Origin of the sequence: Acinetobacter legionensis (assembly GCF_048551735.1) — a bacterium.
Taxonomy (GTDB): Bacteria; Pseudomonadota; Gammaproteobacteria; order Pseudomonadales; family Moraxellaceae; genus Acinetobacter.
This window is the reverse complement of record NZ_JBIMBV010000011.1, coordinates 115,344-162,935: the sequence shown is the minus strand read 5'-3', so window position 1 is coordinate 162,935 and position 47,592 is coordinate 115,344. Positions and strand designations below refer to the sequence as shown.

Here is a 47,592-nt window from a genome sequence, read left to right as displayed (position 1 = left end):
GATGGTAGTGTGGGGTTACCCATGTGAGAGTAAGTCATCGCCAGCTTTTAAATCTAAAACACCCCGGTCTCTAACGAGAACGGGGTGTTTTTTTATGCGCGGTGCTTATTATCGGAATGAAAGAGATCTAGTCATATTAAGTAAATTGATGACTGAATTCGGTTAATAACGAATTGTTGACCTTTAAAATTTTTAGCTAAATAATAATTGAACAAAAATTTGGTATTTCTTATGAAACTTAACTCTTTCTCACCTATTGCTGATAATGAAGAAGAATTACATCTTCCTGAACTGGTCTATGCCGCATCTTTAGGGGAATTGGAACAGGCTGAACAACTGTTATCGCAAGGTATTGACGTCAACCAGACTGACGATGAAGGCTATAGTGCGCTACAAGCTGCGGCGGAGAATGATCACTTAGATATCGTTAAATTATTAATTTCTAAAGGTGCAGACAAAGACTATAAAAGCCAATTTACAGCATTAGAACTTGCGGAAATGGCTGAAAATAAACAGATTATTGCGTATTTAAATAGCTTGTAGATTCTCAAACAATGTGATGTAAATCAAATATTCTATAGATATAAAAAGAAAACCCCATCATCCTGATGGGGTTTTCTTTGTATTAGTGTGTTAGATCTGACTCCTGTCGAATCTCACGTTCCTGATGCTCAGACGCTTTATTGTTGTTTTATGTCTGGGAAACTTCCTGTTCCCTATAACTATAGAATATAAGAATGTGCTTTGATCGTATAGATGACAATCGCTGTGATTGATGTAAGCATTTTCTTACAAAGACAACATGGCAATTAATTTATATCAATATTATTTGCCATAAGTCCTTTGCCTTGTGCTTCAGCAATCAAGCGTTCAGCAGATTCACGGTTTTTACGCAGTCCAGGCATACGGAACTCAGTATGACCATAGTCGTGGATTCGTGTCCAACGTCCACCCCATGTTAAACCTACAGATTCAGCAACAACCCCATATAATTGGTAGCCTTTCCATGCCCAAGGATCTCGTTCAGAAATAACAACTTTACCATCTCGTTTAAAGGCAACATCGGCTGCTAAACCAAACTGATGATAACTTTGATAAGCTTTGGCTAAAGTCGTGGCTGTATTGCCAGATAAACGAGTTTGACGCTCTGGACTACGATAACCTTCTAAAAGCACCATTTCATAGCCATGACGTTCTTTCATGATTTTAAAGACCATCAGTAAACGTTGCTTATAACTTGGATGCATTTTATCCCATTTCCGGTCAACCATAGCTGTATCGAAGCTGCTACGTTGATCTCCAATCCCTTCATTATCAATAACCGATGGATTTACACTCGGGAATTGATGATTTGGAACAGGGTTTTCTCTTTCTAATATCTGTGCTTGAACAATCGCAGCATCAATTAAGCTTTCATCCACTGCTGGAGGAGGGGTTAAAACCTCGCCATTTAATAGCGCATAAATTTGAGGGTCAGTTTTTCTTAAATATTCTGCTTCAACCTTAGTCGGATCAATTGGTCGTGTAAATGCAAAAACAAGAATACTGGAAAGCAAAAAGAAACCCGCAATCAAAATCCACCATTGCTGTAAATGCCAATGGGTTTGGGTTTGATTGGCTGAAGCCGCTTGGTTCATTTGTTCTGCAAAGTGCTTTGCAGAAGCTAGCTTTCTCTTACCTTGTGGTAAAAGTGCTTTAAGGTAGTCTAAAGTTTTATGTCTAATTTCATAAGACATGAGAAAAGTTAGACCAAGCACCAAAAAGATAAAACAAATGACAACAAACAAAATCATGGTTTGTTTTCTATGACTTTGCGGTCTATCGTCACTTTCACTGTACCTTCAGGGGAAGCCTCTTGCACTTCTTCTTTTTTAGGTACGGCTTCTTTTTCAGTGGGTTTAGCAGAAGCTTCTGCTTTAGCTTCTACTTTCGCTTTTGGTATTGGTTTTGCGGTTATTGCAGCTTGTGGTCTAGTTGCAGCTGACTGCGGCACTGGTTTAGCCTCAGGTTTTAGCATTTGTTCAAATGGGGAGGCATTCGGAATTGGATTTTTTTGAGCAGCAACCTTATTTTCATGTTTAAAAATCTGATTAAAATCTTTCTCATTGATATGCTGCTTATATGCACCGACATTTTCATCGTGATGATTGGTTGTTGTTTCTTCAGCATGCACATCGCGTAACTCAGGTTCTTGTGTTGCAACCGAATCTGTATTGGTACTGGTATTTTCTGTTGGTTTGATATTGATAAAAACAAAAAAGAAAATAGCAGAAATAACCATCCCAGCAATTAAACCAAGTAGAAAAACAGATGATTTCCCCAATGTTTTTTTAGCGGGTTTACTTTGTAATATACGAATAGATGTTTGTTTTTCTTGTGTCATAATTCAACCTGTCAAGGCAATTGAATAGTGATATGTGCTTGTTCAGCAGGTGCAGAAATCACATTATTAAATTTCGCAATAGAAGCATCTTCTGTTTTATTCAACATGAATTTTAGGCCAGCGAAAGCTAGTACAGCAAATAACAACAGGAAAATTAAAATCCAAACAAAGGGTAATTCTTTATGAATAATATTTTTGATTTGATCTGGTAAAGCTGCAAAAGGAGAAAAAGCGGTCTTTTTGCCTTTTAAATAATCGATTTCATCACCGACCCGAGCCACAAGATGATTTAAACTTTCAATCGATTCAATACGATACTTACCTTGAAAGCCAAGTAATAAGCAATAATGATAGACTTCGAGTGAAGCCAATCGTTCTTTACCACGAGCACGGATCAGTTCGAGAAACTCAAAGAAACGATAACCTGCAAGTTGTGAACCAAATAAAGTTAATTGAAGTGGGCTGATTAACCAATGATTTTGTAGGTTAAAAAATGATGGATCTTGTTGGGTAACAATGGTTTCATCAATTAAGGCACAATATGCATATTTTGCATCATGAATATCTTCAGGAGAAAACTGCAGTTTTTTTGCTTGATGTTCAAATCGATTCAACAAGTCTAAAATTTTGTCTTTAAAGCCGTTTGCATTTTCTGGAACATACTGATTCTTCAATAAGAATACAATATAAAATCCGTCATGTAGAAGATCGACTAAATTGGTTGCTTGTGTGATTTTGGATTGTTGAGGTAAAGAACCTCCACCAATTTGTCCATCATCAAACAGTGAGGGGGCAATATTATTCTGGCTCATGACATACTCCTCGCTTAACCATTCATCACTGCAATTAATTCAATACTGATATCTTGGAAACCTGCAGGGACATAAATACAGATGGTTTCAGAATCAAGCATACGTTGATACATTTCATGATGTGGTTCAATTTCAAAATAATTCACACCAGAACGTACCGGAATAGCAGTTGGAATTTGGACTAAATGATGAATTGGGATTGCAGGAAGTGCCGCAACAACACGTTGTTCAACATCAACAGTATTCCCGACTTTGAAACGCAGCGGGACAATTTGAATCAGTTCATGGGTTTGCATCATGCTACTAGAAACAGCAATATAAAGCCTTGATTCTTTAGTAATTTTATCTGTTTCCAAACTTCCCACCCAATAAGATGGGCGAATTTCTTTCAGTGCAATACTGATATAACGGCTTGAAATAATTGTATCGAGCAATTCGCGTAAAATTTTATCAAGCTGGCTAAAGCTATCTTGCAAGTTATGATGTTGATATTGTGGCAAATGCTCAACTTCGTATGCGGTCGAGAATGTCAGCAATGAGCCAGTTAAACGCAGAAGTTCAAAAAATAGTTTTTCAGGGTGAATCTGCGGATTTTGTAACAGATGATTCAAGGTCGCATGAGCGGTATTTAGTGCATTGACCAACCAGAATGAAACAATATCACCCGATCTAAATTCAATGAGCTTTTGTTCATTTTCACGGTTATTGGTTTGAATCATCTTAATTTTGGCACGAACAACGTTCAGTGTTCGCTTCAAATTTGCCAATAAGGTTTCATTTGACTGAATATGTAAAATTGGTGGAATATATTTTGAATCAATTTCAAAATTCCCTGAGCTATGACGCCGGATTTTTCCGATGGCGAGATATAAAAAACCATCTAAATCTTGATTTGGATCTGCTTGAACATCAAAAAGTTTAAATTCAGTTCGGCGTCGAAGAAATGTAATTTCAGCAGGGGATGCATCAGTAAAAAGATCATGAGTTTCATTCAAATATGAATGGTAGCGAGCAGGTTGTTTATCCTGTTCATCAGAGATGTTCTTCTTATTGGGTTGTAAAATAGGCAATGCTAAGTAGATTAACATTTCCCCACGTAAGTTCAGTTCATCCAATAAAATCGGTTGTGGTAACAGATCTTTGGCTGGTGCTTGGTAAATTTCACCATCCTGCCAAATCATATCAATTTGCTCTAAAGCAAGTACATGTGTGCCCAGTTGTGTTTCGTCAAATCGAAGATTTTTAATTCCATAAGGATAAGGAATCGTTGAACGAATGGTGTGATTAAGTCGTTGTTCTTGGTACGTGTCTTGTAATTGGAAGTGTTGTGGTCTTAAAAATAAACCTTCACCCCAAAGAACTTTTTCTGCTTTAAACATAGATGATTACCATTCAGAAGATTCATTATTTTGGTTTACGCCCAATAACTCATGAATAGAATCAAGGGGATTATCATTTTTAATGACTTGAGTTAACCATTCATGTAAAGGCATTTGGCTCCATTTAATTGTTTTTTGCAGCATATAACTCACAGGACTATGCGGCTCGTTGGTTTGAAAGTAATCAGCAATCTCTTGTAAAACCCGCATTGCCTGTTCACGATTTTGTAAATGGCTTTGTGGTTGAGGTTGAAATGTTTGCGCTTGCGGAATTGGAGCTGAATGCGTTGTTTCTGTTACCGGCATGGTCATTTGAGCTGGGGTATCTTCAACTGTGGTTGTATTGTTATTATTCCCAAATGAGTCGGCTTTATAGATTTTTTTCAGATTCATTTGAATATTTTCAAACTGCGAATCGATACTTGCAAAGCTCGGTGCTTCCAGCTCCATCAGTGCATCTAATGTTTGTTTGATAATATTCCAATGCTGCAAAATTTCTTGAAATTGCTGATAATTTTGATATTGAAAAGTTCGAGAAGTATTGAAAAGCGCTTGATTGAATTGATCTAACTCTAAGGATGCTTCTACACTGTCAGAATCTTCTGCTTGCTTACGACGATTATTCTGTAAGTGTAAGAATTTTTCGTATTGCGCAAGTGAATAAAACGGTTGAATGTTGATGAGCGGAACATTCTTTACCAAGCTCGGTAATTGGGTGGTAAAACCTTGCAGTAATCCTAGGCGTTGATCTAAGTCATCATCTTCAATTTCAGGATGAATCTTCAACCAGAACTGTTCTAAAACACGGTGACTCAGTTCTAGCCCTTTAATTAGCCCTTCGAAGCCATAGAGGTTTGTCCAAGCTTCTGTAAGCCATGTTAATAAACGAATATCTTTGGTTTTTTGCGTGAGTAATTGGATTGATTTTTCTGCAACAAATGACCAGTCGGCTTGCTTTGGTTCAGAAATCCAATCACCTTGGTCTAATAAAGGATCATCATGGGTACGTGCTTTTTTAATTTCGTGAAACTCATTGGAAAAAGACAAATCTTCTCCACACGGATGAGCATCAGAAATAGGCTCTAATAAGACGTCTAAATTTATATCCATTTTCTATACTCGTATATATTTAAGCTTCCACAACTTTTGACTTTTTGCTCGACTTTTTCTTTGCTGGCTTCGCTTGTGGATCTAACAGGTAAATGATTTCATCATCTTTCGTATCAATATGAATGACTTTTGGAATTTTTTGTTCAGCCAAAGCCACCAATATTTCAGTGGCTAAAGCAGGTAACACAGAGGCATTTAAAATATTATCAACATTACGTGCACCACTATCAACTTCAGTGCAACGACTTAGAATCAATTCGATTAAATCATCGCTATATGTCACTTTCGTTTCATACTGTTTTTCGAGTCGTGCTGTAATTTTTCCGAGTTTATGCTCAATAATTCTGACTAAAAGATCATCATGTAGCGGGAAGTATGGGACAATTCGCATACGGCCTAAGAATGCCGGCTTAAATTGTTTGTATAAGCTTGGTTTGAGTTGTTCAGTCAGCTCTTCAGCACTTGGCCATTCTTCGACAGGTTGATTTAGGCATGCTTGCATGATGGCATTTGACCCTGTATTTGAAGTCAGTAATATCGTGGTGTTTTTAAAATCAATCACACGACCTTCACCATCTTCGAGTGTACCTTTATCAAAAACTTGATAGAACAGCTCTTGGACATCGCTGTGTGCTTTTTCAATCTCGTCTAATAACACAACGCTATACGGATTACGTCGAACGGCTTCAGTCAAAACACCGCCTTGACCATACCCGACATATCCTGGAGGCGCGCCTTTAAGCGAAGAAACCGTATGCGCCTCTTGGTATTCAGACATATTGATAGTGATTAAATGTGACTCACCACCATAAAGTTCATTGGCAAGTGCTAAGGCAGTTTCTGTTTTACCCACACCGCTTGGACCAACAAGCATGAAAACACCCTGTGGTTTATTTGGGTCTTCTAAACGTGCTTTTGAGGTTTTAATACCTTGAACCAACTGATGTAGGGCATAATCTTGTCCCATCACCCGTTTTTCAAGTTTTTCTTCCAGACTGAGAATTTGCTTAATTTCATCATTGACCATTTTGCCAACAGGAATACCAGTCCAGTCTGAAATAATTTCATTAATAATTTGGGCATTTACACGTTCAAAGACCAGTGGTTGCTGACCTTGTAACACAGATAACTGCGTACGTGTATTGAAGATCTCATCTTTGTTTGAATCGGCCTGTTCTGCGGTTTCTAATGCTTGGATTTTTTGAATCAGAGCCAATTCAGCTTGCCATTGTTGTTCTGTTTGCTGAATTTCTTGATCAAGTAATTCCAATGATGATGTTAACTGAGTTAAACGCTCTTCATGAATTGGCTGGTGACGGTGTTCACTTTCAATAATATTGAATTCAAGATTTAAATTATGTTGTTGTGCTTTGAGTTGATCGAGTTTGACTGGTTGAGCATTTTGGGTTAGCGCAACACGAGCTGCAGCGGTGTCAAGCACACTAATGGCTTTATCCGGGAGTTGGCGGCCACTAATATAACGATGTGAAGAATGAACAGCGGTGATAATCGCTTCATCATCAATACGTAAATTAAAGTGATTGGCCATCACTGGAATCATGGCACGTAGCATATCGATCGCGACTTCTTCAGTCGGTTCTTCTACTTTGACCACTTGGAAACGACGACTTAAAGCAGCATCTTTTTCAAAATACTGTTTATATTCGGCCCAAGTTGTAGCTGCAATGGTGCGTAATTCACCCCGCGCAAGTGCAGGTTTTAATAAGTTCGCTGCATCATTTTGCCCAGCCTGGCCGCCGGCGCCAATCATGGTATGGGCTTCATCAATAAACAGAATAATCGGATGTGAAGACTGTTGCACTTCTTGAATAACTTGTTTTAAGCGGTTTTCAAACTCACCTTTAACACTTGCGCCTGCTTGTAACAGCCCCATATCCAAAGAGTGTAATTGGACATTTTTTAATGCATCAGGCACTTGGTTCTGTGAGATCTTTAATGCCAGACCTTCCACAACTGCCGTTTTACCCACACCAGGTTCACCCGTTAAAATAGGATTGTTTTGACGACGGCGCATTAAGATATCAAGCATTAAACGGATTTCATATTCACGTCCAATGACCGGATCAATCCCACCTTTTTGTGCTTTTTCAGTTAAATTAATGGTGAATTGATCTAATGCAGGTGTCTTGTTGTTCGAAGCATGATTGTCTGTTAGGGTATTTTTAAGTTCTGCTTCTTGCTCTTGATCATTTGTTGGGATATTTTCGGTACTCTTTACACAAATTTCCAAGAATTTATGTTTCATCGTATCGATGGGAAACAGATCAAATAAGCTTGATGCTCGAATGGCAATTTGGTAAAGATCAGATGCTGTTAAAAGAGCAATCAATAAATGACTGCTTCGAATCACTGGATCTTGTTCAGCTGAAGCAAGTAACCATGCTTGCTCAAGGAGTCTAACAATTGATTTGGAAAAAATAGGTGTACGGGTATTTCCTTTAGGAAGTTGAGAAATACACTCTAATAAATCCGTTAAAAGTGCATCTTTTGAAATTTTGTATTTATTAAGTATAAGTTCAAGATCATTGGATTGTTGTTCTAATAATTTGACAAAAAAATGTTCGATTTCGATTTCAAAATTTTGATGGTTTACACATAAATTGGCGGATTGTTCTAAAGATGTACGTGAGGATGCTGATAACTTTTTAATCAAAACTTTTAGATCTGTCATTTTCTGTCTCTCTCAAAAAACTTTATTTCTAGGCAAATAAATTCTAAATTTTCTAGCCTATAAATTTGGCATTAAAATTAGTATATTGAAATCAAATATTTAATAATTTTTTAAAAATCACTGGAAATATTTTACATAAAAAAAAACTTTTGTGAAGATAGGATATTATGTATATTATACAACCAATTAAAAAAGTCATTTTTATCAAACGGTTAAAATATTGATACGAAATTTAACTTGACGAGAGCACGTTTTTTTAGTCTTATTTTTAAGTCTTTAACGAAATTGCTTAATTATACATATTTATAAAACATCAAAAGTAAATTTATTGAATAACTGAATCAAGTAAATATTGAGGTTGGATTTTGAAGAATTTTATTCCATATATTTTAGTTCTTGGCACATCATTGGCGACTACATTTGTCTACGCGGATGGTGAAATCAAACTAAAAAGATCCTGTATAAAAGATTACCCAATGGTTGAGGGAGAAACTAATCCTGAGTTGTTGGCGGTCTATTCACAATTGTGTGATAAGAAAAATAAAGACAATAAAAACAAACTGTTGGTCTCGGCAGCAGAAAAGTTTCAGCAAATTGGGAAAAATGATAAAGCCATCCAAATTGTTAATTATTTAGAAGCGCAAAATATACAAAGCAATGAGTTAACGGATGTCAAATTCCTTGCAGGAATTGGCTTAGCTTCTGACGCATTGAATAAAATGCGTACGCGTGAAATGAGATATTTGACTGAGGATAAAACCTATCCTGTTGCAAAAAGTTTTACTGACGCAGTTAGACAAGCAATGCCAGCAGCAGTTTTGGTTGAAAAAAATCAGGAAAGTGCTCCAGTTGTAGAGCGTGCTCGTCCTCAGAAGGTAAGTCGCCCTCAGAAGAGTCGTACTACACCAACACGCTCAACGCCTGCTACAAAACCAGCTACAAAGCCTACTGCGACGCCAGCGAAACCGAAGTCTACGTCATCAGCACCAAGACCGAATTTCCCAACATAATTTATTGCCCAAATTAATGGATAACAAAAATGTCAAAACGTGAAAGTGTACAGAAGAAATTACAGCGAATCCGACCACCACGTGTTCAACTGACTTATGATGTTGAAGTCGGTGATGGTAAAGAAATTAAAGAACTACCGTTTGTTGTGGGTGTTTTAGGTGACTTTTCAGCTGCTTCTGAGTTAGAAAAAACCAAATTAAAAGATAAAAAATTTATCAATGTCGACTTAGAAAACATTGATGAAGTGATGGAGTCATTGTCTCCACGAGCTGCATATCAAGTTGAAAATACGTTAACTGAAGAGGGTGGGCGTATGTCAGTCGATTTAACTTTTAAATCGATGGAAGATTTCAGACCAGAACAAGTAGTACAACAAGTAGAGCCATTGAGAAAATTAGTTGAAGCTCGTGAACGTTTAACAGATTTGAGAAACAAAATTTCAAATAGTGAGCGTTTGGAAGATTTACTGGATGAAGTCTTACAAAATACTGATCAGATTCGTAAATTAAGTGCTGAGGCGGGTCCTGAAAATGAGTAATTTACAAACCAATACTGCGCAAGATGCAGCCGTAGAAGAAGTAAGTTTACTTGATTCTATCGTGGAACGCAGCCGAATTGCACGCAATGACGAAGAGCATGACCGTGCTAAAAGCTTGATTGGTGAGTTGGCCAAAGAAGTAATGGCAGGAACAATCACTGTTTCAGAAAATATGTCTTTGTCGATTGATAAACGTATTGCTGAAATAGATGCGTTGATTTCAAAACAGCTCAGTAAAATCATGCACAATGAGCAGTTTCAAAAAATTGAATCAACTTGGCGTGGTTTGTATTACTTCTGTCAAGAGTCCCCATCAAATCCATTGATCAAAATTCGTATGTTAAATACAACGAAAAAAGAATTGGTCAAAGATTTTCAAGGTGCAACAGATTTCGATCAAAGCACCTTGTTTAAAAAAGTTTATGAAGAAGAATATGGATCATTCGGTGGTGCACCTTATGCGACATTGATCGGTGATTTTGAGTTTGACCGCACACCTTCAGATATGTATCTGTTAGAACAGATTTCACATGTTGCAGCAGCAGCACATGCTCCGTTTATTTCGGCAGCAAGCAGCAATATGTTAGGTCTTGAATCATTTACTGATATTGATCGTCCACGTGATGTTTCAAAAGTATTTGAAACAGCAGAATATGTACAGTGGCGTTCTTTCCGTGAAAGTGATGATGCTCGTTATGTTGCGTTGACAATGCCACGCGTTTTAGGCCGTTTGCCTTATGATCCAAAAGAAGGTTGGGCGACTGAAGGCTTTAACTTTGTAGAAGAAGTTTCAGGGCAAAACCATGATGAATATTTGTGGATGAATGCAGCTTATGCGTTTGGTACCCGTTTGACCAATGCATTTGATCTCCATGGTTGGTGTGCTGCGATTCGCGGTGTTGAAGGTGGTGGTATGGTCGAAGGCTTACCAGTACATACTTTTAAAACCAATGACGGTGAAGTTGTATTTAAGTGTCCAACAGAAATTGCGATCACTGACCGTCGTGAGAAAGAGCTGAGTGACTTAGGTTTTATTCCATTAGTTCATTGTAAAAATACAGATTACGCAGCATTTTTTGGTGCGCAGTCTACGCAAAAACCGAAGAAGTATGATAGTGATACAGCAAATGCGAATTCGTCCTTATCTAGCCAGATCCAATACATCATGGCTGTTTCTCGAATTGCACATTACTTAAAAGCAATGATGCGAGATAAAGTCGGAAGCTTTGCTTCAGCAGGTAATGTAGAAGCATTTTTAAATGAATGGCTATCACAATATGTATTGCTTGATGATGGTGCTTCACAAGAAGCAAAAGCGCAGTATCCATTGCGTGAAGCTTCTGTAAAAGTTGTAGAGAATCCTGCAGAGCCAGGGCACTACAAGTCTGTGGTCTTCTTAAGACCGCATTTCCAGCTAGATGAGTTGTCGGTTTCTTTGCGACTTGTCACTGAGTTACCTCAGTCCTCGAATTAAAATAGAGCGTGGCTAAATAATAACTTTAAAAAATAAGGGTAAATCCAATGAAAGATATATACGTTCAATTTCAAGGTAAGTACAAAGTTGATGGCGAGTCACGTGATTCTGAGCACAAAAATTGGCTAGAAGTTAATTCTTGGTCTCATAATATTCGTCAGCCAAAATCTGCGACTTCTTCAAGCGTTGGTGGTCATACTGCTGAACGTGTAGAACACTCAGATATGCTTTTTGTTAAAGATTTGGATGCAACTAGTCCAAAACTTTGGGAAGCATGTTCTGCGGGTTATACATTTGATGAAGTTCAAATTGACTTCTACCGCGCAAATGGTGACAAACGTATTAAGTACCTTCAAATCAAACTTAAGCATGTACTTGTTTCAAGTGTAACGCCTACGGTAAATGAAGAAGGTGTTCCAACTGAAGCATTTGGTCTAAAATATGCTGCGGTTGAGTGGACTTATAATCAACAAGATATTAACGGTTCTGCTAAAGGTGCCGTTACTAAGAAATGGTCTCTTTCTAACAATACTGCATCTTACGCTGCTTAATTGTTTGTTGAAACAGATAGGGACTTGGGTCCCTATCTGTTTCATATTATTAGAATATACATTATGAATTTAGATCAACTTTACCCCTATGGATTTCGATCTACACTATTTGATCGTTTAATTGTTGAAGATGATTATATAAAAGGGCTTTCTATTCATGAGTTAAGAGAGTCTGTTGCCCATGATTTAGAAGACTTATTAAATACACGAATTGCCAAACTGGATTTGGAAATCGATGATTTCCCTTTAGTCAAAAAGTCTATCATACAGTTTGGTATTATTGATTTTGTTGGACTTTCAACCGCAAATCCAACTGATCGGGATACTATCTGTCAATCTATAGAACAGTCGATTGCTGCTCATGAGCCACGCTTAAAACAAATTAAAGTAGAAATGCAGTTAGATGACCAAAATGTTGGCTCGTTATGTTTAAGCATTCAAGCTTATTTAAATATTCACCCACTTTATGAACCTGTAATTTTTGATGCCTTACTTAAGCCAACAACACAGCAATATGTGATTTCTGCCAGATCTTAAAATAAAGTAGGTATGTCGTGATAGAAGAACTTTTACCGTATTATGAAAAGCAATTACAAGAATTTGGACAGCAGTCTCGTGCTTTTGCAGATAAATACCCGAAAATTGCACAACGATTATCTTTAAATCAAGAACAAATTGATGATCCTCATATTGAACGCCTTATACAGGCATTTTCTTTAATTGCTGCACGTATCGATAAAAAGTTAGCTGATAGTTACGACATCTTTACCCGTTCTTTATTTGAGGTAATGTTTCCTCAATATTTACGTCATTTTCCAGCGTGTTCAGTGGTGAGTTTTGAAGACTTAAATAAGCAAAAACAATTGAAGGATGTTCACATTATTCCCAAAGGAACCACTTTAAAGTCAAGAAGTTTCAAAGGTGTCCAATGTGAGTTTAATACCAGTGCTGAAGTTAAATTATTGCCTATTCAACTGGAAAGTCTGAGTTTTCAAACCAATCCCAGTGCACATATTCATTTAAACCAAAATGCGACATTAAATTTAAAATTTGAATTATTAAACCCTGCTAAAAATTGGTTAAAAAATGAAAAGCTGCCCATTTATCTGGATGCCATTTCAAACTTTCCTTTGCAAGTTTTAGATCATATTTTCCATAAAGAAACCAGTTTTAGTCTTCGCATCAATAACAAGGTTGTGCCGATAAAAAATCCGTTTGAAGTGATCGGTTTTGATGAAAATGAAAGTTTATTGCCCGTTGATCAACATACACATCATGCTTATCGATTATTAATCGAATATTTCTGTTTTCCTGAAAAGTTTAGTTATTTAAATTTGAATTTAGATTTTTTAAAATTATTAAAAGAAGAAAATTTGAGTTTTGAAGTTCAAATCCATTTAAAACTGAATTTAAATGATCAAGCCATCATCCGCAACTATTCAGAATTGAATGTGGCAAATTTTAAGTTATTTACCAGCCCTGTCGTCAATTTATTTGAGAAACAAGCTGAGCCACAAAAAATCAATCATAAAAACTTAGAATATCCTTTAATGACAGATGCACATCATCCTGAATTCTATCAAGTGTATTCAATCGTTGAAATGAATTTAATCCGTGAAAAAAGTAATCAAGATCAAGTGGTTTACCCAATTCTACCTTTCTTTGCGATGAGTCATTATCATGGTGACGATATTCAGTTTTTTTATGCGTTAAATCCAACGGTTTTACAAAATCAATATGTAGAAACGGGCTATTCGATTATTTCTAAACAATTAGAACCACACAGTATTAAGTCTGATTTTGTTAGTTGTAAGTTGTTATGTTCCAATCGTGAATTACCGCACGAAGCTTTGGGTCAGTCAAACAACGTCTTGAACTTGAATGACAGTACCGTTGCTCGTCGTGCATTGGTGTTAAAGAGACCTACAGCACCCTTCCAATTTGAAAAAAATAAGAATGAACAATGGCGTATTATTTCGCACCTTTCATTAAATACTTTAGCCTTAATGAAAGGTGATGCTGTAAGTCATATTAAAGAATTGCTAGAGCTTTATAACTTACCTAAATCTAAAGAAAATCATTTAATTATTGATGCAATTAAAAAAATTGAATTTGAAATCACCAATAAACTCGTTGAAGCCAAACCCTTTCCAATGTTTGTACGCGGGGTTAAGGTTTTAATGGATGTCGATGTCCAAGTCTTTAGAGGGCATAGCTTATATATTTTCAGCGAATTGATCAGTCATATTTTTAACTTAAAAGTACAGATGAACAGCTTTGTTGACGTTTTTGTTCGAGATTTAAATACAAAACAGGAGTTATACCAATGCGTACAGAACGTTGGTGGCAAGAAGCTTCTGTAATTGATGAGCTTTTTAAAACCCCTACAGCTTTTGAATTTATACAAACCACACGATTATTTAGACATGCGCCCAATACCGCTTTTTTAAAGAATTGGTCTGACGATTTTCTTTTTGAAAGTTCATTAAACTTGAACTTTCCAAAACATGAAATTGAATTACTCGAACAACAAGACGAAAAAATTCATCTTACAAATTTGATTGTCGGTTTAACCGGTATGCAAGGTGCAATGCCGTATACCTATACTAATAAAGTGAAACAAACACCGCGTAAACAGCGTGTTGAAGTTCAAAAGTTTCTAGGTTTATTTAATCATAAGCTTACGGCTCAATTTGTTGAAGCAAGTTTAAGTTATAACTTGCCTGTACGTTATGAAGTTGAAAAAGAAAATAATTACTTAGAAATCTTGCATGCTTTAAATGGTTATATTAGGACACAACATCAACAGAGTGATCTAGATGACTATTTTGCTGAGTTTTCTGGGCTTATGCAGGGTCAAAATAATACAGCTCATGCATTAAAGACAATGTTGACCTGTGTATTCAATCAACAAGTTGAAGTCAAAGAATATATTACTGAAAAGTTTAAACTCGGGAATGAGCAGAAAACTACTTTGGGAGGGGACCGACCTTTCTTGTTAGGTGTAAATACATTCTGTGGAGAGACGATTCGACAAATAGATGGAAAAATCGAGATTCAAATTGGACCGTTGAGCCATGCACAGTATTTAGAATTTTTACCCAAGAAAAAATTAAGTAAGAAGTTAAAAAAAATTCTGCAAAGTTGGTGTAGTCCAACCTTATTTGTCGATTTACGTTTAGTCTTGGCAAAAGAGGAAGTCCAGCCTTTACAACTAAGCTCAACAACACAAATTGGTTTGGCACAAGGTGCTTTTGTGATGCCAAAAACTCAAAGTGACAATGATGAAACGTGTTATGCACTGATTGGAGTGTCATAAGTGATCAAAATAATTTTAGGAACTTTAATCAGTACCATATTACTAGTTTCGGTAATCGTGGTATTTTATTGGCGTGATATTAAATATGACCCAAATGGGCAAGATTTTCTGATTTTCTTTGGCGTGATTCCAGCTGCGATTACTTTGTTAATCCTGAGCCCAATGTTGATCAAAAAGATTTATCAAAGCCACCAAGAGAAGAAAGAACAACAAAGAATTGAGGCAGAGCAACGTTCAGAACAACAAATCACTGAAGCTAAAGTTGAAGAAAAAATTGAATGGGTAGACTTGAAAGTTTATTCAGCCACAAGCTTAAGTGCCTTAGGCGAAAATGAAGCACAGCTTGATCAGCTTCAAGATGTGGCAAGTCCTGAACTTGATTCGCAATTGGTCAATGGTTATGGTTTACCGATTCTTTCATTCCGTGTTCAAGATATTGAAGAACCGTTAGAGGATGAGGCATCTAGTCTTTCTAGTCGTCAAAAGCGTATAAGTGCATTAATTCAGCAGCAATTAGAACAGAATACTGAAACTTTATATCAAATTGCAGAGCACCTAAAAAACTCCGCACTCTTTTATGATGCCAAACTTGCACATGAATATCGTATGCATCCTGCTTGGATTGACCCTCATCATGACGATGAAGATGAGCCGATTGAACAACAGGTCGCAGAAGCAGTACCTCGACTTAATTATTTGAATATTCACATTATTTTGCCAGAAAATTTATTCCATAGCTGGGATGAAAGTTCAGCTTCAGAATTGGTTCACCATTATCTTACTGAACTGGGCATTCTCGATCAGCAATTTGGCACTGAATATCATTATTGGGGTGAAACAACTGCGTATAAAGACTGGATTAAGTTGCTAAAAAGAACCCAACTTTTGGATTCTGAGGTATCACTGTTTATTGCAGTAGATTCAGAAATTGATCAAGAAACCATAGATGATCGGACGTGGATGACTGAAAAATATATTCCATCTGAGTATATCAGTACTTGTTGTATGACAAATACCCAGGTCGAATTGCAAAATTTACAAGCAATAAAGTATATTCGAATTGCTTTAAATTCTGATCAGGCATCTAAAACATTAAAAGAGTTGAATTTAGACCAAGCAGAACAGTTTGATCAAGAACAGCCCTTTGTCTTGGTCTTAGACGACCCAGCAGAGATCAAGCTGTTAAAGAAACTTGAACAAAACTTTGCCGAAACAGCTATTGAAGCGCATCATTATCTTTACAGTAAAAATAGCCTAGGCCATACCCAACCCTTAGCCAAAGTTTTTGGTTTTATGTTGAGTTTGCACTTTAAAGATGAGTTGTACGGTTATGTTTATAGTGCTGAACATCAGCAAACCCAAGTGATTGTTGGGACTGAGTTTGCATAGAACTTACAGATAAATTTAGAAAGAAATAGAGAAAATGATACAAACAATTTTAAGCTATGCATGGCAGTACATCACAAATCCGAAACTGGTGATTGCGCTTTCGATTCTGGTTGCGATCGTTTCTTCATATAGTGTAGTACCGCGTCAGTACTTCTTTATGATGGTTGCAGCTTACATTCTTGGGTTGGTGATTTACGGCATCTACTGGTTGATCCAGCGTCGTAAACATGCAGAACAAGGTGAAGCATTGGCTGAAGCGATTCAACAAGACACCACTGCTGAATATGGAAAACAAAAAGATAAAGAAGAATTAAATCTGATCAATCAGCAGATGAAAGATTCGATCCAATTGATTCGTAAGTCTAAATTGGGTGATAAAAGTGGTAACGCAGCACTCTATGAGTTGCCTTGGTATATGGTGATTGGTAACCCTGCTGCGGGAAAAAGCTCAGCAATTTACCATTCTGGATTAAAATTTCCCTTTGAAGAGACCCATCAAAAAGTGGTGTCTTCAGGACTCAGTGGTACCCGAAACTGCGATTGGTTTTTCTCAACAGAAGGGGTATTGTTGGATACAGCTGGTCGATACTCTGTGTATTCAGAAGACCATTCAGAATGGTTAGGCTTTTTAAATATTCTGAAAAAGAACCGCTCTAAAGCGCCGATCAATGGCTTAATTGTGATTGTTAGTGTGGCTGAGTTGGTTAGTCAAAGCCCTGAGAAATCGATCAAATTAGCGAAAAGTTTAAGAGCGCGTATTCAAGACTTAACTGAACGTTTAGAAATTTTTGCACCTGTTTATTTGGTCTTTTCTAAAATGGATTTGATTGCAGGATTCACTGAATTTTTTGAATGTTATGAATCTGCTGAGTTTGATCAAGTTTGGGGCGCAACCTTACCTTATGACTCTGAATCATCACAGAATGCTGTGGAACATTTCGAGAAGCACTACAATATTTTATATGATGGACTAAAAGGGGTCAGTACCACCCATTTAAGTCGCCGTCATGCGCAAAATATTTCGCCAAGTGTGATGACTTTCCCACTTGAATTTAAGACTTTAAAACCTGTATTAAAAACGTTTATTGGTACTTTATTTGAAGAAAATCCGTATCAGTTTAAACCAGTCTTCCGTGGCTTTTACTTTACGAGTGCTTTACAAGAAGGCGTGATAGAAAGTCCGATGACGGAACAGATTGTTGATGATTTTCAGCTGACTAAAATCCCCAATAGTGAACATGGTATTCCACAAAATTCAATTTCTCAGAATCATGGCTATTTCTTAAAAGGGCTATTCTCAGAAGTCATTCTCAAAGATAAAAACCTAGTTAAACAACATATTAACCCGACCACAAAACGTAAACGTTATTTGGCGTTTATTGCATCATTATTAGGTGTTTCCATTATTTTGGGTTTATGGGTATGGTCTTATCGTAATAATCAACAATTGATTGCAGATGTTCAGGCCGATTTAAATAAAGTTGTGCAAATGGAGCAAACTTCAGGTCAAGAGCTTTCAACCCAAATCGATGCTTTACTGATTTTGCAACAACGCTTAGAGCAATTGGATGATTTTGATCAGCATCGTCCATTGAAATTTTCATTTGGTTTATATCAAGGCAATGACTTAAAAGAAAAATTAAAAGCTGAATATTTAAAAGGTGTGAAACAGATTGTTTTAGCACCAAGTCAGCAAAACATTGCGCAATATCTACAACGTGTAAAAGGCAATGAGCAGACGCTTAAACAAAATCATGTCAATGTTGAAATTAAGCAAGCGTCTTCGACACAAATTGCATCAGAACCTTCTGATACCAATCCGCAAGATGCTTACAATGCGTTAAAAGCCTATTTGATGATGAGCAATCCACAATATATGGATGCGAGTCATTTAAGTGACCAAGTCACTCGCTTCTGGCGTTCATGGCTAGATACCAATCGTGGGCAAATGCCACGTGGAGAAATGATTCAAAAAGCTGAAAAAATATTGAGCTATTCAATGACCTTAGCCAATGATAAAAAGTTTCCAGTGTTAGAGTCTGATGCGCAGTTGGTAGATCAAACTCGTCAAGTATTGCTTTCTGTTGTACGAGGGATGCCTGCCCGTGATCGCGTTTATAATGAAATTAAAATGCGCGCGGCGGTTCGATTCCCAGCTGTGACCGTGGCCCAAATTGTCGGTGAAACCAATCGGAATGTCATGCTGGGTGGTTATGCATTGCCTGGTATATTTACCCAAAAAGCATGGGATGAATATGTCGATAAAGCCATTGAAGAAGCTGCGAATAAACCCACGGATACCAAAGATTGGGTGTTGAATAGTACACAGTCAGACGATTTAACTTTTAGTGGTAGCCCTGACCAAATTCGTAAACAGTTAACCCAGTTGTATAAACAAGAATATATTGCTGAATGGAAAAAGTTTATTAATGCCACTCACTATGCGAAAGGGCCTGATTTTGTTCAACAAGCTAAGGTCATGGATGTATTGGGTGAGCCACAAAACTCTCCAATCCGTACCTATATTGACCGTGTTGCAAAAGAAACCAGTTGGGATAATCCAATTGTTCAAGCTGAACTTGCTGCGCCACAAACCGGATTTGTTGCTTGGTTTAAGCGTAAAGTTTTAGGACAAGGTAAAACGGATGATATCCAACGTGCATCGAATCAAGCACAAGGGCAGATTTCTCAACAATTCCAAGTATTCTACCAATTGGTTCGTAAACGTGATGATTTACAGAACAAATCACTGCTAGATGATTATTTACAGAATATGGCACAAGTCAGAAGTAAATTGAATGATCTACGTAGTGCAGGTGACTTTGGTCCAAATGCTTTGGCCCTAGCAAAACTTACTATTAATGATCAAACTTCAGTTTTCAACACCACTCAAAAAGTTGTTGATGAAAAATTGACGGTAGGTTTAGGTGAGTTGGATCAGCAAATGGTTCAGAAATTGTTGGTGAGCCCGTTAACCCAATCTTTTGATAGTTTGTTGACTCCAGCACAGGATGAAATAAATAAACTCTGGACCTTGCAAGCTTTCCAACCGTTTAGCCAAACACTTTCACAAAAAGTGCCATTTAACTCATCTGGAACGATTCAAGCGACCAGTAGTGAAATTAGTCAAATTTTTGGTGATAACGGTAGCATTGCTAAATTTGTAAAAGAAACTCTTGATCCATTTGTTATTCGTCGTGGTTATACATTGTCATCGAAGACATGGAAAAACATGGGGATTGGCTTGAATCCTGAATTCGTTATGAATTTTGAGCAATATACTACGCCAATTAATGGTGCATCTGCTGGAGCAGCAGGGGGGGCGCCGGTTGCAACCAATCAGTCAAACTTCCAATTCTATCCTATCCCTAACAATAAATTATTGTCCTATACCATTGATATTGATGGACAGCGTTTGGTTTATGAAAATGGCATCCAACAATGGGTCAACTTCATGTGGCCAAATCCTGGTGCAATACCAGGAGCACGGATTACGGCAATCGATTTAGATGGACAAACCCATACTATATTTGATGAGCCGGGTGAATACGGAATCAATAAATTAATCGATAGTGCACAACGTAAGTCATTGAATGGAAGCTTTGAAATGACATGGGCAAGCAAACAAAACAGTGATTTGTTTGTGAAACTTCAATTCCGTTTAATTAGTGGTAATGCTTCAAATCCAATTGGTTCTAATCGTGGCTATGTTGGATTAAAACTGGTTGATCGAGTCACAAGTCCTAAAGCACCATTGGTTGTTGCAGCACAGGCAGCGCCTGTTACCGTAAGTGCAAACTCACCAGCGGCTTCACCATTTGGCGGTGCGACTGCACCGGTAGCAGCTGCACCTAAGCCTCAGACAACCGCACCAGCAAGCTCAACTGTAGCACCTGCTGGCAATGCGGCAAATGCTGCTGGAAAAGGAGTGGCTCAATGATTCAAGGAAACGATTTGACGCGAGGGATTAAAGTATGCAAACGATAAAGTCTACACCGTTGTATTATGGAAAATGTCCCGCACGTGGTGATTTTCTGAAAACAAAAGGGCAATATTCATTGATTCAAGTGATTGATCAATGGATTACGGAAGCTTTAGAGCTTGCAATGCGAGAAGAAAATTTTAATCAAGCTTATGAATCATTAGCGCCTTTAGACTTCTTTATCGCAAACCCTAAGGAAAGAATGTTTCTTGCGGCAAATATGGTGACCAGTGAAGACAGTTCTGGTCGTCAATTTCCAATGGTCTTAAGTCAGTTATTAGAAGTTGATCATCCTTTTCAAAACTTACTCTATGCGCCGTTTAAATATAAACCGGTATTGATTGATTTATTTCAAAAAAATCGAAGCATCCGAACCATTCGTGATCCTGAAGTATTGATCAATAAGCTGGGTGAAATTGATCATGAAATACAGGTCTTGCCTGAATTAAAAACGCAGGACTTTTTTGAAAATCATACCATGCATTCATTTGCGCAAATGATGAAGATCACGCCTTATGAGTTGGCGCAAAGTATGCTGGGCTTGGGCTTGTTACTTCAGCCTGTGCTTAAACACGGTACCAGTAAGTTATCTAAGGTACTTATTTTACCAATTAATAATCATAATTATTGCTATGAAATTGCCGCGTTTTGGGTCAACTTAATCGGACGCTTTTTAGAAAAAAGTAATACAGAGATCTTGATTGGTATTCTTCACCAAGAGTCTCCAATTTTATTATTTGGATTCCAAGGGGCAGATATCACGGCTTTAAGTAATATTTTCACTCAAAATATGCAAAATGATCATTGGGTATCTTTGGTCAAACCACTATGGATTGATGCCTATTTGGAACAGAATGCAGGTCTAGCAGCGCTTGAACAGTCTTTATGCGAACGTCAATTGAGTCTGGTTCAAGGCATGAAACTTTTTAGACAAACATTTATAGATGAATAATGATATGAAAAATAAACAAGTCAAAATATTGAAAAAATTTGCGCTTATTTCTAGCTTATTTTGTTCATTCAATATGTTTGCTGCACCGATTGTGGTTGAAGGTGCTGTGCCGAATGACATGACCAAACAAGCAATCTTGGCGAAATTAAAAGCGGTTTATGGTGATGATCAGGTTGTAGATAAAATCCAAATTCGAGCCGTATCCGCACCAAATGGCTGGAGTGATTCGGTTACACGTGTGATTACCCCAGATCTAAAGAAGATTAGCCAAGGTAAGCTCTCTGTACGAGGTACTCAAGTTGAATTGGTTGGAAAAATGGGTGTACAAACTGATATTCAGCCAACCACCAGTTTATTCCAATCCTTAGTTCAGCCACCTTATCGATTTAATTCTCAAATTTCAGTGAATGCTGCTGAGCAATCTGTGATTGATAATGCACTAAAAAATCGAATTATTGAGTTTGAATCTGGCAAAGCCGTACTTACCCCAACAGGTACACAAATCTTAGACGAGATGGTGGTTGCATTAAATAAAGTGCAAGGTAAAAATGTTAAAATTGTGGGTCATACTGACAGCCAAGGTAATCCACAGAAGAATCAGGATTTGAGTTTGCAACGTGCTGAAGCGGTGAAGCAGTATTTAACTACGAAAGGCATTGCACCGACTCGTTTAAGCACAGCAGGTCTGGGTTCAACCAAACCTGTTGCTGATAATGCAACGGATGAGGGTCGTAGAAAGAATCGCCGTATTGAGTTCGATGTTTTATAAATTTTATTCAATAACAAAACAATAAAAGGTAGGCACTATGGCACTTCCATATATCACATTAGGATCACCCACGACAGGTGGGGGAAAAATTATTTCTGCTCAGTCTTCTTTTCTGATTGATGGTAAAGCGATTGCATGTGTAGGCGATAAGGCGACTTGTCCCAAACACAAGTGTGTCGCCAGCATTGTTGCAGGTGATAATCATATGTTGGTGATGGGAAAGCCCGCTGCGCAGCATAATTCACCTTTATCTTGCGGATGTAAATGTATTGGTGATCAGTCATTAACAGTTGGGCAAAATTAAATTGTTTAAAGTATAAAAAAAGCCCCATCATCCTGACGGGGCTTTTTCATATTGGTTCGCTAGGTAAACTCCTGTTCTACCTCACTTCCTGATGTATAGACCGATTATTATTGTTTTACGTCTGGGAAACTTCCTGTTCCCTATGTCAGTAGAATAGGGTATTTGCTTAAACTTACCTAGCCGTCAATGCATGCAAGTGATGTAAGCTAAAGCGTACAATGTGATTTTAGACATTGGCATATTGGATGAGTTTGTTTACCACAGACTTGACTGCTTTATTATCAAACTCATTCCCCTCAAAGGTTTCACTCTTACCACGTTGCCCAATATCTCGCAGTTCAATAACTGCATTGGAGTCAATCATACCAATAAAAGCGCAGACTTGTTTGATTTGATCAATTGAACGTGAACCGTTGGTACCCCCATAGCTGACAAAAGCCGAAGGTTTGCGCTGCCATTCTTTATAAACGAAGTCGATGGCATTTTTCAGTACAGGACTATAGCCATGATTGTACTCTGGTGTAATGAAAATAAAGGCATCGCCAGAAGCAACTTTTTTTGCCCATTCTTGCTGTTTGGGCTGATCATAGATTCCTGAGGCGGGTGAGTTTTTCCCAGCAAAGAAAGGCAAATCCCATTCTTTTAAATCTACAATTTCAACATTGAGGGTACTAAAGTCGAGTTTTTGGATTTCTTTAAGTAACCATTCTGCGACTTTGATCGCAACACGGCCATCTCGAATACTGCCCACGATAATTTGGATATTCATTTATTTTCATCTCTATTTTTCTATTAAAACATTATGAGCAATCGAAGTTATAGGTACAGTAGTGATTTGTATATGATTTTAAAATTTTGAGTTAACAATAAGATTGATCAGGATTTGAATTTCAATTTTAATAAGAAAAATTTTTAATTCTGAATATATATGAAAGACGATATTGCATTGATTATGGCTTTACCCAATGAATCTAAAGGGTTGTTTGAGCAAGCAGGTATCACCGTCCACTATAGTGGGATTGGCAAGATCAACGCGGCCTATACTGCATTTGATGTCATTCAGAAAACTGGCTGTAAAACCATATTAAACTTAGGGAGTGCCGGTAGTTCTTTCTTTAATGCTCATGAGTTGATTGAAGTAAAAACTTTTGTGCAACGCGATATGGATGTTTCTCCACTCGGTTTTGATGTGGGGGTTACACCAATGGATGAGTATTTGCCAAGCGAAATTCATTTAGAATCGTATTTTCCACATTTAGCACAGGGTGTTTGTGGTACAGGTGATAGTTTTGAAACAGGAAAACCCAAAGTGACCTGTAATCTAGTCGATATGGAAGGCTACGCATTAGCTAAAGTCTGTAAAAAACTAGATGTGCGGTTGGTTTCGATTAAATATATTACTGACGGTGCAAATGACACAGCACATTTAGATTGGGAAGATAATTTATTATTGGGTGCACAAAAGTTGTTAAAACTATATCAGTCTATTTATTAAAGACTTAGTTTGTGTGAATAATAGAAAAAGTTTAAATTTGAGTCTTGGCGACCATAGAACTCTATGGCCGTTTGCCAAAATAACCAATATGTCTATTGGATGATTAATTGCGCGGTAACACACCATATAAAGTCATATGGATGGTATGTTCAATTGCGCGTTGACACATACTTTTATTACGCAAAGTTTTACCAGTAACCATTTCGATTTGAGTGCTAAAGTCTGCATAATTTTGGGTCAGTGCCCAAATATTAATAATCAACAATTCAGCATCGATTTGATCTGATATTTTACCTTGCGCCTGCCAGTTTAAAATAACTTTGGCTTTGCGTTTAAAGAGCTTTTTAAGCGGGCCTTTTAGGATCGGTAAAATATGTGGTGCACCTTGAATCACTTCTAACGCGAAAAGCTTTGAAGCTTTTGGCTGAGTTCTAGAAATTTCGATTTTGGTCATGATGTAATGCGACAATGCTTCTGTCGGTTCCAATTCTGACTCAAGCGATTGCAACGGTGCTAACCATTTCTGCATAACTGTCGTTAGCACTTCAACATATAAGGCTTCTTTATTTTCATAGTAGTAGAAAATATTGGATTTATGCATATCTGCTAACTGAGCGATTTCATCTAGACTTGCGCCATTGAAACCATAGACAGAAAATACATCAAGTGCAGCATTGAGCAGCTGCTGGCGTTTTTGAGCACTCTTTTTTTGTTCCATCGCATCTTTAATCGAAAAACTGATTATTAAATTGTACGGTAAAATGTTTGATTTGTGCACAGAAAGCAGCATTATTTTGGTATATTTCTGATAAATAATGATGAAGTTTTATTATTAAGTCGATCGTAGATCCCTATTATATAATTTTGCACTAAACTGGAGCAAATCTTATATTAAAATTATGTCAATTATGACTTAATATTTAAATTTTGTGACATTTTTTAGTATAAGGTTAATTTAAAAATTAAATAATCTTAAATAGCATTATTTAATTTTCATTTAAGAAAATGCGCTTGCTTTAAAATATTCAAATTATTTTTAATCAATAGAAACAGTTAAAAACTTTAACATGTTTATGACAGCGAACATTTTCTATGCGATCTAAACATCCAAATCTAAAAATTTAATTATTCAAGATCAGGAACATGTCGCGCAAGGTATATCTGCAAGGGCAAAAATATTTTGATGCAATACCTTGCGTTGTTGTTCATGTTGCAAGCACAGCGCTGAGAACTTGTTGTTCGAGTTCTGCAAATGCCACCCCTTTTTGACGCGGACGAGGCAAATCGACTTGAAACTGTTGGGCAATATGACCTTTATCCAAAAGAATAATACGATCTGCGAGTTGAACAGCTTCACTGACATCATGAGTAACAAGAATGGTGGTAAAACCTTGTTCTAACCATAATTTTTCAATCAAACTCTGCATCTCTAGTCTTGTTAATGCATCTAAAGCACCTAAAGGTTCATCCAGTAATAAGACCCGCGGTGTATGTGACAAAGCACGAGCAAGCGCCGTTCGTTGACGTTGTCCACCAGAAAGCTGTGATGGCCAAAGTCCAGATTTCTCCTTTAATCCCACCTTTTCTAATAATTGCTCAGCCTTAGAAAATTGGTTTTTGGCTAGACCCAATTGCACATTTTTTAGAATACTTTTCCATGGCAATAAGCGTGGATCTTGGAACATCACCCGAATATCATCTGCAATGATCCCTTCACGGAAATTTAATAAAGATTTAAATTTGATTTCACCATAACTGGGTTGTTCTAAATCGGCAATTAAACGCAGTAGGGTACTTTTACCACAACCACTACGTCCCACAATTGCAACAAATTCACCAGCTTCAATGTTTAAATCTAAGTCCTCAAGAACTTTAACTTCACCATAATATTTATGCAGTTGTTCTATCGAAATTTCTGCACCAATTTTTGCTTGTTCTTCCTCAACAATCTCGGTTGTTGCCACCAAGTCATTGGCATATTGGCTAATGCTTAAATCGGTCATATCAGACTCCTATTTTTGATAACCTGCGTGCCAACGCAATAGGTATTTTTCTAGAAATTGTGCAAATACATCTGCAAGTTTGCCTAAAAGGGCATACAGCAAGATACCCACCAGCACGATATCTGTTTGTAAAAATTCACGCGCATTCATGGTCATATAACCAATTCCAGATTGTGCGGAAATTGTTTCTGCCACAATCAGTAGTACCCAAACCAACCCCAGTGAAAAGCGTAAACCCACTAAAATTGAAGGCATTGCGCCCGGTAAAATAATTTCTTTATAAAGTTGCCATCTGCTTAATCCATAGCTTTTTCCCATTTCAATCAATTGAGGATCAACTGAGCGAATTCCGTGATAGGTATTGATATAAATCGGGAAAAAGACACCGACAGCCACTAAAAATAGTTTTGCAGACTCATCAATTCCAAACCATAAAATAACCAATGGAATCAGGGCCAATGCTGGAATATTTCGGATCATTTGCAAGGTGGTATCCAGTAAATTGGATGCCACTTTTGATGAACCATTAAGTAGTCCTAAAAATAAGCCGAGCCCACCACCAACGAAGAGGCCAAGTAGCGCACGACCAGCACTAACTTTGACATGTTGCCAAAGCTCACCGCTGACTAAAAGTGTCCAAAATGCAGAGACTACCGCTGTCGGTGCAGGTAAAACACGGCTTTCAAGTAGCCCCGTTTTAGAGGCAATTTGCCATATGACTATCAGTAAAATCGGCACAAACCAAGGCAGTAAACGCTGCCCGATTTGTTTAGTTCCACGTGAAACTGCGTTGCTTTTGGTTGGAGCAGCATTTTTAATTATGGCATTCATGCAGGCTCCTGTAACGGTTTTTTATTTTCTTCAGGTGTGTAGTTGTTGGCTATGATTTCACCAAATGGTCCAGTCAAATTAGGTTGTGTGAGTTTCTTACGTGTTTCCAATGGCAGTAATGGGAATACCAGTTCAGCAAAGCGAATGGATTCTTCCAAATGTGGGTAGCCTGAGAAAATAAAGGTATTGATGCCTAAATCGGCATATTCTTGAATGCGATCTGCAATAGTCTGAGGATCACCGACTAAAGCAGTACCCGCACCACCACGAACTAGTCCGACCCCTGCCCAAAGATTTGGTGATACTTCAAGCTTACTACGATCACCATTATGTAGCTCAGCCATACGGCGTTGCCCGACAGAATCCATTTGTTTAAATTTTTTCTGTGCAGCTGCAATCGTCGCATCATCTACATATTGAATTAGTTCATTGGCAGCTTGCCATGCTTGCTCATTGGTCTCACGAACAATGACATGTAAACGAATACCATAATTAAGTTGACGACCTTTAGTCTCGGCTTTGGCTTTCACCACTGCAATTTTTTCTTTTACTGCAGCAGGTGGTTCGCCCCAAGTTAAATAAGTATCAACTTGCTCAGCAGCTAATTCAATCGCATCTTCAGAAGATCCACCAAACCAAAGTGGTGGGTAAGGCGCTTGAATGGGTGGATAAAGTAACTTAGCATCGTCTACACTTAAACGTTCGCCATGAAAGGTAAATGATTCACCCGTATGTGAGCGTTTTAAAATTTCACGCCAAATCGTGGTGTATTCAGCTGCTGTTTTATAACGTGAAGCATGGTCTTCGTATACGCCATCACCTTTCAATTCTTGCTCATCGCCGCCTGTAACGAGGTTGAGTAAAACCCGACCATTGGATAGTCGATCAAAAGTTGCAGCCATACGTGCTGCAAGCGCTGGTGTTGTTACGCCAGGACGTAACGCAACCAAGAATTTTAGATTTTTAGTCGCATCAATCAAGCTCGCAGCAGTAATCCATGGATCTTCACATGAACGTCCCGTGGGAATGAGTACACCTTCATAGCCCAGATTATCCACAGCTACAGCAATTTGTTTCATATAAGCATGGTCAACTTGGCGAGCACCTTTACTTGTACCTAAATAACGACTGTCACCGTGAGTAGGAATAAACCAGAAGATTTTCATTTCATTCATCCTTAGAAAAATATTATTTCACTGTCCAAACCGCTTGTTTGATATCTATGCTGTTTGGAATAATTTTGAGTTCGCTAAAACGATTGGCCAGCTGTTGCTGATCTGCAATTACTTTTGCTGAAAGTGGTGCTGCACCAGAAGGTCTTGGGCGTCGCTCAATAAAAGTTTGACTAACTTTTGGTTTTAAACCGGTGCTTTGTCCGATGGCTTGAGCTGTTGCGACACGATTGGCTTGTACCCATTTATCAGCAGTATTAATTTGCTGGATAATGCCTTTAACTGCTTGAGGATATTTCTTTATAAAATCTGGTGATGCCAAATAGAAGGTATAATTCGGACTTAAACCCTGTCCTGAGGCGAGGATACGCGCCTGATCTTCTACTTGTGCAGATGCAAAGAATGGATCCCAAATTGCCCAAGCATCGACAGCACCTTTTTGAAATGCAGCACGGGCATCAGCAGGGGTTAACCAAATCGGTTGAATGTCTGACCATTGCAAACCAGCTTTACGTACAGCTTGTACCAGTAAATAATGCGCACTAGATCCTTTCTGCAACGCAATGCGTTTACCTTTCAATTCATTGAGTTTGGTGATTTTTGAATCTTTAGGCACTAAAATTGCCGAAGCCAATGGCTTGGCTGCTTCATAGGCAATGTAGTACAGCGGTTTATTCGCGGCTTGGGCATATACTGGTGGGGTATCACCAGTGACACCAATATCCAGAGAACCTACAGCAAGGGCTTCTAAAATTTGAGGGCCTGCAGGGAATTCATTCCAAGTGATTTTGGCATTTGGGAATTCTTTCTCATACAATTTCTGTTGTTTGGCGATTGCAAAATTAATAGAACTTTTTTGAAAGCCGATACGTAATTCTTTTACCGTTGGATCGATTGCCCACACAGAGGCTGAACCCAGCATTGCGCTACAGATCAACATAGTGGTCATGGCATGAGTCGTTGCATTGAACCATGATGATGTGTTTTGTTGCGCGATTTGCTGGGTCATATTGATGTCCTCTTTAGCGGAGCTGTTGGCGAAATTAGTTTGCTAAAACAGCTGCTTGAATATTGATTTTATTGGGAATAAGTTTTTGTTGATAAAAAGCATCTGCGACATCTTGCTGCTTCTTGACCACATCGTTAGAAATTGGAGTGACACCAAAACCCATACGAGAAATTGAGGTATTCAAAATATCAAGCGGTAAGCCTGTCGGTTTTTCTAAGAGTTTTGCCGCATCAGTTTGATGTTGAGACACCCACTGCGTTGTTGTATTCAGTTCATTGACCACAATTTTTAAAACATCGGGATGTTGTTCAGCGAACTTACGATCAGCCAAATAGAATTGATGGTTATTCACCAAGTTTTGACCTGTCGCAAGGACTTTTGCATTGAGTTGCTTTTCTGCAGCAGCAAAGAACGGATCCCAAATCACCCAAGCATCTACTGCACCTTTTTCAAAAGCGGCACGGGCATCAGCTGGTGGTAGATAGACCACTTGAATATCATCAAGTTTTAAATGATTTGCTTCCAAAACTTTGAGTAAAAGATAATGTACATTTGAACCTTTATTCAAAACTACACGCTTACCTTTTAAATCTTGGACCGATCGAATGGCTGAATCTTTCGGCACAATTAAGGCTTCAGCCAAGGGCGCAGCAGGTTGATTAGCAACATAGACCAGATTTGAGTTTGCAGCTTGGGCGAAAATAGGCGGTGCTTCCCCAGATTCACCAAAGGCGACACTACCAACATTTAAACCTTCTAGAAGTTGTGGCCCAGCAGGGAATTCAACCCATTTAACGTTTACCCCTTTCTCTTTTAAGGCTTTATCTAAGTCACCACGTGCTTTGATGATGGGCAATACCCCATATTTTTGGAAACCGATATTTAAAGTTGTGGTTTCTTGTGGTTTTGAGCATCCACTAAGCATCATGATGGTGGCAAGGCTAACACTAACAAGGGTGATTTTTTTCCAGGAAGGTTGAAATAAGCTCGCCATGAGTCACGATGCTCCTATAAAGTCTAAAAAAGGCATGAGCATCAGCTTAAAAGGCTTTGTATTTTCAAAAAAATAAATTTTTAGTGATTACTAATGAAAAAAATAGATAAACAATAAATTGCTAAGGTTATCTGTAAATGAGAAATATAAAGCTGATATTCTATAAAAATATAATATTATAAGAATTTGAAAATTATGATGTTATTTGTGTTATTCAATCGCCATATATAGATTCCATCCTCAAGAATAAGAAAATACTCTGGTGGATGGAATCTATTGAGATAAGCTTAGAAGCAAATGTGATAATTTGTTTAAAATAATCATTTTGATCAATTTTAAGCAATTGATTTTTTAAAGACCATCGAATTACGTTGATAGTTATATAGCGCTTGGCGAGCCTCAGGTAAATCATCAACATTTGCCATTTCAAAACCATGCTCTAAGAACCAGTGTGCGGTTCGCGTGGTTAAAACAAACAGTTGCTGAATACCCATTTGACGTGCATTTTCTTCTAAAAAATGCAGAATTTGGCTACCACGATTAGATTTACGATAGCTTGGATGTACGGCTACACAGGCAATTTCAGCTGATTTGACTTCATTTTCTGTTGAAGGAATCGGGTAGAGTGCAGCACATGCGAGAATGGTTCCATCTCGCTCAATGACGGCAAATTTCTCGATTTCATTTTCTAAACGTTCGCGTGAACGATACACTAAAATTCCTTCATCTTCCAAAGGGCGTAATAAATTAATCAAGCCACCGACATCACCAATATTTGCCATACGAACTTCTTCATAATGTGCATCAGTGATCATAGTGCCATGCCCATCACGGGTGAAGAGCTCTTTGATCAAGGCACCATCATCGCTGTAGGAAAGTAGATGAACGCGATTTACACCTTTTAGCGATGCTTCTTTTGCATTGTGCAAATGTAAGGCGATTTCAAAATTTGAATCTTGATATTTTTCAATATGTTTATCGAGTTGAAGTGGAGTAATTTCACGTTTCAATTGCGCATACTCATCCATTAAGCCTTGTTGATTTCCTAAAAAAATCAATTTATCAGCTTTGATATGAATGGCTGTTTTTGTCGCCACCTCTTCTGCAAGCAAGTTAAATACTTCACCTGTAGTGGAATATCCTGTGGGTCCCAGTAATACAATATTTTGATTACCTAAATGGCGTTGAATGGCTTCAGTATCAATTGTGCGTACTTCGCCAGTGAGCTGGAAATCGACACCATCACGAATACCATATGGCTTTGCTGTGACAAAATTACCTGAGACCACATCAATGCGTGCGCCAAACATGGGTGAATTAGCAAGCCCCATAGATAGTAGTGCTTCGATTTGTAGACGAATAGAACCCACAGCGCTCATGACACAAGGCAATGATTCACGTGTAGTAACACGACGATTGATATGAATAGGACTTTGAATTTTATTGTGAAGCAAATTGGCAGTAATTTGCGGGCGTGCGCCGTGGACCAAAATCAGTCGTATGCCCAATGAATGGAGCAGGGCAATATCATGAATAATATGCTGAAAATTTTCGTGTTCAACAGCTTCACCACCAAACATCAATACAAAGGTTTTACCACGATGAGCATTGATATAGGGTGCAGAGTGACGAAACCAATGCACGTATTCTTGTGTTGTGCTTTGTATTGTTTCTAAACTGTCGGTTTGCATGCCTATCTCAGTATTGATGATTGCTATACCGCGATTCTAAACAAAAATAGCGTAAGAATAATAGAGTCTGCTAACAATTCGTCTATGTTTGCGACTATGCGACTTTTTAGGTGAAACAACGCACGAAATACGAAATATAGTTATTCTAAATGATGAGAAACATCTTTTGCAATGTAACGTCGTCACGGCAAAAAACGCTAGTCCCCATTGCTGTGCCTTGCGCGCTGCAAACAAAGCAATGCTTTGTTCTTGCTCAGGTTGTAGCTAAAATGATCTCAAGTTTCATGTTTTATGACGTTTATGTCTCATGCTCGATTATATTCGACTACACAAGCCATTTATGAAATGTCAACAGACGCTATTGAATAAAAAAAGCACTCGAACGTGGGAGGACGAGTGCGAAAGGGTATATTAATTTTACGATTCACTTTGGAATATTGAGTTAAAAGCCAGATATTTTAACGATTGCTGTTCATCGAAATTACACATTCTAATCTTTCATTTTGAACAATTTACTGATGATATTTGGCTTTTCTATTTCACTCAATAATTAATGCCTTCACATTAAATCTAATCGTAAAATATAGAGAAACTATGGAGATATAAATGAAAGTATGTGTTTTATTTATTTGTTGAATCAATTAGGTTTTAAGCAGATTCTCAAAATATGAAAAAACCCAAGCTAACTTGGGTTTGAAACTTAAAATATAGCCATTAATCAATCACGCGAATAATACGATTATTTCGCTCATTTACGAGGACATAGTCACCATTCACTTTGTACCATTGCTGATATCTTCCAGGTTTAGGTAACTGGCGGTAGTTTTTATAATTGACATGATAGCGCGAAGAATTGAATTGAGTCGGGAAGTACTGCCCTGAGCGCCAGCGTTGATTCGAATTTACGCGGTTGTCATAATGATTGTTTTTATTCCAACGATTGTCATATTTATGATCCCAATGGTTTTGTTGATAGCGCTGGTTATCATTTCGATGATAATCATGGGGTGCAGCGATCGCCGATGTTGCAATAAAAGCACTCATTGATAAAGCTAGTGTGGTTAAGATATTTTTCATTTGATACACCTGAATTGAACTTTTGTCCTTTGATGTAATCAAATTACTCAATCATTTGAGATAAACAGTGAGCATGGTTTAGGTGAATTGTGAAATGTATGAAGACTTGATGAAGAGACATATTGGCATTTTCTTTTCACAATTAAAAAAGCCCAAAAATGAATTTGGGCTGTAAATCTAGCAGTTTAGATATTATCGAATGACACGAATAATATGATGGTTGCGTTCATTGACCAGTACATAACGGCCATCTACTTTATACCAACGTTCGAATTTAGCAGGTTGATGCAGATTTTTGTATGTCCGATAATCATTCACGTAATATCGATTGTCCTGATAACGATCAGGTAAAATTACACCCTCTCGCCATTCAAATTTTTCATGTGATGTAGCAGGACGATGATCACGCCCATGATCCCAGTTGGCCATTACCGAAGTTGTAACTAAGGCACTGAGTGATAGTGTGATTGCGCTTATAACCTTTCTCATTTGATTCGACCTTTTAAGACGGATAGTTTATCCGATCATTCAAACTACAATTTAAGTTAAGATAAAAAATGGAGAAATATCATTCGATTGTCAATTTTATGGATGTTTCTAGAGTTTTTTAAAAACAGAGTGTAAAAACTGAAATTTAGGCAAAAAAAAGCTCAAACAAAAAAAGTGTTTGAGCCTATGAAAGCAAAATATTTAAAAAACTACATCCCTCGGATATTCACAATATTATTATTATCTGAATCGACCAAGATATAGTCATTGTTAATCTTATACCACTGTTGATTACGCGAAGGCTTTGGAAGGTTTTCGTCTTTATAATCAACTTTGTAACTATTACCACGATAATGCTGTGGCATTACATAACCCATTTGCCATTTGTGCTGTTGCAAACGTTTTACGCCACGTTCTTCACGTTCACGACGTTGTTCTTGAATGTTGTCATCATCATTACCACGATCACGATGATTGCGTCCACGATCTCCACGTTCGCTTTTGCCACGATCAAAACCATTGTCATCGTCAAAATGAGGACCTGCACTGCTGATCTGAGCCGTCAACAGTGTTGATAAAGAGATGGCGATGATCGCTAAAATCTTTTTCATAATCGTCCTCGCTTATTCAATATGTTTATTTTGACCTCACTAATGTACTGCTAAATTGCAGAGAAACTGTGAAGAAAGTTCAGTTTTTCATTTAAAATGACAGACATAATAAAAACATATTTATATAAAAGTGAAAAGGATTATTGCAAAGCTTTGGCCTGTAATGCATTGCAGCAAATTTTTTTAAGCGGAATAGGTAACTAAAAAATGTAAATATTTATGAAAATATACTTAGAGAGATGACTCCGCTATAAATTCAGCATGAAAGATTAAGACCACTGCTGATTCATCTCCTTTAAGCAATTGATTGCTTTGATAATATCTTTTGCTTGATGCGCATCATCTAAGGCCTGAATAAAATGATTTGGGAGCTGTAATTGTTCGATAGAGCGAATCATCTCCACTTTATGTTTTAAATCTTTCATAAAAAACGCCTCAAATTGATCTGTTTAACTTGAGTAACACTATAGAAGAATCCTTGTTATTTAAGAAGCTGAATAAAATTATAGTTTTTATTGGGTAAAACGATTTTAATGTAAGTCTTTATAATATTTTTAGTTTGACTCTATGATCAATAGTTTAAATGAGAGGATCTCTTATGATTTTCTCCACACTTTGAAAAGCGTGGAGAAAGAAAGATGGAGCTAATCCTGTGCGTCAATACTTTCACCATTCAACGCAAGGCTATCATCTCCCATGAGGTAGAGATAAGCAGGCATGATGGCTTCAGGTGATGGTAAAACCTTTGGGTCCTCATCAGGATAAGCTTTGGCACGCATAGCGGTACGGGTCCCACCTGGGTTGATACAGTTATAACGAATATTTGGATAAGTATTTTCTTTGGCAAATATTTTACTGACCGCTTCAATCGCAATCTTTGAAACCGAGTAAGCACCCCATTGAGCACGTGCTTCACGTCCTACACCAGAGCTAGCGAAAACGACTGATGCATTTTCAGATTTTTCCAGTAAAGGCAGTAATTCTTGGGTGAGCACAAAAGGTGCACGTAAATTCACCGCCATGACATCATCCCAGATCTCTTCTGGATAATGTGCCAACTCAACACGCTCTCCTAAGATTCCAGCATTATGCAAAATACCATCTAAGCGACCAAATTGTTGCTCTAGAGTATCAACAAGCAGTTCATAGTCACGTGAAGAGGCAGTAGAAAGCTGCAAAGGAAGAATGGCAGGTTGGGGGGCACCAAGTGATTCAATTTCATCATAAATGACTTCAAGTTTATTGAGCGTGCGACCATGTAACACGACTGTTGCGCCGTGTAAGGCATAGCTGAGCGCAGCAGCACGTCCAATACCGTCTCCCGCACCCGTAATGAGGATAATTTTATCCTTCAATAAATCTGGGCGAGGTTGATATTCTGAATACTTCATGGGAGACCTCCTATAATTGTTATGATGTAATTTAGGCTTTTGACGCAATGTCCTGACCATATAAAACAATGTTTCTCATCATTTAGAATGATTAAATTTTTTACGTCTTAGCTTACACTGTTGGAAATGCACTGCTCATTATAAATAAGTGAACTGCCAACCAGCCTATGTTCTATATAAAAACATTGAAACATCATATTCAAGATGTTTCAGTGTTACTTATCATGTTGTTAGGTAAATTGTATGATTTTTTGGGCTTTAAATATCTACAAGTTTTCGAATAACTTGATGTAATTCATTAACATTCCCTACGATACAGTCGGCTTGCCAAGCATTTAAATCATCTTTGTACTGTAATGGTAAATAACCATAAGCTGCGAGAATTGTATACATTTGTGCATTACGTCCTGCATCAATATCTCGCGGATGATCACCCACATAGATACATTGTTCAGGTGCAATATCAATTTGCTTTGCTGCTAGATACATTGGCTCTGGATCTGGTTTGGTCTGAGTGACATCTTCAGGGCACACCAGAACAGCGCAACGTTGTGTGAGGTTCAATGCGTTCAATAATGATTCACTTAACCAACGTGGTTTATTGGTCACAATACCCCATGGGATTTGCTGGCTTTCTAACTCTGCCAGAAGAGGATACATACCAGCAAACAGATCTGTGTCTACAGCAATGTCATCACCATACAGATCTAAAAAGCGTTGACGATGTGCTAAAAAAATCGGATCATCCACTTCAAGCTCTGGATAAACCAGTTTTACCATTGCGCGTGCACCCTCAGAAACCTGAGTACGGATCAAATCTGCATCAACCACTGCACGTCCTTCTTCTCGACACATATTTTGAATAATACGGATAAAGTCTGCAGCCGTATCAATCAGTGTCCCATCTAAATCAAAAAGAACAGCTTGCATCAAACACCTTCATTCACAGTATAAACCATGTAATTCACATCAACATTGGGCGCAAGCCAGTAATGTTTTGTGAGTGGGTTGTAGTGTAAGCCGGTCATATCTTTAAGTTTTAAACCTGAGTTACGAATGTCATCAGCAAGTTCAGACGGTTTAATAAATTTATGATAATCGTGGGTGCCTTTTTTCAATAAACGTAATACATATTCCGCACCAATAATTGCGAATAAATAAGACTTTGGATTACGATTAATTGTTGAAAAAAACACATGACCATTTGGTTTAACTAGCTTTTGACAAGCTTGGATGATAGAAGCTGGGTCAGGAACGTGTTCCAACATTTCCATACATGTAACAATATCGTATTGCCCTGCTTGTTCTTCTGCGAGTTGCTCCACAGGGACTTGGCGATATTCAATATTTTGAACATTTTCCTGTTCAGCATGTAAGCGAGCGACATTCAATGGTGCTACACCCATGTCAATACCTAAAACATTGGCGCCACGACGTGCCATACTTTCAGCCAAAATCCCACCACCACATCCTACATCAAGAATCTTTTTACCTGTAAGACCGTTGGCATGTTCATCAATCCAGTTTAAACGCAGTGGATTGATTTGATGTAAAGGTCTGAACTCAGAGTGTTGATCCCACCATAAAGCAGCAAGCGCTTCAAATTTAGCAATTTCCTGTGGATCAACATTAAGTTGCGACATGCCGGGCACCTCTAAGTAAATTGTTTTAATCAAAAATTAAGTTCAGTTATGCTAGTGTTTGTTAACACTTCGTCTATTTATGAAATATCAACAGACCCTAGTGTAACCATAAATCCAAAAAAAGCGATGAATCGTGTAAAAAACTTCACAGAAGGAAAACGATTTTCCCATATTTGTTTTATAGTGAATGCATAAGCTATACGAGATGACGACGAGGACAATAAAGTCAATGAAAAAATTTATTTTAGGTGGCATGACTGCCATGGTAATGGCATTTTCTGCAAACGCCATGGCTGCTGATTTTGTTGCAGGTAAAGATTATACCGTGGTGCAAAATCCAGGAAAAGTTTCTGTTCGTGGTAAAATTGAAGTGCGTGAGTTTTTTTGGTATGGATGCCCTCACTGCTTTACATTAGAACCGCATATGCAAGCGTGGTTAAAGAAAATCCCTAAAGATGTCAACTTTATTCGTACCCCAGCAGCGATGAATCCATTATGGGAGCAAGGTGCTCGAGCATATTATGTGAGTGAGGCATTGGGTGTACGTAAGCGTACGCATTTACCTTTATTCCATACCAATCATGCAGGTAATCAGCAAGTTCTACAAAAAGATGCTTTTGCTAAATTCTTCACTCAGTACGGTGTGCCTGAGGCGAAATTTAACAGCATGTATAGCTCTTTTGCGATTACTGCAAAAATTGCTGAATCAAATCAATTGGCACAACAGTATCAGCTTTCAGGTGTTCCTGCAGTTGTGGTAAATGGTAAATATGTGGTTCAAGGTGAAGACGGTAAAGTGACGCAAGTCCTTGACTATCTCATCAATAAAGAACGTAAAGCCAAATAAGCTTTTATGTTTTTAAAACCCGCAATTGCGGGTTTTTTATTGCGGGTGATATAGAGGCGAGTTTGGGAGATAAATTAAGCTCTATCTTGGTCCCAATTTTCGATGCCTTTAAAAATTAAGCGGATTTGCGTCACCGATTGTTTTTTAAGGACCATTTTTTGCAACTCAAGTTCTATGCCAGAGTATTGTCGAGATAAGTTGATCCATGACATTGCCCAAGTAAAAGATAAATTAATCAAAATATTGGTGATCACTTTTAAATCATTTTCATCATGAAAATTTGCTATAACTTCAAACTTTTTTAACGCGTTGGCAAGATCATCATTCAGGAAGTCAATTTCACGGGAAATGGCTTTACGCACCACTTCCGAACCGCCCCAACGTTCCGCAATCATAAAAATCCATTGTTGCGAGCTGCTGTCTACCGCCTCAAAAAACAGCACCATGCTGGTTTTGGTTTTTGCTTCAGGATGTGCTAGGCCTTTTCCCAACTGGTGTAAGACATTCTTTAAATAAAGCGCAACTTGATCTACCAGTTCTTTCCCCAATTCATCCATATCTTGGAAATGGCGATAAAACGCTGTTGGGACCAAACCGACTTCACGGGCAACTTCTCGCAAACTGATACTCGAAAATGAACGACCTGAAGTGCTTAAGGTTAAAGCAGCATCAAGTAAAGCCTGACGGCTTTGCTGTTTTCGTTCATCGCGTATCGACATTCTGGTATCCAAAGATTTTTGTTGTGATGAGTCTATCAAAAATAAAAACAAATTAAACGACGAATGTCAGTGTACAGGTGTTGACTGAATTTAAAAAATGATTATAGTGTACATATGTTCACTAAAAGAACGTTTGTTCACTCAATAAATAGCAAGCACAAAGAGGAACGTCACATGAGTAGCTATATGCAGTATCAGCCAGAATGGGTTCGTGAGGATTTTGTCGATTTTATCGCTGAAAAAATCAATCCTGTTTGGGCTTGGAAAAAGGTAAAAGCCACGATTATTAAAACTCGTGCATTAAGCCCTGATTTTTATCAAATTCAATTACGTCCAAATCGTAATTTTAAGCATCAACAGTTTAAAGCGGGACAATCTGTTCTTGTAACTGTTGAAATTGCGGGTGTACGTCAACAACGTAGTTATTCTGTGGTTAAATTTTTGAATAATGGCGATATGATCATTGCTGTAAAACAACAGGGTAAAGTCTCCAATGCGCTGAGCCAAATGGCTTTTGGTAGCATTGTTGAACTGTCACAAGCTCAGGGTGATTTTGTTTTAGCTCCCGATGCATCGCCATTGTTATTGATTGCGTCAGGCAGTGGAATTACCGCAATCCATTCATTATTGCTTGAAGCACTCAAAGATTCAAATCGTCCAATTGATTTAATTTATTTTAGTCGTGATGAGGCTTTTCATGCAGATCTAGAACAGCTTTATCAGCAACATTCATTGTTGAATTATCACTATATTCATACCGCGCAACAAAAACAGCATTTAACTATCGAGTTATTGGAAAGTTTGGTTCCTGATTTCCAACAGCGTCAAAGCTATGCGTGTGGTGCTCGTGCAATGATGCAAAGCATCAATCAAATTTTTCAAGATTTGAATATTGCAGATCGTTTGAAACAAGAATTTTTCCAGATCGCTGTAGATGAAACTTTAGAAGAACAACCCGTGGTGTTTTTGCGTTCACAACAAGAATTTGCTGCGAAATCAAATCTTCTTGAAAGCGCTGAACAAGCGGGATTAAAGCCAACTCATGGTTGCCGTATGGGGATCTGCAATACTTGTACATGTACTAAAGTGAGTGGTTCGACCAAAAATATGCTGACAGGAGAAATTGACCATGCTTCAAATACACAGATCAAATTGTGTATCAGCCAAGCAATAAGTCCTGTGGTTATTAATCTGTAAATTAAAACAATCATTTAAATAAATTTAAACAACTTCTCGGTCTGTTGAACCTAGGCGTAGGAAGTTGTACCTAAATTCAGCTAAGGCTTCTAGAAATGAAGCGCTGAGGAGCAAGACAATGAATATGTCAGTTACTTTTCCAAACAGTAAATCGAAACATTTAAACCCAGAGCAAACCGCAGAGTTTGGTCGCCGTGTTGATGAAATCCGCCGTGAAATCATGGACAGTTTAGGTGAACAAGATGCCAAGTATATTTATAAAATCCGTAATTTTGTCCGTTATAGTGAAATTGCTTCACGTGGTATGTTGATGTTTGGCGGATGGATTCCACCTGTTTGGGTGGTGGGCACAGGATTGTTGGGCATTTCCAAAATCGTGGAAAATATGGAGTTGGGTCATAATGTTATGCATGGTCAATTCGATTGGTTAAATGACCCAAGTTTGAATGGTGCAAATTACGACTGGGATACCATGGCAACAGGTGATGATTGGAAATACACACATAATTATGTGCATCATACCTATACCAATATTGTGGGTAAAGACCATGATGTGGGTTATGGTTTACTCCGTGTTAGTGAATCACAGAAATGGGAACCGCGTTTTTTGTTTAATATTCCTTTAGCGATTCAATTGATGGTGTTTTTTGAATGGTATGTTGGCTTACAAAATTTACATTTGGAAGATGCGCTGATTTATAAAACAAAAACTTGGAAGCAGGTTTGGGCAGATGCTGCAAAATTTCGTAAAAAAGCCCGTCGTCAAATTCTAAAAGATTATGTATTTTTTCCTGTGATTGCAGGACCCAATGCTTTACCTGTTTTAGCTGGGAATGCCATTGCTAATGTGATTCGCAGTTTGTGGTCTTCAGCGGTGATTTTTAATGGTCACTTCACTGAAGATGCAGAGACTTTTGAAGCAGATAATGTGGAAAATGAAACCCGTGCTGAATGGTATTTACGTCAGATTCGTGGTTCTAGTAATTTTACTGGAACAGACTGGTTGCATATTTTAAGTGGGAATTTAAGTCATCAGATTGAACATCATTTGTTCCCTGATATGCCTGCCAATCGTTATTCAGAAGCTGCTCCAAAAATTAGAGCTTTATGTGCGGAATATGGCATCAACTATAATGAAGCAGATTTCATGAAACAGTTTGGCAGTGTATGGGTTCGTTTAGCCAAATGCTCTTTGCCAAATAGTTTAACAACCACCATTACTCAGTCTTTACAAAAGTTGAAGGGTATTTTTGCTTAAACAAAGTTTTTGCGATGTGTAAGCATTGGTGTTGCTGAGGTACTTATTTTGCTTCATTCAACTTGTGCAATAGCTGTTTAAAATAGATCATCAATTGTTGTTAGAAGAACCTTATTGAGTTAGATAAGGTTCTTCTATTGCTTTTAAAGTGATGTTTAAATTCAGTGATTTTTAATTTTTTGTATAAGCTGTGCTATGTTGATTTTAGAATCTTTTGAAAGTACTTAATCAATATATGCACTTCATTTCAGCCATCCCTTTAAGCGAACATCCGATTAGCGGATGCGTTCATGATGCAAATGGTCACTCAAAATCATTTCCTATTCTTGCAATTGACAATATTCCGCTAAATATATGGATACACGGAAATACTAATATCATTGAACGTGCAGATAATTTAGTCCCAGCACAAGGATGGCTATATGATTATGAAGATAATAAAGCCTTAAGTAATGCTTGGAAGCTTCTTAAACCTGAATTTTCTGAATATGGTGCTGTCTCAACGGTTGTTCCTCTTTTAGTTTGTCCCGATGATTTAGATCTTGGATGTAGTGTCATCATGGTAGAGCAAGTCGTTACTCAAACTGAAGTCAAGTGGATTCGGTTTGGACTAGCATGGGGATATATACATGATGTTATAACATCTGTTATTTGGGAAAACCCTTGTTCCGTCCCCACTCTGACATTCAGTTTTACTGAGTTTGAACAAGCGTATAATCACCTAAAAGACTTAGATAAAACTTGGAATCAAGATAGTCTTTAATATATGCATTTATACAGCCTTTAAGTATCAACAAGTTGTTGTCGCTTACGCTGATAAGCATCATTTAAATTTTTGGCTAAATTTCGAAAATTTTAAAACGTGGTTTGTATATCTATCTTTTTGTATAGACGTTTATTTAAGTCACCACATATAGATTTAGCGAGCAATTTCAAAAACCACCATCTTGTAACAAAACCATCTCTCTTGGATCTGTTATAATAAGTCGCAATATTTTTTGAATCCCATAAGGACAAGCTATGCGTATCGACCAACGTGCATTAGATCAATTACGTGAAGTTAAAATTACCCGTAACTACACCCGTTATGCGGAAGGTTCAGTATTGGTTGAATTTGGTCATACAAAAGTGCTGTGTACTGCAAGTATTGACAATTCAGTGCCACGTTTCTTAAAGGGTCAGGGCCAAGGTTGGGTGACTGCGGAATACGGTATGTTGCCACGTTCTACCCATACACGTAGCGACCGTGAAGCTGCTCGCGGTAAGCAATCTGGTCGTACTCAAGAAATTCAACGTTTGATTGGTCGTAGCTTACGTGCAATGGTGGATTTGAAAAAATTGGGTGAAAACACCATTACCATCGACTGCGATGTGATTCAGGCAGATGGTGGTACACGTACTGCTGCAATTACGGGTGCTGCGGTTGCATTAATTGATGCTATGAATGTACTTCTTGAGAAAAAGAAAATTAAGCATGATCCATTAAAAGGGCTTGTTGCTGCGATTTCTGTCGGCATGTATCAAGATGAAGTATTGCTTGATCTTTGCTATGAAGAAGATTCTAACTGTCAAACAGACTTGAATGTGGTGATGACTCAAGCAGGTGAGTTTATTGAAATTCAAGGGACTGCAGAAGAAAAACCATTTACCCGCGCTCAGTCCAATGCAATGCTTGAAATGGCTGAAAAAGGTATTCAGGAATTGGTAAAAAAACAACAAGAAGCGCTTGGTTGGTAATTCTAAAATATTGATATATTTTTATAAACAAAACGCATCTTCGGATGCGTTTTTTATTGCATAAAATTGTTTTAACCTAAGTCGCTTATTTATAAATTAAAACAAATATTTGATATTCATCATTTTTTAAAAAATATTCATCAAACTGCCATAAAAACTTCACTCTAGCGTCATAGCAGTTGTATTGACTATCCCTACCTTTATTTCATGGATAGGACAATGCGAAATTTTTTGCTGATTTTAGTGACCAGTCTGAGTGTCTTACTCAGTGCTTGTAATGATGATAATGAAAGCTCAACGACGAATCCACAGCCACCCGCTGCGTGTAAAGTACATTGCGCACCATAATAAAAAATAAGGAAATAGAGATGAACCGTCGTGATTTTTTAGTCAATTCAACAAAAACAATATTTGGTACAGCCGCTTTAGCCAGCTTTCCAGCCAGCATCCAAAAAGCTTTAGCCATTGACGCCAAAGTCGAAACAGGCACGATTAAAGATGTAAAACATGTCATCATTTTGACGCAAGAAAATCGCTCGTTTGATAATTATTTTGGAACATTAAAGGGTGTTCGTGGGTTTGGTGATCGTTTTACCATTCCGCTATCCGATAACCGTAAGATTTGGGAACAATACGATAAAGATAAGAATAAAATCTTTCCCTATCATTTAGACAGCACGCGTGGCAATGCACAACGTGTTAGCGGTACGCCACACTCATGGACAGATGGGCAATTTGCTTGGAACCATGGCCGTATGGGCAATTGGGTACAATATAAACAACCCCAATCTATGGGATATTACAAACAAAAAGAAGTTGAATTTCAGTTCTCACTTGCCAACGCCTTTACCCTGTGTGATGCATATCATTGTGCAATGCATACTGGAACCAATTCGAATCGTATGTTCTTATGGACAGGTTCAAATGGTCCTAAAGCTGCGGGTGTTGCCAGTGTCGTCAATGACTTAGACAGTATTGGTGCATCAAGCACAGGCTATGATTGGACAACCTATCCTGAGCGCCTACAACAAGCGGGTGTGACGTGGAAAGTTTATCAAAATATGCCAGATAACTTTACCGACAATCCTTTGGCTGGTTTTAAACAATATCGCCGTGCCAATGAATTATCAGGTAAACCTGTAAACAATGACAGCACGTGTCCTGCTTATGATCCTGCCATTGATGCAATACAACCGTTGTATAAAGGGATTGCCAATACGATGCCTGATGGCGGATTTCTCGCTTCATTTAAAGATGATATTGCCAAAGGTCAATTACCTCAAGTCAGCTGGATGGTTGCACCTGCAGCCTATAGTGAGCATCCAGGACCATCAAGCCCTGTACAAGGTGCTTGGTACATTCAGGAAGTTTTAAATGCTTTAACGGAAAACCCTGCGATTTGGAGTCAAACGGTTTTATTGGTCAACTTTGATGAAAATGATGGCTTTTTTGACCACGTTCCTTCACCAAGTGCACCTTCAAAAGACGCTTCAGGTGTGATGCAAGGTAAAACCACCTTGAGTGATGAACAAATCTCATATGAATACGCTACGCATCCTAAAGCTTCAGCAGGGCAACCTAACTTTACTGATCCTAAAGTCAGCAATGGTGTGGGAGTCTATGGTCCAGGAATACGCGTACCCATGTATGTGATTTCTCCGTGGAGCCGTGGTGGTTGGGTAAATTCACAGGTTTTTGATCATTCGTCTGTTATTCGTTTCTTAGAGCAACGTTTTGGCGTGCAAGAACCGAATATTAGTCCATATCGCCGTGCTGTATGTGGTGATTTAACAACAGCTTTTGACTTTAAAAATCCAAATACCACCGCTATTTCGGACTTGATGGGTAAAAAAACCAAGAATGATGCAGATGCGATTCGTAATGCGCAAGCGCTATTGCCGCCGGTTTCCCGTCCTTTAAGTCAGGTCTATCCTGTTCAAGAGTTAGGAACACGATTGTCTCGGGCATTACCTTATATTTTACATAGTAGTGCGAAAGTTGATGTGGCAACAAAAACGGTGAAGTTAATGTTCTCCAATACAGGAACACATGCCGCAGTTTTCCATGTTTACGACAAATTGAATTTAGACGCAATTCCTCGTCGTTATATGGTTGAAGCAGGCAAACAATTGGACGATGTATGGAACACTTCAAATGGACTATACGATTTATGGGTGTTGGGTCCAAATGGCTTCCATCGTGGCTTTGCAGGAGATTTAGTCAAGTCTGCACAAATAGATGCATTGCCAGAAGTGCGTGTATGTGTTGAAGAGTGTGATCCTAAACTCTATTTAAAAGTTCGTAATGACGCTGCGAAAACAGCAAAATTGACGGTGAAAGCCAATGCTTATCTACCCAATAAGACATGGAATATCGAAACTGCTTCTACAGAAAAGGAGTTGAATTGGAATATGTCTGATTTCGGTGGTTGGTATGATTTTACTGTGACAATAGACGGTGATAGCACCTTTAAACGCCGTTTTGCTGGGCGTATTGAAACGGGTAAAGACTCATTTTCTGACCCTTATATGGGATTCATAGAATCTTAATTTTAAATAGCTAAATTTTTATGATTTAAATAAGGTGCGCTTTGCACCTTATTTTTGAGTTGATAAATGCTCACATAATTTGCGCAAACTTACATGATTAAGATTCCAATCATCTATTTATCTCAATAGATACATAAATCAGCTGAAATCCCTTGTTTCGTATACAGACTCTACAAATCTTTTCATCAGCCGATATTTAGAATATTTAAAATTTTAGCAAATGGCAGGTTTATGAAAATACTCATTGTTCTATTCGCGGTGATTACCTTTGTATTGATGGCTGGAGATCCACGCCGTGAAGATTTCGAAAGCAAAGAATTTGACGCAAAAAATAATGAACCGCAACAACAGGCTGAACGACAGCATGATCAAGAAGACTCTGGAGAACCTTCTTAATCATTTGGACAGGACTAGCTTTCAGCTTTTGATTTTAACGTCTGATAAGTGAAATTCTTACCATTTAACACATCCATATTCATGTCTTTATACTGTTGTAGAATCTCAGCTTGGTTAAATTCACAAGATTTTTGTGTTTGCGTACCTGTCTGATGAACGGTTGTATAACAAGCGCTCACCTTATTTACAAAAGCATAGTAAGGTGAAAGAGGAATATGTGCAGCTTCTAATACTTTGGGTGCTAAGAAATGTGCTGCCACAAAAGGCCCTTTAAATTGCTTTTGATCAATCGGGAAATTTGCCCAAACTGCAAGTGGTGTTTCAAAGAAGCGCACATCTTTTTTCTCAGCTTTTTCTTGCTCTGATTTAAAGAAGCCATACTCATCGTAAACGCTTTGTAAGTTGGGTAAATGGTCACCAAAGAAAATCACAATTGTTGGGCGATCAAGCTGTTTGACATGCTCAATCAGGGTTTTAAATTTATCATCAGCACGTTGCATACCCGTTAAATAAGTGTTCAGTGCACGTTTACTGTTTTCACTCACACCATCTTTAGTGATTTTAAAATGGTCTTTACCAAAGCGATCATCACTATACATTGGATGATTTTCAACACTGATGGCATAGATAAATTGAGGTTTGTCGGTATTATTAAGCTGATTTTCAATGCTGTTATAAATCAAATCATCAGTAGCCCAACCCGCAGCATTGATATATTTGGCGCGATCAGCCATGTTGATCATATTTTCAATTGAAGTAAAACGGTTAAAACCTAGATTTTGATAAACTGCGCTACGGTTATAAAAATATTTGCCGTTGTTATGCATTGCAGTTGTTTCATAACCCAATGTATTTAAGTACATTGGTAATGAATAGGTTGGGCGTTTTAATTTTGATACATAAGCCAATTCATTATGATTTAAATAGGTATTTAGGCTGGTTAAAACTTCAAACTCAACGTTAGCAGTTCCTCCTCCAAAGCTTGGAGACAATAAGCTAGAAACCTGATTTTTAGTAATTGTTGGGGTGATGTTACGTGGAATGCTTCTATCTAATTTTGTGGCATCCCAATGCGACTCGCTCATCACAAAAACGATATTTGGCAATAACTTTTGTTGTGACTGATCATCTGATGCTAGATTCGCTATAGGTTCTTCATCATGCTCAACCGTCACTGGTTGATAAAAAGCAGCAACTTTTTCTTCAGGAACAACTTGTGTTTGGAAAATTTTATTGTTTAAGCCATCTACGGTTTTGGAAAAAAAGAAGGTCGAAAAACCTAAGTATTTAATGGTTAAATGATCACCGATCCAGTCACCACGGGTATTGGGTAAATATTTTGCATATTGGCAAATTGAATTTTTTGCTGCATTGGCACACGCTTCACTAAAATTATTTTTAAAGTTCGCAGTGATAAAGAAGCCAAGGATAGCAAAAGATAAAATGCTATTTGTCAGGAGGAGCGGCTTTGTCCCTAATTTCTCTTTTTTATAGAGAAATACAAATAGTCCAATAAACACAGCAATTGCTGCAAAGACCGCAATTTTGAGCATGATTGGAGAGGCGATAAAGGTTTCTTTAAATAATAAAAAATCACTAGGAACCAAACTCGCAGAAAGATATTGCTCTTTCTTGATATTGATAAAGCTCAGCAAAAAAATAATAAATTGACTGAGTAAAATGGTCGCAAAGGTTTTTCTTAAAATTAAATAAAATAAACTAATAAAGGCGTAGTTTAAGAGAATTGAAAAGCCATATTTATACAGACGTGGTTTTAGATAGATGTCACGTAATTGAAAGAAACGCGTGATATCTTCT

The 47,592-nt window shown here is 37.8% G+C and carries 44 protein-coding genes and 2 pseudogenes (1 of these 46 cut by a window edge); 23 read left to right on the top strand and 23 right to left on the bottom strand.

What is annotated here, in order from left to right; all coding sequences use genetic code 11:
• Positions 1-231: 231 nt before the first annotated feature.
• Positions 232-543, top strand: a complete 312-nt coding sequence (locus ACG9ZL_RS12040; protein WP_419360140.1) for an ankyrin repeat domain-containing protein — start codon at positions 232-234, stop codon at positions 541-543.
• A 266-nt stretch (positions 544-809) separates the two neighbouring features.
• Here the strand turns inward: ACG9ZL_RS12040 and ACG9ZL_RS12035 are convergent, their stop codons facing one another.
• Genes ACG9ZL_RS12035 through tssH form a run of 6 tightly spaced genes read right to left on the bottom strand, consistent with a single transcriptional unit; the run spans position 810 to position 8,376 of the window.
• Entirely contained in the window at positions 810-1,793 is a 984-nt protein-coding gene (locus ACG9ZL_RS12035) for a M15 family metallopeptidase (RefSeq protein ID WP_419360138.1), read from the bottom strand.
• The gene (locus ACG9ZL_RS12030) at positions 1,790-2,383 is read right to left on the bottom strand and encodes a hypothetical protein (RefSeq protein WP_336953854.1); all 594 of its coding nucleotides are present in this window, start codon (positions 2,381-2,383) and stop codon (positions 1,790-1,792) included. The genes ACG9ZL_RS12035 and ACG9ZL_RS12030 overlap by 4 nt, the downstream gene beginning before the upstream one ends.
• Positions 2,384-2,394: 11 nt before the next feature.
• A complete protein-coding gene (gene icmH, locus ACG9ZL_RS12025; protein ID WP_336953853.1) occupies positions 2,395-3,195 on the bottom strand; it encodes a type IVB secretion system protein IcmH/DotU in 801 nt (266 codons plus the stop codon).
• A gap of 14 nt (positions 3,196-3,209) precedes the next feature.
• The gene (gene tssK, locus ACG9ZL_RS12020) at positions 3,210-4,574 is read right to left on the bottom strand and encodes a type VI secretion system baseplate subunit TssK (RefSeq protein WP_004823587.1); all 1,365 of its coding nucleotides are present in this window, start codon (positions 4,572-4,574) and stop codon (positions 3,210-3,212) included.
• Positions 4,575-4,580: 6 nt separating this feature from the next.
• Positions 4,581-5,684, bottom strand: a complete 1,104-nt coding sequence (tssA, locus tag ACG9ZL_RS12015; protein WP_419360136.1) for a type VI secretion system protein TssA — start codon at positions 5,682-5,684, stop codon at positions 4,581-4,583.
• A gap of 19 nt (positions 5,685-5,703) precedes the next feature.
• Positions 5,704-8,376 carry a type VI secretion system ATPase TssH gene (gene tssH, locus ACG9ZL_RS12010; protein ID WP_419360135.1) on the bottom strand — a complete coding sequence of 891 codons (2,673 nt, stop codon included), beginning with the start codon at positions 8,374-8,376 and terminating at the stop codon, positions 5,704-5,706.
• A 365-nt stretch (positions 8,377-8,741) separates the two neighbouring features.
• On the opposite strand from tssH, the gene ACG9ZL_RS12005 reads away from it, so the two are divergent.
• The 13 genes and pseudogenes from ACG9ZL_RS12005 to ACG9ZL_RS11945 all read left to right on the top strand — a co-directional run bounded on the left by ACG9ZL_RS12005 (position 8,742) and on the right by ACG9ZL_RS11945 (position 22,665).
• The gene (locus ACG9ZL_RS12005) at positions 8,742-9,386 is read left to right on the top strand and encodes a hypothetical protein (protein ID WP_419360133.1); all 645 of its coding nucleotides are present in this window, start codon (positions 8,742-8,744) and stop codon (positions 9,384-9,386) included.
• 29 nt (positions 9,387-9,415) lie between these two features.
• A complete protein-coding gene (gene tssB, locus ACG9ZL_RS12000) occupies positions 9,416-9,925 on the top strand; it encodes a type VI secretion system contractile sheath small subunit (RefSeq protein ID WP_004723560.1) in 510 nt (169 codons plus the stop codon).
• Positions 9,918-11,399, top strand: coding sequence for a type VI secretion system contractile sheath large subunit (tssC, locus tag ACG9ZL_RS11995; protein WP_336953850.1), 1,482 nt, complete (start codon positions 9,918-9,920; stop codon positions 11,397-11,399). Before tssB ends, tssC begins: the two co-directional genes overlap by 8 nt.
• A gap of 47 nt (positions 11,400-11,446) precedes the next feature.
• Positions 11,447-11,950, top strand: a complete 504-nt coding sequence (locus ACG9ZL_RS11990) for an Hcp family type VI secretion system effector (protein WP_004723558.1) — start codon at positions 11,447-11,449, stop codon at positions 11,948-11,950.
• A 63-nt stretch (positions 11,951-12,013) separates the two neighbouring features.
• On the top strand, positions 12,014-12,487 hold the full coding sequence (gene tssE / locus ACG9ZL_RS11985; RefSeq protein WP_034617192.1) for a type VI secretion system baseplate subunit TssE: 474 nt from the start codon (positions 12,014-12,016) through the stop codon (positions 12,485-12,487).
• 17 nt (positions 12,488-12,504) lie between these two features.
• Positions 12,505-14,313 (top strand): type VI secretion system baseplate subunit TssF, encoded by a 1,809-nt coding sequence (gene tssF, locus ACG9ZL_RS11980; RefSeq protein WP_419360131.1) that lies wholly within the window; start codon positions 12,505-12,507, stop codon positions 14,311-14,313.
• A complete protein-coding gene (gene tssG / locus ACG9ZL_RS11975; RefSeq protein ID WP_336953848.1) occupies positions 14,277-15,269 on the top strand; it encodes a type VI secretion system baseplate subunit TssG in 993 nt (330 codons plus the stop codon). Before tssF ends, tssG begins: the two co-directional genes overlap by 37 nt.
• Entirely contained in the window at positions 15,270-16,658 is a 1,389-nt protein-coding gene (locus ACG9ZL_RS11970) for a hypothetical protein (RefSeq protein WP_419328487.1), read from the top strand. It begins immediately after the preceding gene.
• Positions 16,659-16,692: 34 nt separating this feature from the next.
• Positions 16,693-20,598: a type VI secretion system membrane subunit TssM gene (tssM, locus tag ACG9ZL_RS11965; RefSeq protein WP_336953846.1), complete on the top strand. Its 3,906-nt coding sequence runs from the start codon at positions 16,693-16,695 to the stop codon at positions 20,596-20,598.
• A 34-nt stretch (positions 20,599-20,632) separates the two neighbouring features.
• A pseudogene (tagF, locus tag ACG9ZL_RS11960) lies at positions 20,633-21,029 on the top strand (type VI secretion system-associated protein TagF); the annotation flags it as partial.
• A 71-nt stretch (positions 21,030-21,100) separates the two neighbouring features.
• A pseudogene (locus ACG9ZL_RS11955) lies at positions 21,101-21,592 on the top strand (type VI secretion system-associated protein TagF); the annotation flags it as partial.
• Complete coding sequence (locus tag ACG9ZL_RS11950; RefSeq protein ID WP_512700345.1) at positions 21,585-22,361, top strand: OmpA family protein; 777 nt, start codon at positions 21,585-21,587, stop codon at positions 22,359-22,361. The pseudogene ACG9ZL_RS11955 and the gene ACG9ZL_RS11950, both read left to right, overlap by 8 nt.
• A 37-nt stretch (positions 22,362-22,398) precedes the next feature.
• Positions 22,399-22,665, top strand: coding sequence for a PAAR domain-containing protein (locus tag ACG9ZL_RS11945; protein WP_004723549.1), 267 nt, complete (start codon positions 22,399-22,401; stop codon positions 22,663-22,665).
• A 226-nt stretch (positions 22,666-22,891) separates the two neighbouring features.
• Here ACG9ZL_RS11945 and ACG9ZL_RS11940 read toward each other — a convergent pair whose 3' ends face one another.
• Positions 22,892-23,434, bottom strand: coding sequence for an NADPH-dependent FMN reductase (locus tag ACG9ZL_RS11940; RefSeq protein ID WP_336953843.1), 543 nt, complete (start codon positions 23,432-23,434; stop codon positions 22,892-22,894).
• Between the two features lie 159 nt (positions 23,435-23,593).
• Here ACG9ZL_RS11940 and ACG9ZL_RS11935 point away from each other — a divergent pair, with 159 nt between their 5' ends.
• Positions 23,594-24,160 carry a 5'-methylthioadenosine/S-adenosylhomocysteine nucleosidase family protein gene (locus ACG9ZL_RS11935; RefSeq protein ID WP_336953842.1) on the top strand — a complete coding sequence of 189 codons (567 nt, stop codon included), beginning with the start codon at positions 23,594-23,596 and terminating at the stop codon, positions 24,158-24,160.
• 103 nt (positions 24,161-24,263) lie between these two features.
• Here the strand turns inward: ACG9ZL_RS11935 and ACG9ZL_RS11930 are convergent, their stop codons facing one another.
• From ACG9ZL_RS11930 to ubiG, 14 genes are all read right to left on the bottom strand, one after another.
• Positions 24,264-24,878: a TetR/AcrR family transcriptional regulator gene (locus ACG9ZL_RS11930; RefSeq protein ID WP_016539535.1), complete on the bottom strand. Its 615-nt coding sequence runs from the start codon at positions 24,876-24,878 to the stop codon at positions 24,264-24,266.
• A 487-nt stretch (positions 24,879-25,365) separates the two neighbouring features.
• The gene (locus ACG9ZL_RS11925; RefSeq protein WP_336953841.1) at positions 25,366-26,163 is read right to left on the bottom strand and encodes an ATP-binding cassette domain-containing protein; all 798 of its coding nucleotides are present in this window, start codon (positions 26,161-26,163) and stop codon (positions 25,366-25,368) included.
• Positions 26,164-26,172: 9 nt separating this feature from the next.
• On the bottom strand, positions 26,173-26,994 hold the full coding sequence (ssuC, locus tag ACG9ZL_RS11920; protein WP_336953840.1) for an aliphatic sulfonate ABC transporter permease SsuC: 822 nt from the start codon (positions 26,992-26,994) through the stop codon (positions 26,173-26,175).
• Positions 26,991-28,160 carry an FMNH2-dependent alkanesulfonate monooxygenase gene (ssuD, locus tag ACG9ZL_RS11915; protein WP_419360129.1) on the bottom strand — a complete coding sequence of 390 codons (1,170 nt, stop codon included), beginning with the start codon at positions 28,158-28,160 and terminating at the stop codon, positions 26,991-26,993. Before ssuD ends, ssuC begins: the two co-directional genes overlap by 4 nt.
• A 22-nt stretch (positions 28,161-28,182) precedes the next feature.
• Positions 28,183-29,115 (bottom strand): sulfonate ABC transporter substrate-binding protein, encoded by a 933-nt coding sequence (locus tag ACG9ZL_RS11910; RefSeq protein WP_336953860.1) that lies wholly within the window; start codon positions 29,113-29,115, stop codon positions 28,183-28,185.
• Between the two features lie 94 nt (positions 29,116-29,209).
• A complete protein-coding gene (locus ACG9ZL_RS11905) occupies positions 29,210-30,169 on the bottom strand; it encodes a sulfonate ABC transporter substrate-binding protein (RefSeq protein WP_336953838.1) in 960 nt (319 codons plus the stop codon).
• Positions 30,170-30,504: 335 nt separating this feature from the next.
• A complete protein-coding gene (gene argA, locus ACG9ZL_RS11900; protein ID WP_336953837.1) occupies positions 30,505-31,860 on the bottom strand; it encodes an amino-acid N-acetyltransferase in 1,356 nt (451 codons plus the stop codon).
• 714 nt (positions 31,861-32,574) lie between these two features.
• The gene (locus ACG9ZL_RS11895; protein ID WP_336953836.1) at positions 32,575-32,937 is read right to left on the bottom strand and encodes an RcnB family protein; all 363 of its coding nucleotides are present in this window, start codon (positions 32,935-32,937) and stop codon (positions 32,575-32,577) included.
• A 192-nt stretch (positions 32,938-33,129) separates the two neighbouring features.
• The gene (locus ACG9ZL_RS11890) at positions 33,130-33,426 is read right to left on the bottom strand and encodes an RcnB family protein (RefSeq protein ID WP_336953835.1); all 297 of its coding nucleotides are present in this window, start codon (positions 33,424-33,426) and stop codon (positions 33,130-33,132) included.
• A gap of 209 nt (positions 33,427-33,635) precedes the next feature.
• Complete coding sequence (locus tag ACG9ZL_RS11885; protein WP_336953834.1) at positions 33,636-34,037, bottom strand: RcnB family protein; 402 nt, start codon at positions 34,035-34,037, stop codon at positions 33,636-33,638.
• A gap of 269 nt (positions 34,038-34,306) precedes the next feature.
• Positions 34,307-34,462, bottom strand: coding sequence for a hypothetical protein (locus ACG9ZL_RS11880; protein WP_336953833.1), 156 nt, complete (start codon positions 34,460-34,462; stop codon positions 34,307-34,309).
• Positions 34,463-34,681: 219 nt separating this feature from the next.
• Positions 34,682-35,428 carry a YciK family oxidoreductase gene (locus tag ACG9ZL_RS11875; RefSeq protein WP_336953832.1) on the bottom strand — a complete coding sequence of 249 codons (747 nt, stop codon included), beginning with the start codon at positions 35,426-35,428 and terminating at the stop codon, positions 34,682-34,684.
• A gap of 258 nt (positions 35,429-35,686) precedes the next feature.
• Complete coding sequence (locus ACG9ZL_RS11870) at positions 35,687-36,361, bottom strand: HAD family hydrolase (protein ID WP_336953831.1); 675 nt, start codon at positions 36,359-36,361, stop codon at positions 35,687-35,689.
• Positions 36,358-37,071 (bottom strand): bifunctional 2-polyprenyl-6-hydroxyphenol methylase/3-demethylubiquinol 3-O-methyltransferase UbiG, encoded by a 714-nt coding sequence (ubiG, locus tag ACG9ZL_RS11865; RefSeq protein WP_336953830.1) that lies wholly within the window; start codon positions 37,069-37,071, stop codon positions 36,358-36,360. The genes ACG9ZL_RS11870 and ubiG overlap by 4 nt, the downstream gene beginning before the upstream one ends.
• Before the next feature lie 229 nt (positions 37,072-37,300).
• Here ubiG and ACG9ZL_RS11860 point away from each other — a divergent pair, with 229 nt between their 5' ends.
• Entirely contained in the window at positions 37,301-37,918 is a 618-nt protein-coding gene (locus ACG9ZL_RS11860; protein ID WP_419360127.1) for a thiol:disulfide interchange protein DsbA/DsbL, read from the top strand.
• A 74-nt stretch (positions 37,919-37,992) separates the two neighbouring features.
• Here the strand turns inward: ACG9ZL_RS11860 and ACG9ZL_RS11855 are convergent, their stop codons facing one another.
• Positions 37,993-38,637 (bottom strand): TetR family transcriptional regulator, encoded by a 645-nt coding sequence (locus ACG9ZL_RS11855; protein WP_336953828.1) that lies wholly within the window; start codon positions 38,635-38,637, stop codon positions 37,993-37,995.
• 174 nt (positions 38,638-38,811) lie between these two features.
• On the opposite strand from ACG9ZL_RS11855, the gene ACG9ZL_RS11850 reads away from it, so the two are divergent.
• The 7 genes from ACG9ZL_RS11850 to ACG9ZL_RS11820 all read left to right on the top strand — a co-directional run bounded on the left by ACG9ZL_RS11850 (position 38,812) and on the right by ACG9ZL_RS11820 (position 45,774).
• On the top strand, positions 38,812-39,834 hold the full coding sequence (locus ACG9ZL_RS11850; RefSeq protein WP_336953827.1) for a ferredoxin reductase: 1,023 nt from the start codon (positions 38,812-38,814) through the stop codon (positions 39,832-39,834).
• Positions 39,835-39,952: 118 nt separating this feature from the next.
• Positions 39,953-41,092: a fatty acid desaturase family protein gene (locus ACG9ZL_RS11845; RefSeq protein WP_419328491.1), complete on the top strand. Its 1,140-nt coding sequence runs from the start codon at positions 39,953-39,955 to the stop codon at positions 41,090-41,092.
• Positions 41,093-41,327: 235 nt separating this feature from the next.
• Entirely contained in the window at positions 41,328-41,855 is a 528-nt protein-coding gene (locus ACG9ZL_RS11840; protein WP_166783564.1) for a hypothetical protein, read from the top strand.
• 257 nt (positions 41,856-42,112) lie between these two features.
• Positions 42,113-42,829, top strand: coding sequence for a ribonuclease PH (gene rph, locus ACG9ZL_RS11835; RefSeq protein ID WP_004723527.1), 717 nt, complete (start codon positions 42,113-42,115; stop codon positions 42,827-42,829).
• Between the two features lie 219 nt (positions 42,830-43,048).
• Positions 43,049-43,177, top strand: a complete 129-nt coding sequence (locus ACG9ZL_RS11830) for a hypothetical protein (protein WP_262087376.1) — start codon at positions 43,049-43,051, stop codon at positions 43,175-43,177.
• 20 nt (positions 43,178-43,197) lie between these two features.
• Complete coding sequence (locus ACG9ZL_RS11825; RefSeq protein ID WP_419360125.1) at positions 43,198-45,378, top strand: phosphocholine-specific phospholipase C; 2,181 nt, start codon at positions 43,198-43,200, stop codon at positions 45,376-45,378.
• 231 nt (positions 45,379-45,609) lie between these two features.
• On the top strand, positions 45,610-45,774 hold the full coding sequence (locus ACG9ZL_RS11820) for an ABZJ_00068 family colistin stress protein (RefSeq protein WP_336953823.1): 165 nt from the start codon (positions 45,610-45,612) through the stop codon (positions 45,772-45,774).
• A gap of 14 nt (positions 45,775-45,788) precedes the next feature.
• On the opposite strand, the gene ACG9ZL_RS11815 is transcribed toward ACG9ZL_RS11820, so the two are convergent.
• On the bottom strand, positions 45,789-47,592 hold the 3' portion of the coding sequence (locus tag ACG9ZL_RS11815) for an LTA synthase family protein (RefSeq protein ID WP_419360123.1). It continues 74 nt past the right edge of the window; the window shows 1,804 of its 1,878 coding nt (coding positions 75-1,878); its start codon lies beyond the right edge, outside the window; its stop codon occupies positions 45,789-45,791.

What these genes read in the sequence shown, in the direction of transcription:
- ACG9ZL_RS12040 (WP_419360140.1), top strand. Translation starts at nt 232, where the DNA reads ATGAAACTTAACTCTTTCTCACCTATTGCTGATAATGAAGAAGAATTA.
- ACG9ZL_RS12035 (WP_419360138.1), bottom strand. Translation starts at nt 1,793, where the DNA reads ATGATTTTGTTTGTTGTCATTTGTTTTATCTTTTTGGTGCTTGGTCTA.
- ACG9ZL_RS12030 (WP_336953854.1), bottom strand. Translation starts at nt 2,383, where the DNA reads ATGACACAAGAAAAACAAACATCTATTCGTATATTACAAAGTAAACCC.
- icmH (WP_336953853.1), bottom strand. Translation starts at nt 3,195, where the DNA reads ATGAGCCAGAATAATATTGCCCCCTCACTGTTTGATGATGGACAAATT.
- tssK (WP_004823587.1), bottom strand. Translation starts at nt 4,574, where the DNA reads ATGTTTAAAGCAGAAAAAGTTCTTTGGGGTGAAGGTTTATTTTTAAGA.
- tssA (WP_419360136.1), bottom strand. Translation starts at nt 5,684, where the DNA reads ATGGATATAAATTTAGACGTCTTATTAGAGCCTATTTCTGATGCTCAT.
- tssH (WP_419360135.1), bottom strand. Translation starts at nt 8,376, where the DNA reads ATGACAGATCTAAAAGTTTTGATTAAAAAGTTATCAGCATCCTCACGT.
- tssB (WP_004723560.1), top strand. Translation starts at nt 9,416, where the DNA reads ATGTCAAAACGTGAAAGTGTACAGAAGAAATTACAGCGAATCCGACCA.
- tssC (WP_336953850.1), top strand. Translation starts at nt 9,918, where the DNA reads ATGAGTAATTTACAAACCAATACTGCGCAAGATGCAGCCGTAGAAGAA.
- ACG9ZL_RS11990 (WP_004723558.1), top strand. Translation starts at nt 11,447, where the DNA reads ATGAAAGATATATACGTTCAATTTCAAGGTAAGTACAAAGTTGATGGC.
- tssE (WP_034617192.1), top strand. Translation starts at nt 12,014, where the DNA reads ATGAATTTAGATCAACTTTACCCCTATGGATTTCGATCTACACTATTT.
- tssG (WP_336953848.1), top strand. Translation starts at nt 14,277, where the DNA reads ATGCGTACAGAACGTTGGTGGCAAGAAGCTTCTGTAATTGATGAGCTT.
- tssM (WP_336953846.1), top strand. Translation starts at nt 16,693, where the DNA reads ATGATACAAACAATTTTAAGCTATGCATGGCAGTACATCACAAATCCG.
- ACG9ZL_RS11950 (WP_512700345.1), top strand. Translation starts at nt 21,585, where the DNA reads ATGAATAATGATATGAAAAATAAACAAGTCAAAATATTGAAAAAATTT.
- ACG9ZL_RS11945 (WP_004723549.1), top strand. Translation starts at nt 22,399, where the DNA reads ATGGCACTTCCATATATCACATTAGGATCACCCACGACAGGTGGGGGA.
- ACG9ZL_RS11940 (WP_336953843.1), bottom strand. Translation starts at nt 23,434, where the DNA reads ATGAATATCCAAATTATCGTGGGCAGTATTCGAGATGGCCGTGTTGCG.
- ACG9ZL_RS11935 (WP_336953842.1), top strand. Translation starts at nt 23,594, where the DNA reads ATGAAAGACGATATTGCATTGATTATGGCTTTACCCAATGAATCTAAA.
- ACG9ZL_RS11930 (WP_016539535.1), bottom strand. Translation starts at nt 24,878, where the DNA reads ATGGAACAAAAAAAGAGTGCTCAAAAACGCCAGCAGCTGCTCAATGCT.
- ACG9ZL_RS11925 (WP_336953841.1), bottom strand. Translation starts at nt 26,163, where the DNA reads ATGACCGATTTAAGCATTAGCCAATATGCCAATGACTTGGTGGCAACA.
- ssuC (WP_336953840.1), bottom strand. Translation starts at nt 26,994, where the DNA reads ATGAATGCCATAATTAAAAATGCTGCTCCAACCAAAAGCAACGCAGTT.
- ssuD (WP_419360129.1), bottom strand. Translation starts at nt 28,160, where the DNA reads ATGAAAATCTTCTGGTTTATTCCTACTCACGGTGACAGTCGTTATTTA.
- ACG9ZL_RS11910 (WP_336953860.1), bottom strand. Translation starts at nt 29,115, where the DNA reads ATGACCACTATGTTGATCTGTAGCGCAATGCTGGGTTCAGCCTCTGTG.
- ACG9ZL_RS11905 (WP_336953838.1), bottom strand. Translation starts at nt 30,169, where the DNA reads ATGGCGAGCTTATTTCAACCTTCCTGGAAAAAAATCACCCTTGTTAGT.
- argA (WP_336953837.1), bottom strand. Translation starts at nt 31,860, where the DNA reads ATGCAAACCGACAGTTTAGAAACAATACAAAGCACAACACAAGAATAC.
- ACG9ZL_RS11895 (WP_336953836.1), bottom strand. Translation starts at nt 32,937, where the DNA reads ATGAAAAATATCTTAACCACACTAGCTTTATCAATGAGTGCTTTTATT.
- ACG9ZL_RS11890 (WP_336953835.1), bottom strand. Translation starts at nt 33,426, where the DNA reads ATGAGAAAGGTTATAAGCGCAATCACACTATCACTCAGTGCCTTAGTT.
- ACG9ZL_RS11885 (WP_336953834.1), bottom strand. Translation starts at nt 34,037, where the DNA reads ATGAAAAAGATTTTAGCGATCATCGCCATCTCTTTATCAACACTGTTG.
- ACG9ZL_RS11880 (WP_336953833.1), bottom strand. Translation starts at nt 34,462, where the DNA reads ATGAAAGATTTAAAACATAAAGTGGAGATGATTCGCTCTATCGAACAA.
- ACG9ZL_RS11875 (WP_336953832.1), bottom strand. Translation starts at nt 35,428, where the DNA reads ATGAAGTATTCAGAATATCAACCTCGCCCAGATTTATTGAAGGATAAA.
- ubiG (WP_336953830.1), bottom strand. Translation starts at nt 37,071, where the DNA reads ATGTCGCAACTTAATGTTGATCCACAGGAAATTGCTAAATTTGAAGCG.
- ACG9ZL_RS11860 (WP_419360127.1), top strand. Translation starts at nt 37,301, where the DNA reads ATGAAAAAATTTATTTTAGGTGGCATGACTGCCATGGTAATGGCATTT.
- ACG9ZL_RS11855 (WP_336953828.1), bottom strand. Translation starts at nt 38,637, where the DNA reads ATGTCGATACGCGATGAACGAAAACAGCAAAGCCGTCAGGCTTTACTT.
- ACG9ZL_RS11850 (WP_336953827.1), top strand. Translation starts at nt 38,812, where the DNA reads ATGAGTAGCTATATGCAGTATCAGCCAGAATGGGTTCGTGAGGATTTT.
- ACG9ZL_RS11845 (WP_419328491.1), top strand. Translation starts at nt 39,953, where the DNA reads ATGAATATGTCAGTTACTTTTCCAAACAGTAAATCGAAACATTTAAAC.
- ACG9ZL_RS11840 (WP_166783564.1), top strand. Translation starts at nt 41,328, where the DNA reads ATGCACTTCATTTCAGCCATCCCTTTAAGCGAACATCCGATTAGCGGA.
- rph (WP_004723527.1), top strand. Translation starts at nt 42,113, where the DNA reads ATGCGTATCGACCAACGTGCATTAGATCAATTACGTGAAGTTAAAATT.
- ACG9ZL_RS11830 (WP_262087376.1), top strand. Translation starts at nt 43,049, where the DNA reads ATGCGAAATTTTTTGCTGATTTTAGTGACCAGTCTGAGTGTCTTACTC.
- ACG9ZL_RS11825 (WP_419360125.1), top strand. Translation starts at nt 43,198, where the DNA reads ATGAACCGTCGTGATTTTTTAGTCAATTCAACAAAAACAATATTTGGT.
- ACG9ZL_RS11820 (WP_336953823.1), top strand. Translation starts at nt 45,610, where the DNA reads ATGAAAATACTCATTGTTCTATTCGCGGTGATTACCTTTGTATTGATG.